Here is a 55,983-nt window from a genome sequence, read left to right on the forward strand (position 1 = left end):
TCCGTCCGTCGTGCCGGGCCTTTGTGCCAGGCCAAGTCGTGTGGGGCGGGTGGGGGGGGGGGGGGGGGGTGGGGGGGGGGGGGGGGGGGGTCGGGGGGGGGGGGGGGGGGGGGGGGGGGGGGGGGGGGGGGGGGGGGGGGGGGGCTTCCCCCCCCCCCCCCCGCTCCCGTTCTGCGCACATGCGCCCTCACTCGTCCGAGTGAGTTGGCGGTGCGCCAACTGCGCCGTTGCGGGATCATGCGTCCCCGCGCCCGGGCGGCGGCCTATTCTCCTGACGGACACTCACCGTCGGTCCGCCCGACGCGCTGAGGCAACACGGGGTCCGTACGGCGGGGAGGTCGAGATCGCTACCGACTGTGGAGGCTCGACCCTGCCGCGAGGGGCGACGCGCTACCTGGTCGCCGTCCCGGTCGCGGCGCTGTGCTGCCTGGTGCCGCTGCTGCCCGCCGCGGCCGTCCCCGGGGTGCCGCGCTGGCTCGGCGCGCCGGTGGACTGGCCGGAGGTCGGGCTGCTGGCCTTCCTGCACGGGTGCTGGGAGTCGCTGGCCCAGGGCCTGCCCACGCCGTGCCTGGTGCTGGTGCGCCGGCTGCTGCGCCGCCCGGCGCTGCCCGAGCGGCCACCCGCCCGGCCCGGGGTGAACGCCTTCTTCCCGGTGCTGTTCGCCGGGGTGCTGATGCTCCCGCCGGCCGCCGCCGCCCTGGTCGCCGCCCCGGCCGCGCTGCTCGGCGGGCCGAGCGGGCGCGGCTGCCGCCCGCGGCAGCTGTTCAACGGCTCCCAGCTCGCGCTGTGCGCCTTCGCCTCCTCGGCCGCCTTCCACCTGCTGCGCGGCCCGCAGCTGCTGCTGGGCTCCCGCTTCCCGGCGGCGCTGCTGCCCGGGTTCGCCGCCGTCGCGGTGTTCTGCCTGGTCAACGGGGCGGTGGTGGGCGTCATGCTGATGCTCAGCGAGGACCGCCGGGCGGTGGTGCTGCTGCGCGGGGCGCGCTCGGTGTGCGGGTTGCCGGTGCTGGTGCACGCGGCCGGCGGGCTGATGGTCGCGGTGCTCTGGCAGGGCCCGTACGGCGCGTTCGCGGCGCTGCTGGCGCTGCTGCCGCTGTCCATCTCCGCCTGGGTGTTCGCCCAGGGCCAGCGCGAGCGGGACGCCCACCAGGCCACCGTGCAGTCGCTGGTGCAGGCCGTGGAGATCAAGGACTCCTACACACGGGGCCACAGCGAACGGGTCGGCCGGGCCTCGGTGCTGATCGCCACTCAGCTCGGGATGGAGGCGGAGCGGCTGCGCACCCTGCGCTTCGCCGGGATCCTGCACGACGTCGGCAAGCTGGGGGTGGCCACCGAGCTGCTGCGCAGAAACGGTCCCCTGACCGAGGCGGAGCGCCGGGCGGTGGAGATCCACCCGGTGTACGGGTACGAGCTGGTCCGCGGGATCGACTTCCTGCGCGAGGCGCACGCCGGGATCCTGCACCACCACGAGCGGATGGACGGCCGGGGCTACCCGAGCGGGCTGACCGGCGAGCGGATCCCCGAGTTCGCCCGGATCATCTCGGTCGCCGACGCCTTCGACTCGATGACCTCCACCCGCTCCTACCGGCGCGGGCGCCCGGTCGGCGAGGCGGTCGCCGAACTGGAGCGCTGCTCGGGCAGCCAGTTCGACCCGGTGATGGTGCGGGCGCTGATCGAGGCGCTGGCCGAGCACGACTGGCAGCCGGTGGTGCACCCCGAGGACTCCATCGAGGCGGTGCCGGACATCCCGCTCGGGGTGCCCGAACCCGTCCGGGCGGCGCCGGGCCGGGTGCCGCCCCAGAGCGGGAGCGTCCCCGCGGCCGGGCAGCCGTGAGGGCCCCCGGGCACGCGGGCTCCGGCCGGACGGCGTCGGGGGACGCGGCGCCCGGCGGTGCGGTCCCGGGTGGTGCGCTCCCGGGCGGTGCGGTCCCGGGTGGGGAGGTGCTGGGGCGCGTGCTCTTCGGCCGCACGCCCGGCGGGCGCACCGCGCGCGCGGTGCACGCGGCAGCCGCCGCGCTGCTGGCGCTCGCGCTGGGCGCGGTCGCGGTGCGCGGGCTCCCGGAGCCCCGGGTCGCACTGGCGTTCACCGCGCTGATCGCGGTCGGCGAATGCGTCCGGATCACCCTTCCGGGCGATCGGGAACAGGCGCCCATCGGCGCGGCCGGCGCGCTGGCGTACGCCCTGCTCGGCCCGCTGCGCGGGGTGCCGACCGCGCACGGCACGCTCCAGGTGGTCGCCGTGACCGGCGCAGGCCTGCTGCTGGGCCGGCTGGCCTGCCTCGTCCTGCCGTGCCGCGTCCTGCCGGGCGCCCCGGACGAGCGCCCGCACCGCCGTCCGCCCTGGGCCGACCCGGCCCGCCGCGACGGCGCCGCCCGCCGACTGCTCGCCGTCGGCTTCGCGGCCGCCGTCTTCCAGCCGCTCTACAACGGCGGCGCCGTCGACCGCTTCTCGCCCCAGGGCCCGGGCTACGGGGCGTTCCTGACCGCCGTCGCCGCGCTGGCCGCGCTCTGCGACGCGACCCTCGCGGCGCTGCTGCGCCGCTCCGGCGGCGGGCCGCGGTTCCCGGCGGCGCTGGAGGACGAGCTGCGCTCGCTGTTCGGCATCGGCTCGGCGATCGTCGCCACCGGGATGCTGGTCAGCCTCGCGGCCGGCGAGGTCGGCCTGTGGGCGCTGCCGCTGTTCTGCGCCCCGTTGCTGCTCGCCCAGGTGTCCTTCCGGCGGGCGGCCGCGGTCCGGGCCACCACCGGACAGACCATCGCCAGCCTCGCCCGGGCCACCGAGGTGGCCGGTTACACCCCGCACGGCCACGCGCGCCGGGTCGCGGACACGGCGTGCGCGCTGGGGCGCGAGCTGGGGCTGGGCACCCGCGAGCTCGCCCTGTTGGAGTACGCCGCGCTGATGCACGACGTCGGCCAGCTCTCCCTGGTCGAGCCGGTGCCGGACGGCGCCACCGCGCTGCTGCCCTGCGCGGAGCAACAGCGGATCGCCCGGCTGGGCAGCGAGGTGATCAGCCGCACCGGGGTGCCCCGGCAGGTCGCCGAGCAGGTCGCCCGACTGGCCGATCCCTGCACCGCTCCCGCGCCCGGCGAGGGTCCGGTGCCGCTGGCGTCCCGGATCATCCGGGTCGCCAACGCCCACGACGACCTGCTCACGGCGGCCCGCCGCCGGGGGCTCGGCGAGGCGGTCGGGCGGCTGGAGGCGCTGGAGGTGCTGCGGCTGGGCCGCGGCCGGGTCTACGACGCCCGCGTGGTGGACGCCCTGGCCCGGGTCGGCGGGCCGGGCCGGGGCTGACCGGCCGGTGTCCGGCCGGGCGGGGTCCGGCCGGGCGGCACGGGGAGCGGGGCCGAGGGCCCCTGGGAGGCCGGGCCGCGGCCGTCAGGGGTTGAGAGGGCACGATCGGGCGGGCAGGCTGGGGAGGGGCGGGCCCCAACCTCGGCGGTGGGGAGCGCGGGCGGGGGCGGGCGTGGTTGGATGCGGTCGTAGCGTGGAACACCGACCCGGGGCCCCGGGTCCGTACCTCACCGAGGCGGTACGGGCACGGTGGCACGGGACTTGAGCGGACGACGACGGCAGGGACGAACGTGAGGATCTTCCACCGGGCACGGCACCGGCCGTCCGCCACCTGGCGGCAGACGACCGACCGGGCCTTCACGCTGATCGGCGACGGCCGCTACGAGGACGCCGGCGCGCTGCTGGTGATGGCCGCCGACCTGGAGCCGTGGCTCTCCGACTCCTGGTTCAACCTCGCCCTGCTGCACAAGTTCCGCCGGGACTGGGAGCAGGCCCGCTCGGCCGGTCTGCGCGCCGTCGCCCTGCTGGAGCGCGAGCACGGCGCCCCGGACTGGTGGAACCTCGGCATCACCGCCACCGCCCTCCAGGACTGGCCGCTGGCGCGCCGCGCCTGGCAGGCCTACGGACTCAAGCTGCCCGGCGGCCCCGGCGCGCAGCAGGAGGGCCCGGTCAGCCTGGACCTCGGCACCACCCCGGTGCGGCTCTCCCCGGACGGCGAGTCCGAGGTGGTCTGGGGGCGGCGGCTGGACCCGGCCCGGATCGAGGTGCTGTCCATCCCGCTGCCCTCCTCCGGCCGGCGCTGGGGCGAGGTGGTGCTGCACGACGGCGCCCCGCACGGCGAGCGGGTCACCGACGGAGTCGCCTACCCGGTGTTCGACGAGATCGAGCTGTGGGCGCCCTCCCCGGTGCCGACCTACGTGGTGCTGCTCCAGGCCGCCACCGCCGGGGACCGGGACGCGCTGGAGCGGCTGGTCGCCGACGCCGGCTACGCCGCCGAGGACTGGACCTCCTCGGTGCGGCTGCTGTGCCGCGCCTGCTCGGAGAGCCGGATGGCCTCCGACGACGGCGTCGCCGCCCACCACGACCCGCACGACGACGGGGACGCCGCCCACCCCGGCCACCTCAGCCACCTCAGCCAGGGCGGCGCGGCCGGGATGTCCTGGCTGGTCGAACGCGAGTGCGGGATCGCCGCCCCGGCCCACCTGGTGCGCACCCTGCTGGACCGCTGGGTCGTGGCGGCTCCGGGAACCCGGGCTTACCGGGATCTCGAAGAAGTGTGCTGAGTACCCTGGTGAGGTAACGCGTAGACCTCAGGAGAGCGGAAGACATGGCGGAGCAGGCCGAGCAGCACGAGCACGATCACGAGCACGAGGTGGAGGGGGCGGCGCCCGAGACGCCCGTGAAGGTGATCGGTGAGGAGCCCGACCTCAGCAAGGGCACCGCGCGCCCGATCACCGTCGTCGGCAACCCGGTGCTGCACCGCGAGGTCAAGGACGTCACCGCCTTCGACGGCGAGCTGTCCGCGCTGATCGACGACATGTTCCAGTCCATGTACGCCGCCGAGGGCGTCGGCCTCGCCGCCAACCAGATCGGCGTCGACCTCAAGGTCTTCGTCTACGACTGCCCGGACGACGACGGCGTGCGCCACATCGGCCACGTGATCAACCCGAAGCTGGAGGAGTACCCGGCCGACCGCCGCCGGGTGCTCGACGACGGCAACGAGGGCTGCCTCTCCGTCCCCACCGCCTACGCCGAGCTGGCCCGCCCGGACTACGCCTCGGTCACCGGTGTCGACAAGGACGGCAAGCCGATCCGGGTCGAGGGCACCGGCTTCTTCGCCCGCTGCCTGCAGCACGAGACCGACCACCTCTACGGCACCCTCTACATCGACAAGCTGTCGAAGCGGGACCGCAAGGATGCCCTGCGGCAGATGGCCGAGGGCACCCCGAAGTACGCGACGGTGCCGAACGTGTAAGGCGCGCGGCCGGCGGACGGCGAGGGCCGGTGCGGACCACCCGCACCGGCCCTCGCCGCGTCAGGATTCGCGGTGGCCGGGATTCGCCGCGTCAGGATTCGCCGTGCTGGCCGACGGAGAAGATGGTCGGGCTGCCGGGGAGTTCGGGGTTCGGGCCGAGGCGTTCGGCCAGGTCGCGCACGCCCTCGGCCAGGGTGATCGCCGGCTGGTACCCCAGGCCCTGGAGCTTGGAGATGTCGCCGACCAGCCGGTAGGTGTCGTCCTCGATCTCCGGGATCACGCTGACCTCGGGGGTGACGCCGGTGACCCGCCCGATCTCCTCGACGAGGCCGCGCATCGAGACCTCCGTGCCGGAGCCGATGTTGAACACCTCGCCGGGTTCGGCGCGGTCGGCGATCGTCAGCAACCCCTGGACCAGGTCGGTGACGTGGACGAAGTCGCGGGTCTTGCGGTCGATGTCGCCCACGATCTGGATGGGCCGGTGGTTGAGGTGCCAGCGCAGGAAGCGGCCGACCTCGACCATCGCCTCGTGCGGGTTCTCCCCGGGCCCGTAGACGCAGAAGGGGCGGCCGACCACCACCGGCAGGCCGCAGGCGCGGTGGAGGGCGAGACAGGTGATCTCGCCGCTGAGCTTGGACGCGCCGTAGGGCACGAAGGGGCGGGTCGGGTGGTCCTCGTCCATGGGGAATTTCCGGGGCGTTCCGTACACGGAGGCGGACGAGACGTAGACCATCCGGCTGACGGAGGCCTTGAGGAGGGCCTCGGCGAAGATCAGTGTGCCGAGCGCGTTGATTTCGAAGTCGAGGCGCGGTTGCGTCACCGACAGGGTGCCGTTCGCGTTCGCGGCGACGTGGAAGACCAGGTCCGCGTCGTCCACGGCATCGGCGATGGCGTCGACCTCGCGGATGTCCAGCAGGTGCAGGGTGGCCCCGGGCGGGGTGGCGATGCTCGTCGCCGTCCGGGCGTTGTCGATGATGGCCACCTCTTTGCCCAGAATGAGAAGGGCGTTGGTCAGGTGTCTTCCGACGAATCCCAATCCGCCCGACACCAATACTTTCTTGTATGATTCGAGCATATTATTGATATATCATTCCTCGAATGCATTCGCGATCCGGGAATTCTTTATCGCGTCCGTCCGGGTGAATACTGGCGAAGCAGGTTTGTTCAGGTCTCAGGGTCTCAGGGCCTCAGGGCCGCGGGTCGAAGGCGCGGAAGAGCGAGAGATCCGGGGTGCGGCCGCGGATCTCGGCCCAGGCCTCGCCGAAGTCGCGCCGGATCCGGGACGGGGGCCAGGGGGTGGGCCGCAGCTCCGGGGGGAGGAGGGGGTCGCGCTCCAGGGCGTGGGTGAAGGCCTCGGCCAGGCGCAGCCCGGTGGCGACGAGCTCGACGGAACCGCGCTCGGGGCCCAGGGGCTCCTCGGCGAGCGCGTCGGCGAGGGGCCGGTAGGCCTCGACCGTCTCGGCCGGGGGCCAGAGGAGCGCCGCGGTGGAAGCGGGATCGGTGAAGCCGGGGCCGGTCAGGCGGGTGGCCTCGGCGGTGATCAGGTAGGTGCCGACGGTCTCTTCCGAGACCTCCTCGGCGAGTTCGTCGAGGAGGTCGTGCGGGCTCACGTAGGCGCCGGGGGCGAGCGGGACGGCGCCGAGCCTGGTCAGCGCGGTGCGGAGGGCGTCGCGTTCCGACCGGCGGCGCTCGGGCACAGAGAAGGTGGAGAGGCGCCAGAGTCCGTCCCAGGGGGCGAGGCCGGCGTCCTGGGCGTAGGCGAGCGCGATGAACCGGGCGTCCGCGTCCGAGCGGAGCCGCCCGGCGTCGGTCAGCACCAGGCGGCCCTTGCGGCCCCGTCCCTCCTGCCGCAGGACGCCCGCGGCCTCCAGTCGGCGGACGGCGAGCCGCACCGGCTGGTCCGACAATCCGACCGCAGCGGCGACGTCGTAGACGTAGTCGAGCGCGGCCGTGCCCTGCGGATCGAAGCAGGCCTCGACGACCGTTCGCGGCGCGGCTTGGAATTCGGACACGGGAGACCTCGGTTCTCGATCACGCGGCCCCGGGGCTCCGGGGCGTCCGGCCAATGTGCCACACGGGGCGCACGGGGAGGTCAGGCGCCTTCCCAGGGATAGCCGTGGCGGCGGAAGGCCAAGGCGATGACCGACTTCTTGCCTTCGACGTCGTCGTCGAACAGGACGCGTCCGAGCGGCGACTCGATCCGGACCTTGCCGCCGTGCTTGAAGACGCCGCCGACCTGGTCGCGGGTGATCAGGCGGCTGTCGTCGCCTTCGATGATCGTGATGCTCTCGTCCGAGATGCGCAGGGTGGCGGCGTGGTAGGTGAGGAAGAGCCCGAACAGGAGGCCGGCGGCGGCGAGCACCAGCGGGCGGCCGATCACCATGGCCGGGGAGGTGAACGAGCCGAGGAACTTCACGGTGTCCGCGTAGGGGATCGGGTGCCTGGCGGCGAACTGGAGGAGCCACGGGACGGCGAAGCCGAGGCCGGCGCCGACCGTGCCGCAGAAGATCCAGACGACCGCTTTGGTGCCGAGGGGCATCCGGATCTCGGTCACGGTGGGGTGGACGCCAGTTTCTTTCGTCATGAATACGACCGTAGCATTCATGATAGTTTCCGGCGACTCGGCGCGCACCGACGGTCAGGGCCGTTCAGTCGCGGGCGGCCGGGCAAGGGAGGTCCGGCCAGGCCCTGTTGGGGCAGACGATCGCGTAGTGGCCGGACCAGCGGCTGTCGGAGACCCAGCGGGACCACACCGCGTCGAGGCCCTGGTTCAGTTGGGCGGTCGTGTGCCGCCGGCGGGTGGGGAGCGGTAGCCAGGTGTCGCCGTCGGGGGTGTGCCGGGTGTAGCGGCTCGCCAACCACTCGGTCGCTTCGGCGGCGGTCTCCCAGGTGCCCCGGATCTGGGCGGCGGGCCGGAGCAGCCACCAGCCGGTCATGAGGGGCGGGAGGTCCGAGAGCCTGAAGCCGCCGCCCTCGACCGGGCGGCGCTCCGATTCCTTCGCCAACAGCCGGCCGTCACCGGCCCATTCGTAGCCGTGGAAGTGCAACGGTGGTGCTCCTCGGGCGCGTTGGTGCCCCCGGCCGCCCGCAGCGGAGGGCGGGCGGCCGGGGTGGTGCGGGGGGTGTCAGACGGACAGGCCGAACCGCGCCGGGTCGATCCCGGCGCGGGTCAGCTCCTCGGTGGTGAACAGCAGGGGCCCGCGGTCGGGACGCTTGCTGTCACCGAGGGCGAACACGCCGGGCGCCTGCGGCACGGCGCCGAGGGTCACGCACGACTCGCCGTCGTCGCCCCCGCCCTGGTTGCCGCCGCACGCGCGGGTGAGCTCGACCTGGGAGAGGTCGAGTTCGTACAGGTTGTGATCGGTCATCGCCTGCACCTTTCGGTGTCGCTTCGGGGCGGCGAGGAGCGGCCCCGCCCCGCCCAGGACTTGGGCGGAAGAAGAAGGGGTGAAGGTCAACGCCACAGATCGATACGGGTGGTGAGCTGGTCGGCCGGCACCTGCCGAGGGGGAGCGTCCGGCTCGAACAGGGGCCGGACCAGCGCTCGGCCGTTCTGAGCGCCGACGATTTCGACCAGGCGCCCGGTCGTCAGGTCCTTGCGGATCGGATTGTTGTCCACCAGCTCCATGAGTTCCGCGTGGGTGCGGCGGCGCGGGGTGCTGGTCGGCTCTGCGCATTTCGCGGTGGGCATGGAGGGCTCCCGTGCTCTGGGCTTCTCAGTCGAATCACCAGGCTAGGCGCGACCGTCGATTACTTCCATGCCCATGCGCGTAGATGCATAAATTACCGGGACGGGCTGCGGAATTCATCGGACCATCGTTCGAGAAGGTTTCTCATCTCCGCGCCAAAGACGGCGTATCCCTCCATGGCTGAGTAGGCGTTCAGATGTATTTCCACGTCTTTCGGGTCCCGGAGTGCCAAAATTCCACTGGTTGTTTCGATGGTGACGAGGGAGGTGTCATAGACGGTGAAGGTGTCCATCGGCGCTACAGGCATGAGGCCCCTCAAGGGGATCACGCCGATTCGCACATTCGGAAGTCTCGAAACAGAGGAGAGGTGATCGATCTGAACCGCCATGGCCGGCGCAGGGATCAACGGCCACCTGACCGCCATCTCTGACAGTAGGAATGTGAATTTCTTGCCGGTGTCGTAGAGAACTTCCTGGCGGCTCAGTTTCCGTGTGATGAGCCGGCTCTGGTCACCTTGGAGATGGGCAAGGCTGGCCTTGATGTACTCGGGTGTCGAGAGAAGCCCGGTGAGCATCGACAGCAGGAAGAACCTGAACTCGGTAGACGATGATTCCAAGCTGGCAAGTTCTTGCTGCTTATGGTGGAGCCCCTTCCGTCGAAGCCTGCGGAGACCTTGCCAGTCCGTGCTGGCCAGACGGGCAAGTTCGGTGACTGATGCCAGTATCTCCGGAGGGGCCTTCAAGGCTCGTAGGATCTGTTCGACGTCAACCAGGGTGGCCGGGCTTTTTCCGTTCTCAATCCTGGAAATTTTGGACTGAGACATGTTGCAGCGCGCAGCGAGCCGGGCTCCAGAGAGCCCGGCTCGCTGCCGCAATTCTTTCAGTGTCGCAGCCAGTTCCTGTTTGGAGTGGCCCAGCTGCTCGGGATGGAGCGTCACGAGCTGACATACTCCAGGAACGGAACCGATTCCGAAACGGCGATCCGCTGATACTCGATGTATGGTGCAGGGTCGCCGTCGGCAAGTTGGCGGCTAATCTGAGTTCCATCCGCCCGGTAGTTCATAAGGACAACCTTGGATTTGTCGAACATCCAAAAATCCTGAACAGCCTGGAGCGGGTTTTCCCGGCCTGTGACGTCAAGGATGCGGATTTCTTCGCCAGCCCTCACGTGGTGCCGGTAGTAGTACTCGAACTCGAACCGGAGGTAGTCAGAGAGCGGGCGGGTAACGATATGAACGCGGCCGATAATCTTCCCTTCGGCCGTCCACTGCGCCACCTCGTCCATCCACCCCGATGTGTAGTCATCGGGTGAGCTTTCGCCGGCCAGGAACCGCGAGAGTTTCTCCGCTTCCTGTGGCATGGCGTAGGCGGGGAGTGTTTCGAGGCGCCACGCCTCCGATTGCACGGAATCGAAGCACTGATTCCAGGCGTCACCAGCCAAGAGCACGGACGGCCTCCTTCAGGACACTCTCGGGGATCTCGACCAGGCCCTCTCCGGCAGGAGGGGTGAAGACGTTCGACAGGTCGCCCTGAACCACGAACGATCCCCTCTCCGTGCGGTAGATGTTGGGGCAGTCTTTCTCCCCGCACTCGCCGCTTCCGTTGCCCGTGAGACGAGTGAGTGCTTCGCGTCCAGTCATGTGAAGTCTCCTTGTTTCGGGCCACTTTGACTAACCTGTGACCAAGTTAGGGGCGTGGGCAGCGCGCCGTCCATGCACGGACGCGACTATGCGCGTCATTGACTAAGGATCTCGAGGTGCAGCGTCAAGGGCGGGCGGTCTTGACTGCCTCCGCCCGGCGTGAACGCCGGGCGGAGGCAGGGGAGTTCAGGGCTGCCGGGTGGTGATGGTGATCGGGTGGGCGGTCCAGTCGGTCATCGCGCCGACGTAGAGGGTGGTGCTCCAGGTGCCGCAGCGGGTGAGGTGGTTGGCGATGCTCCCGCCGCTGCCGGGGCCGATGAGGAGCCGGATGAAGTCGCGGTGGGCCTCGCGGACGGGGAGGTCGCGCACCCGCTGCCAGAGGACGGGGAGGGCGTGGTCGACGCTCGGGAAGTCGGTGGGGGGCATGATGCCGGCGATCTTGGCGCGGACGGTGCTCACGCGGCGGCCGCCTCGGGGGAGATGTGGCACCAGACGAACTTCCCGACGCCGCCCTCGCGCGGGCACCAGCCCCAGCTCTCGGCCAACTCCTGGACGAGGAGCAAGCCTCGGCCGGTCTCGGAGGTGGGGGAGGGGGTGTCGGGCGTGGGCTTCTCGCTGTCGGTGTCGTGCACCTCGATGCGGAGGGTGTCGTCCGGGGAGAGGGTGAAGCGGACGAGGATCAGGTGGTTGAGCGGGGCGTGGCAGTGCTGGACGGCGTTGGTGACGAGCTCGCTGACCAGCAACTCGCCGGTGAAGACGAGGAGTTCGCCGGACGGGTGGGGGAGGAGGAAGTCGTGGAGCGCCCAACGGGCGGCGCGGGGCGAGTCGCGACGCCGGGGCAGCCAGCAGCTCCGCTCGGTGGGGATGGGGGAGATGTCTTCAGGCATGGCAGGGCCACCTCTGGAGTGTGCAGGTGAGAGTGACTGAAGAAGGCATGGGGATGCCCGGTGATGAGCCCGCCTCGATCACATTGCGTGGCGACGCTCGCACTCCAGGTAGCATGCACCTGTGTCACTGCAACCTGCAAGTGAATCAACTGCAACGATGCAGAACCGGTGGCGCTAGATTGACGGATCGTCACAAGGCACACTTAACTCGTCTGGTGAAGGGAATCGCGCATGCCTGATGAACCGAAGCCGACTGTCCGCGCCCGTCGGCTTGGCGCGGAGCTTCGCCGGCTTCGCGAAGCTGCGGGCAAGGGAACGGACGATGCGGCGCAGGCACTTGCATGCTCCCGCGCAAAGATCAGCCGCATAGAGACCGGGGCGTCGGGCGTCCGTCGGCTGGACCTGAGGATCCTGCTGGATCTGTACGGGTCGACAGGCAAGGAGCGTGATGCTCTTGAGGTGCTGGCCCGGGACAGCAAGAAGCGCGGTTGGTGGCACGACTACGGTGACACCATTCCGCCGGCATACGCCGACTTCCTCGGGCTTGAAGGGGACGCCCGGTACATCAGTACCTGGCAATCCATGGTTGTGCCCGGCTTGTTGCAGACTGAGCACTACGCACGCGCAGTGTTGGAGGCCAATCCGGCTGCCGTTCGCCCGGAGCGCATCGACCAGCTGGTCGAGATCCGGATGGAACGAAAGGAAGTCCTCTCCAGGGCCGACCCGGCCAGATTCTGGGCGATCATCTGGGAGCCGGCGCTCAGGTGTCCGGTCGGAGGCAGGAAAGCCCAACGGGCACAGCTGGAGCACCTGGCCACAGCCGCTCAAATGCCCAATGTGACCTTGCAGGTGGTGCCGCTGGAGGTTGGTGCGACGGCTGGTGCCTGTGGAGCCTTCGTGATGTTCGGATTCACGGACTCTCCGAACCCAGGAGCGGTCTTCTTGGAGACGCTGACGAGCAGCCATTACATGGAGAACCAGGCAGAGCTGGACGGCTACGGGCTCGTCTTCGAGTACCTTCGGTCGTCGGCCCTGAACCCGGCGAAATCGCTGGATATGATCTCGGCAATTGCAGCTGAGACGTGAATACAAGACCAGACAGGGGTGTGAGCGCGATGGCCGTACCGCAGGTCGCTGCTCGGGACTGGTTCAAGAGCAGCCACAGCGCGCAGGCGAACGACTGCGTGGAGACCAGTCGGCTGGTCCTCGGCGGAATGGCCGTCCGGGACTCAAAGGACCGGCGCGGGCCGGCATTGCTCTTCGCGGCTGATGCCTGGGTCTCGTTCCTCGCCGGGGTCAAGTCCGGGGAGTTTCCGACCGACTGAACCGACAGGGGTGCCCCGCACGGGCTGTGGCCGTGCGGGGCACCCCTGTCGTATCCATCGACCTAGAAGTCGTCGTCGAAGGACACCGATCCCTCGACAGCAACCTGGTACGCCGACACCCGGCGCTCGAAGAAGTTGGTCAGCTCCTGGACGTTCTGGAGCTCCATGAAGCCGAACGGGTTCGTCGACCCGTAGCGGATCGGCAGGCCAAGGCGCGCGAGGCGCTGGTCGGCCACGGCCTCCAGGTACTGCCGCATCGACTCGGTGTTCATGCCGGCCAGACCGTCACCGCACAGGTCCTGGGCGAACTGGAGCTCGGCCTCGACGGCCTCCTCCAGCATCTCCGTGACCTGCTTGGCCATCTCGTCGTCGAAGAGGTCGGGTTCCTCCTCGCGCACGGTGTCCACCACGGACATCGCGAAGTCCATGTGCATGGACTCGTCGCGGAACACCCAGTTCGTCCCGGTCGCCAGACCGTGCAGCAGACCGCGGCTCCGGAACCAGTACACGTAGGCGAACGCGCCGTAGAAGAACAGCCCCTCGACGCACGCCGCGAAGCAGATCAGGTTGAGCAGGAACGCCCGCCTGTCCTCCTTCGTCCGGAGCGAGTCGATGTGGTCGACCGCGTTCATGTACTTGAAGCAGAACTTGGCCTTCTGCGCGATCGACGGGATGTTCTCCACCGCCGCGAACGCCGCCGCGCGGTCCTCCGGGTCGGGCAGGTAGGTGTCCAGCAGCGTCAGGTAGAACTGCACATGGACGGCCTCCTCGAACAGCTGACGCGACAGGTACAGCCGCGCCTCCGGGGAGTTGATGTGCTTGTAGAGGCTCAGCACCACGTTGTTGGAGACGATCGAGTCACCCGTCGCGAAGAACGCGACCAGTCGCCCGATGAGGTGCCGCTCGCCCTCGTTGAGCTTCGCCAGGTCGGCGACGTCCGAGTGCAGGTCCACCTCCTCCACCGTCCAGGTGTTCTTGATGGCGTCCCGGTAACGGTCGTAGAACGACGGGTAGCGCATCGGACGCAGGGTCAGCTCGAAGCCGGGGTCGAGCAGCATCTTGCGGTCTTCGGACTGGGACATCACTGGCAGGCCTCGCAGGACTCGGGGTTCTCCAGGGAGCAGGCGATGGCGGCCTCCTGCTCCGGGGTGAGGGAGGGGGTGTTCACGGGCACCGGCGCGGGCGCCGCCGCACGCGCGGTGCCGGACGCGGCCTGGGCGATGCGGGTGGCCGGGCGCGAACGCAGGTAGTAGGTGGTCTTGAGACCGACCTTCCACGCGTAGGCGTACATCGAGCTGAGCTTGCCGATGGTCGGCGCCGCCATGAACAGGTTCAGGGACTGGCTCTGGTCCAGGTACGGCATCCGGGCCGCGGCCAGGTCGATCAGCGCGCGCTGCGGCAGCTCCCAGGCCGTGCGGTACAGCGAACGCACCTCGGCCGGCAGCCAGTTCAGCTCCTGGACGGAGCCGTTGGCGTCGCGCAGCGCGTCGCGGGTCTGCTGGTCCCAGACGCCGAGCTCCTTGAGCTCGCGCACCAGGTACGGGTTGACCTGGAGGAACTCGCCGGACAGCGTCTCGCGCTTGAACAGGTTGGACACCTGCGGCTCGATGCACTCGTACACACCGGCGATGGACGCGATGGTCGCGGTCGGCGCGATGGCCAGCAGCAGCGAGTTGCGCAGACCGGTGACGGCGATGCGGGCGCGCAGCGCGTCCCACTTCTCGCCCCACTGCGGGGCGGCCGTCGGGAAGTGGTCGATGTGCAGCTCGCCGCGGGCGGCGCGGGTCTCGCCGTACGCCTCGTGGCGGCCGAGCTGCTCGGCCAGGTCGGCGGAGCGCTCGTACGCGGTGAGCATGATGCGCTCGGCGATGAGCGTCGACAGCCGCGCGGCCTCGGGGGAGTCGAAGTCGATCCGCAGCTTGAAGAAGACGTCCTGGAGGCCCATCACGCCGAGGCCGACCGGCCGCCAGCGGGAGTTGGAGGTGCCCGCCTCGGTGGTCGGGTAGAAGTTGATGTCCACCACGCGGTCGAGGAAGGTGACGGCGGTGCGCACGGTGGCGTCCAGCCGCTCCCAGTCCATGGCGTTGATCAGGTCGTCGGCCCGGGCGTCAGCGGCCACGTGGGCGCCGAGGTTGACGGAGCCCAGGTTGCAGACGGCGGTCTCGGAGTCGTCCGTGACCTCCAGGATCTCCGTGCACAGGTTGGAGGAGTGCACGGTGCGGCCCGGCAGCGCGGTCTGGTTGGCGGCGCGGTTGGAGGCGTCCTTGAAGGTCATCCAGCCGTTGCCGGTCTGCGCCAGGGTGCGCATCATGCGGGCGTACAGGGTCTGCGCCGGGATGGTGCGGACGGCCTTGCCGGCCTGCTCGGCCTTGCGGTAGGCCTCGTCGAACTCGGCGCCCCACAGGTCGACCAGCTCGGGCACGTCGGCCGGGGAGAACAGCGACCAGTCCTCGTTGGCGTTGACCCGGCGCATGAACTCGTCCGGGATCCAGTGCGCCAGGTTGAGGTTGTGGGTGCGGCGCGCCTCCTCGCCGGTGTTGTCGCGCAGCTCCAGGAACTCCTCGATGTCGGCGTGCCAGGTCTCCAGGTAGACGCAGGCCGCGCCCTTGCGCCGGCCGCCCTGGTTGACGGCGGCGACCGAGGAGTCGAGGGTGCGCAGGAACGGCACGATGCCGTTGGACTTGCCGTTGGTGCCGCGGATCAGGCTGCCGCGCGAGCGGATGCGCGAGTAGGACAGGCCGATGCCGCCGGCGTGCTTGGAGAGGCGGGCGATCTGCGCGTAGCGGTTGTAGATCGAGTCCAGGTTGTCCAGCGGCGAGTCGAGCAGGTAGCAGCTGGACATCTGGGGGTGCCGGGTGCCGGAGTTGAAGAGCGTCGGCGAGGAGGTCAGGTACTCCAGGCGGCTCATCAGGCCGTACAGCTCGGCGACCTCGCGCACGGACTGCTCGGTGTCGCCGACCGCCAGGCCACAGGCGACGCGGAGCAGGAAGTGCTGCGGGGTCTCGATCACCTTGCGGGTGATCGGGTGGCGCAGCAGGTAGCGGGACTGCACGGTGCGCAGGCCGAAGTACTCGAAGCGGTCGTCGCCCGCGGTGTCGATCAGCGCGTCCAGGGCGGCGGCGTGCTTGGCGACGAAGGCCGCGGTGGTGTCGCCGATCAGGCCCTCGGCGTGGCCGACGGCGATCGAGGCGGAGAAGGAGACCGAGCCCTGGCTGTTCGCCTCGTCGACGATCTCCAGCGCGAGCAGGCGGGCGGCCAGCTTCGAGTACTGCGGGTCCTCGGCGATCATCGACGCGGCGGCGTCCACGGCCAGCCCGCGCAGCTCGGCGAAGTCCGAGCCGGCGTGGCGCCCGCGCAGCGCGGCGGCGGCGACATGGCCGGGGTCGACCTCGGTGAGGTCGGTGCTGCGGTCGGTGAGCAGCCGCAGCAGGGCGCCGCCGGGGTCGGAGACCGTCGGGTCGGTGAAGGCGGTACCGGTGCCCTGGGCGGGCAGGGTGGCTGAGGCGGCGGTGGTCAAGGCGCTCTCTCCTGGCGGCGATCGGCGGCGGTGATCGGGGGGCCGCCGGGCCGATCGGGGCAGGGGAGCACGGCACGAACGCAGGCGGCGTCGCGCGACGGTGACTCCCCGGCCCGCCCGCGAGGCCCGGAGGGGTACTGCTCGTGCTGGCGCGGCCTCTGCGGGAGGGCCGTGGCGCACGCCGTCGGCAGGTACTCGGACTCGCGGTCACGGCTGCTGGAGCCGCCCGCACACCGCTGCGGGGCAGTCCCGGATTCGCACCGGGTTCCCCTGCATCGACAGCAGAAGCGAGCATACATGTAGTGGTGTCTCCCTGAAGCGACCCCAGATGTAGTACGGAGTTGCGTGTCGGGGTGATGACCAGCGGTACCGGAGAGGCGGCTGGGGAAGGCCCCGGGACACCTGGGCGGGCCTCGGAAGCGGGGTGTGGGCGTCCTGGTTTCGATACGGAATGGTCACCGGGACGCTCGGCGGTCAGGAGGATGCCCTACGATCTGGGCGCATGAGCGACGGAACCGGCGCACCCGGGCAAGGGCCGCAGGGAACGCCTCCCGCCGGGCCGGGGGGCGCACAGAGTCAGCAGCCGGTGGCGCCTGGTCCGGTGCCGCCGCCGAGCGGGGGTTTCGGGCCGCCGCCCGCCTCGTACGGACCGGTGATGCCTGCGGCGCAGCCGGTCGCGCAGCCCGTTCCCTCGATGCCGCAGCCGCCGCAGCCGCCGCAGTCGGCTCCGCCGGTCGGGCAGCCGCACCCGCACCCGCAGCCGCTCGGACAGCCCCAGCCGGTGGGACAGCCGCAGCCCCGGCCGCAGTGGCACCTCCAGCAGCCGGTCCCGCCGCAGCGGGTCGAGCCGGACTGGGACGCGCTCGCGGACCGCAACGAGGCCGAGGGCAAGCGCCGTCGGCGGATGAAGGTCATCGGCGTGGTGGCCGCGGTCGCCGTGGTGGGCGGCTTGGCCGCCGGTGGCGTGCTGCTGTTCCGGGGCAAGAAGGACAACGGCACGACGACGGTCTCGTCCACCCAGCCGACCGCACCCGTGAGCGTGTCCGGTTCGCAGGGCGGCCAGCCCGACGACCCGTCGAAGCCGATCTGGGAGGCCGCCAGCGACCCGGCGCCGCAGGACGCGGGCGCGCTGTTCTCCGCGCTCCAGGTGACCATCAACGGCGCCACCTGGAACCGGGTCGTGGTGGCGCTGGACTCGCCCTGCTGGGACGGCAACTCCACGACCGGCGGGCTGGGCAAGGTGCTCGGAGACCAGGGGTGCCAGCAGGTGCTCCGGGCGACGTACGTCTCCGGCGACAGCGCGGTCACCGTCGGCGTGGCGGTCTTCGACCACAAGATCCAGGCCGAGACCGCGCTGAAGAACTTCACCGGCCAGCTCAAGGGCGCGCCCGCCCCCGGATCGCCGGCGTTCTGTGCCGGCGCCGGCTGCACCGGCACGCACAACAGCCTGGGCCGGTACGACTACTTCACGGTCGAGGGTTCGGCCAAGGGCGGCAACGGCCCCGACGCCACGGCGACCGCCGCCGCCGCCGGGTTCGCCGAGCACGTGAAGGGGCAACTGCTCAAGCGCGCCAAGGCGGCGTCCTCGGCCGCGCCCGGTGTCCAGGGCACCCCGCCGGCGGGCTGACCCGTCGTGACACCCCGGTCCCGGCGGGTCCTTCGCGGGGACCGGGGGAGTGTGGCAGGCTCTCGGACAGTCATTTCGCATGCGTGTTCCGGTTGCGTCCGTGGGGGGCGGCGCCGGCGAGCAACCGGAGGAGCGGTCCGTGGCCCTGCCCAGAGCCCTGCGCGGCAAGCCCGCCGTCCTGGCCTCGGCCGGGATCGTCGTCGCCGCGGCGGCGGTCGTCCTGCTGGACCACGACGGCAAGGCCGACGACGAACAGCCCCCGCGGGTCCCGGTGTCGGTCGGCCTGCCCGGGCGCACCCTGCCGCCGGAGGTCGGCCGGGACCTGCTGGCCAGGGATCCACAGGCCTCGCCGAACGCCCGCGCCGTCCAGCAGTTCCTCGCCGACCTGGAGGCCCAGGCCCGCACCGGGCAGAGTGGCGGCACGGTGATCGGCCAGCACGTCGAGGCGCACAACGAGCGGAACAACCCCGGGTACGGGGACTACCGGGGTACCAAACAGGTCGGCTACTACTACAAGAAGGCCGCCGACCTCACCGGCAAGCTGCCCGGCTTCGTGGAGACCGACCTCGGCCCGGGCTACGGCCAGAACGGCTGGGGCGTCGGCAACCCGCGCTCCTACTCGGCCGGCCGCTGGCCCACCTGCCGGGCCGGCTGGCAGTACACCGACGACGCCGTCGACCTGCTGACCGCCGTCTGGAGCGGCCACCCGCGCGCCGACGACGGCAGCTACGCGGCGTCCGGCGCGCAGCAGAACTGCGACGGCAGCAGCACCGAACTGCCCGACAACGGCGGTGCCCCGGCCGGGATCGTCGGGATGTCCTTCCATGAGCCCTACCCCGGATCCGACGTCAAGTCCTTCGACCGGGTCCTCTGTTCGAACTCGCCGACCGCCAAGGACCCCGACTGGTTCGGCCGGGTCGTGGACGCCGCGCACGACACCGCCGAGTACCGCGCGCTGATCACCGACCTGTCCTACCTGGCCGACCACCTGGAATACCTGGCCGCCCACGATGTGCCGGTGCTGCTGCGCCCGTACCACGAGATGAACGTGCTGGACTGCTCCCGGCGGTTCTGGTGGTCGGGACAGAAGCCGGCCGACTACCAGGCACTGTGGAAGATCACCTACAAGTACCTGGTGGAGACCCGGGGCCTGCACAACCTGCTGTTCGCCTGGACGCCGGTGTCGTGGGACGGTGCCCCGGGCGTGGATCCCTGGGACTACTACCCGGGCGGGCAGTTCGTCGACGTGGTCGGGGTGGACGACTACAGCGGCAGCCCGGCGCACCCGATCGGCACAGGTGAGGTGTGGACCAAGCGCTACTACGACGGCCTGTCCGCCTACGGCAAGCCGCGAATGCTGGCCGAGTCCTTCGCCGTCCCGGTCAACTCCCGCCAGCCGGAGACCTTGCGGCGCACGCCCTGGACGATCTGGACGGTCTGGGGGCAGTCGCTGACGGCGAACAACCTCACCGCGGACCAGCCGCGCAACCCGGCCGCGGACGTCGAAGCGACGTACCGCAGTCCACTGGCCCTCACCGGTGGCTCCGGCTCGTTCGGCGCGAACGTCGACTGGAGCGGGCTGCATGTGCGTTGAGTCCGCGGTGCACCCGGGGCGGGCGCCGCGAGGTGGGCCGCGGCGTCGGGGCCGCGCTACCGGCCGTACGCCGGGCCTGCGCCGAACGGGTGGAATTCCGGCTCCGTTGCGGCGTGTGGCATCCTGTGGCGGCGAAGCCGAGGGCGGGCGAACGGCCGGGACGGGCCCGGAGGGGGCGGGGGGTAAGGGATGACGCGGACGGGTCCGATGCGCGTGGCCGGTGGCGTGGCCGTCGGCTGGGGTGCGGTGCTGCTCGGCTGGGCCGGGTACAACTGCTTCGCCCAGGTCGGGGCCGCCACGTACCTCAAGGGCGTCTTCTACTACGGCGGCCCCTCGGTGGCCGCCGAGACCGGAAGCCTCAACTACGGCCTGCTGTATCTGGTTTCGGGCATCCTGCTGCTGCGTGGCCGGACGTGGGCGCTCGGCGTGGCGGCCGGCGTCGCGCTGGTCGAGGGGTACAACCGGGTGCGCAGCCTCACCGGCGCGCTGCTGGACGAGCCGCAGCGGAAGTGGTTCACCGGCACCACCGAGGGCTGGCTCAAGCTCACGACCTTCGGGCTCGGGGTGGTCGTCGCCACGGCGCTGATCCTGCTGCTGGCCCGGGCGGCCTGGCGGGAGGAGCGGCCGGAGGCGGTCACGCCCCCGGCCGCGTCCGGGCAGCCACAGCCGTTCCAGCCTCAGCCCGCCGCCTGGGGGCAGCCGCAGGTTCAGCCGTACCCGCAGCCCCAGCCGGCCTGGCCGCAGCCCCTTCCAGGGCAGCCGCAGCCCCAGCCCGGTTGGGGCGGACCCGTGCCGGCCGGGCAGCCGGCCCCGATGGCGTACCCATCGGCCGCGCACCCGCCGGCCGTGGCCCAGCCGTGGCCCGCTCCGCAGCCCGGCAGTCCGGCCGCGGGGCCTCCGGGCCCGATCGCGCCGCCCGCGGACCGTCCGCCGCAGGGCTGAGCCGCACCGGGCCGACCGCCCACGAACGACCCGTGCCCCGCGAGGGGCTGAGACGACACCAGACGAGGAACCGCTTTCGCCATGTCATCGACCACCTCCGAGCGGACGGTGCTGACCACGTCCCGTGAGGCGGCCCGGCTCGCCGAGCGGCAGATGTCGTGGAAGCCCCGGGTGACGCCGTTCTACCTCTCCTTCCTGATCATCTTCGGGTTCTCGGTGTGGGCGTACGTGCCCAACCCCACCCCGCTCGGCTGGGCGATCACCATCCTGTGGGGCATGCCGGTGTTCGGCGTGCTGATCGGCTTCCAGGGCGTGCTGATGGTCCGCCGCCGACTTCGCCAGGTCAGCCGGATGACCCCGGCCGCGCCCGTCGAGGACGACTTCCTGATCGTGCTGGTGCCGACCATCGGGCGGCACGACACCTACCCCGCACTGGAGCGCTCGGTGCTCTCGTACGTCGAGCACCTGCCGCCCTACTTCCCGTGGATGCGGGTGGACATCCTCACCGAGGAGGGCTGCGCCGCCGCAGAGCAGATCGACCAGCTCGCGGAGCGCCACCCGCTGATCCGCGTGGTGACCGTGCCGAAGGCGTACCAGACGCCCAACGGCACCAAGTTCAAGGCCCGCGCCAACCACTACTCGCACGAGCTGCGGATCGAGGAGGGCGAGGCCGAGGACGACGTCTGGGTGCTGCACATGGACGACGACACGGGTGTCGGCCCGGACACCGCCGCCGCCGTCGCCCAGTTCGTCAACCGGCAGCGCCGGGCCGGGGACGACGCCAAGCACATGGCGCAGGGGATCCTGACGTATCCGCGGGAGAACGCCGTCTCCACCTTCACCTGGCTGGCCGACGCGATCCGCCCCGCCGACGACATCGCCCGGTTCCGCGCGATGACCGGCACCGGCACCCCGATCGCCGGCGTGCACGGCGAGCTGCTGATCGTGCGCTCCTCGGTGGAGGCCACCATCGGTTGGGACTTCGGACCGAACACCATCGTCGAGGACGCCCAGATGGCGCTCAACTTCTGCCAGCGCTACCCCGGCCGCAGCGACTGGTTCAACGGCCGCTGTTACGGCGCCTCGCCGGCGGGCGTCAAGGACTTCCTCAAGCAGCGCGAGCGCTGGGCCTGGGGTCTGGTCGCGCTCTGCTTCAACAAGACGATCCCGCTGCGGTACCGGCTGTTCATCGGGATGGGCATGGTCAGCTGGGTGCTGGGCCCGCTCCAGCACGTCGGTCTGGTGCTGCTGGTGGCGTGGTTCACCGGCACCTGGAACACCTCGCCGGTCACCCAGTCCGTGGTGCTGATCTGGTCGATCAACTTCGCCTACGTCATCTGGACCTACTGGGAGGGGCTGCGGCTGAACGTGGTCGCCTCGGCCAACCACCGGCGCAAGTGGTGGGAGCCGATCGTCGTGGTGGCGGCCATCCCGCTGTTCTCCTTCCTGGAGGGCTGGGGCGGCCTGAGGGGACTGATCAAGTTCCTGAAGGGCGAGGAGAACAAGTTCGTCGTCATCGCCAAGCCGGCCTGATCGGAAGTCACGACCGTGAAGCGTCCCGTCATCTTCATCCTCCCGACCGTGGTGGTCGCCCTCACCGTCGGTATCCCGGTGGTCTTCGGGGACCACCCGATCAGGTTCGATCACCAGCGCCCCACCGCGGTGCACTGGGCCGGCGCGCCGACCGAGCAGGGTCGGGTCTGGGGCTTCGGCAAGGACGCGCCTCCGGTGGAGGACACCGGCCCCAAGGTGGCCCGCCCGTGGACCAAGGGCAGCCCGGAGTGGGGCGTGCAGGTGTACTGGCTGGACGACCCGGCAGACCCGGAGAACTTCGTCCAGGGCAAGGTCGACCGCATCGTCAAGTACGTGGTCGGGCTGAACGCCAACTCGCTGTCGGTGTCGTTCCCGTACTACACCACCGGCCCCAAGTCGAACGCCGTCGCCGCCCGGCCGACCACACCGTCCCCGGAGCGGCTGGCCCTGCTGCTGGACGCCGCCCACCGGGCCGGCCTGCGCACCACCGTGCGGCCGATCCTGGACGAGGAGGTGTTCAACTACGCCACCACCGGCGTGTGGCGCGGCAACATCGCGCCCACCGACAAGGACGCCTGGTTCGCCAGCTACTCCGCCTTCCTGGCGCCGTACCTGAAGACCGCGCAGGAGCACTCAGCGACCGAGTTCACCATCGGGACCGAGTTCAACTCGCTGGAGAACGACCCGCACTGGCCCGGCCTGATCGAGCAGGCCCGGAAGACCTTCCGGGGCCAGCTGGTGTACGACGCCAACTGGGACAACTGGTCCAAGGGCGTGCTCGCGCTGCCGACCGACGGAACCGGGGTGGACGCCTACTTCCCCGCCAAGTCGGCGGGCGACGACGCCCCGGTGGCCGACCTGGTGGCCAGCTGGCACAGCTGGCTGGACAAGCGGGGGGCCGGGCCGCAGCCGGCCACCAAGCTCACCGAGGTGGGCATCCCGGCGCAGAAGGGCGCCTTCAAGACGCCCGGCGACTTCTACACCAAGCGCGAGCTGAACGAGGCGGTCCAGGCTTCCTGGTTCACCGCGGTCTGCCAGGTGGCGCAGGAACGCAAACTGGGCGGGGTGTACTTCTGGTCGCTCTACTTCGGCATCGACCCGACCCTGCCGACCAACGAGGACACCCCGCGGATGGACTTCGCCGGGCGCCCCGCCTCGGAGCAGGCGATCCGCACCTGCTTCGCGCAGAGCTACGAACTGCCCTCCTCCTGACGGGTGCGGGCCCCGGGGCCGGAAGCCCCGGGGCCCGCCGTCGCGTGTCGTGCCGTCCTAGTGACCGTCGCCCTGCGGCGCGGTGGCCTTGGCGGACGGCGGCCGGGGGGTGGACTTCGCGGGGGCGTGGCTCGACGACTTGCCGGTGGGCGTCGGAGTCGGGGTCGCAGTGGGCGTCGGTGCCGGCGTCGTGGCCGTCGCGGTCGGCGTCGGAGTGACGGCCGCCGTCGGCGCCGCGGCGGGCTGGCCCGGCGCCGGGCCGGCCAGGGCCGCGGTGATCTCCTTCTCCAGCCAGGGGGTGACGAACCGCATGCCGGCCGGGGTGAGGTGCACCCCGTCGTTGGCCGGGCTGACCAGGTGGCCGTCCTTGTCCTTCCAGGCGCAGGTCTCGTACGGGCAGTAGAAGGTGTTGAGGTCGAGCAGCCGGACGGCGCCGCCGGAGGCCTTCACGAAGTCGGTGACCTGCTGGTTGTAGCAGGTGCCCCAGGTCTTGTTGATGGCGCCGTTCTCGACCCGCTCGTTCATCAGCAGCACCTTGGCGCCCGGTGCGCGCCGGCGGACCTGGTCCACGGCCTGGCCGAGCTGGGTGCCGTAGCGGGTCCGGTAGTCCTCGTCGCACGGGGTGAGCCAGGTGCCGTCGAGGTACTGCTCGGCGGCGTCCCAGCCGAGGTGGACCACGACGGCCTGCGGTCCGCTGCCGAGCTGCCGTTCCCAGGCGGCGGCCCGGTCACGGCACTCCTGGCTGGTCTCGAACTCCTCCCGGGAGGTGGTGCGGACCTTCTCCGGGCCGAACAGCCCGCAGCCGCTGATCCCGCCGTCGACGACGCGGTAGCGGTCGCCGTGCCGGTACAGGCCGGTCGAGAGGTCCTGGGAGAAGGAGTCGCCGAGGAGCAGGACCAGAGGCTTGCCGCTCGGCCCGGACTTCATGTCGTGGGTCACCCAGGCGGGCAGGTACCAGGCGCCGGCGGTTGCCACCGCGGCGGTGACGGCCACCAACGGGACGGCCGGGAAGAACCTCCAGCGCAGCACCCGCAGCTTCTCGGTGCCGAAGTGCAGCAGCCAGGCCAGGACCCAGGAGAGCGGTGCGCCGATGAGCAGCAGCCGCTTCGGCGAGATGTCGTCGACGTAGTTCTGGAGCAGCCAGTACACCGGCAGGTGCAGCAGGTAAAGGCTGTAGGAGATGGTGCCGGTGAGCCGCAGCGGGGGCAGCGACATCAGCCACACCAGCGGTCCCCGGTCCTGGCAGAGCGAGACGGTGAGGACGGCGGAGAGGGCCGCGACCACGGCCAGTCCGCCCTGGTAGAGCCACGGCTCGTGGTAGTTGTCGACGGAGAGGCTGGTCCAGACCAGGCCGCCGAGGGCCGCGGTGCCGACCAGGGTGGGCAGGACGGGGCCGCCCGGCACCCGGGAGCGCCACCCGCGGGCGCCGACGGAGGATCCGGCGCGGACCTTGTCGCGCTGCCAGAGGTAGACGCCGAAGGCGGCGGTGGCACCGGCCGCGAAGCCGACCGCCCGGGTCTCGGTGCCGAGGTAGAGGCGGTCGCTGTTGTCGCCGTCCCACATCAGCGGGGCGACCAGCGCGGCGACCACGAACAGCCCTGCGGTGGCGAAGCCGGCCGCGCGGATCGAGCGGCGGCAGATCCCGTAGACCATGAGCAGGAGCAGCGGCCAGAGCGCGTAGAACTGCTCGGTGATGCTGAGCGACCACATGGCCGCGAGCGGGTCGATCGAGGCGAAGTGCTGCCAGTAGGCGTCACCGCGCGACAACTGGGCCCAGTTGGCGATCTGGGCGAGCGCGGCCAGTGCCTGCGGGCGCAGGTCCCTGACGTCCCGTAGCGGACTGACCAGGGCGGACAGCCCGACCACCAGGATGATGGTGGCGAACAGGCCGGGCAGCAGCCGCTTGGCGCGGCGGCGGTAGAAGACCCCGAGGCGGATGCCGTCGGTGCGGTCCAGCTCGCGGACCAGCACCAGGGTGACCAGGAAGCCGGAGAGGACGAAGAAGACGTCCACCCCGAAGAGGCCGTTCTGGAACCAGTTGGTGTGGTACAGCAGCACGGACGCGATGGCCAGGCCGCGCAGCCCGTCGACCGCCTTGAACCGGACGGAGGGCGGCAGCGGGCCGCGCGGCTTCGGAAGCGGGGCGGGGATCGCGTAGCGGCTGGTGGCGGGGGCTTCGATGCCCCTGCTTCTGCGCATGTCCTGGAGCGTGGGTCCGCTCGCGGGCGCGCCGAGACCGGGCCCGTCGTCCATCTGGTCTGTTCCCCCGGGGTCGATCGACTGTCGCGACGCGCCTCTGGGGCACGTCTTGATCTGTGGTTTATATCAAAAGACGCTTGTTGATCGTCTGTCGGTCGTCGGCGGAGGAGACGGCGGGCACCGGCCGACGGGCGCTCAGAACGCCATGGTGTAGACCATCAGGCGCATCCCCGGCACCGGCTCCCAGTCGCGCTCGGGGGTGCGCCGGAAGCCCGTCCGCTCGTAGACGCGGTGGGCGGTGGTCATCGTCGGCTGGGTGGAGAACGCCATGCCGGCCAGGCCCAGTTCGCGGCTGCGGGCGACGGCGGCACGCACCAGTGCCTCGCCGACGCCGCGGCCGCGGGCGGTGGCGGCGGTGGCGAGCATCCGGATCTCGCCCTCCCGGGGGGTGGCGATGTCGGCCCACTCGGTGCCGCCGACCGCGAAGGTCACGCTGCCGAGGACCCCGGCTCCGGCCGCGTCGACGGCGACCAGCAGTTCGGCCTCCCGGGCCCGCCGTTCGGCGTCGGCCAGCAGCTCGACGTAGCTGCTGGCGGGGTCGGTGTAGCCGTCGCCGACGAAGGCGTCGACGGTGATCCGGCCGGCGTCGGTGAGGTCCTCCGGGAGGGCCTTGCGGATGAGGAAGTCCATCGGGCCAGTGTGCCGGACCGGCTGGTGGGGCGGTCCTGCGGGGTCGAACGGAGCGGTCGCGGACCGTCGAGCCGACCGTCGAGCGGACCGGCCGAGCGGACCGGCTGAGCGGACCGGCCGAGCGGACCGGCCGAGCGGACCGGTCGAGCCGACCGCCCGTCAGTCCGCCGGGTCCGTCAGGTGCCCGACGCCGTTCCAGCCGTCCGGCCGCAGCCGCCCGTCCTGGGCCCGCCAGACACTGGTGGAGCAGTTGTGCACCGGCCCGAGTGCCATGAGCTGCTCCTCGCCGAGCCGGTCCAGCGCGTAGCGGAGCATCAGCACCGTGCAGTCGTGGGCGACCAGCAGGACGGGCCGGCCGGACTCCTCCTCGCACAGGTCCCGCAGCAGGCTGCGCACCCGCAGCGCGACGTCGGCCCAGGACTCGCCGCCCGGCGGGCGGTAGTACAGCTCGCCCATCTTGCGCCGCCGGGCCGCCTCGCGCGGGTACTCGGCCTCGATCGCGGCCTTCGGCAGCATCTCCAGGACGCCGAGCTCCCGGTCGCGCAGCCGCTCGTCGTAGCGGACGGCCAGGGTGACCGGCACGGCGCCGAGCCCGGCGGCCTGGGCGAGCGCGATCCGGGCGGTCTCGACGGTGCGGACGTACGGCGAGCACCAGACGCTGCGCGGGCGGTCGGCGCTGGGCAGCCCGGCCCACCAGCGGCCGAGGGCCTGGGCCTGGCGCCGGCCCTGGAGGGACAGCGGGATGTCGGCGTCGCGGCAGTCGATCGGGACGCTCAGCGCACCGGCGGCCTCGGCGAGCTGGAACTCGACGTTGGCGGTGGACTCGCCGTGCCGGGTGGCGATCAGCACGGACGGCAGCCGGCCGGACCCCGCCGGGCGGTGGCCGCTGACGTGGTGCAGGTGCGGGTTCTGGGCGGTGACGTGCTGCTGGTGCGGGCCCTGGGCCGGCTGGTGCTGGCTCTGGGTGGACTGGTGCTGGCCGTTGAGGGTGGTGCCGATTTCTGCCATGGCCGCGAGCTCCCCGTGGTCGATCAGGTTCCGGCCGGATGCCGGTCCGGTCTGGTGGTGCCCGGCGTGCACGCCTGTTCATACATATGATCGCGCCGCCTCCTCCAGTGTTCACGGAGAAGGCGGCGCGATCACAGGGCGCGTACCGCGCGAATCAGTGCGCCGCTACGGGCTCCGGCGCGTTCTGCGGCTCCGCGCCACCGGCCTCGGCGCTGTAGTCGGACGGCCTGGTCTCGTCCGGGCCGTCCGGCGCCTTGACCGCCCGCAGCACCAGGGTGAGCACCACCGCGACGACCAGGTTGAGCGCGAAGGCGGTCAGGCCGATGTAGCCGATCTCGCCGATGCCGGGGATCTCGGCCGCGTTGCCGCCGAAGTGCTTGGTGGCGGGGCTGGCGATCCCGTACGCCTTCCAGGTGCCGTACGCCATGCCGGCCGCCCAGCCGGCGAACAGCGCCCAGTGGTGGAACCAGCGGGTGAACAGGCCGCCGACGATCGCCACGAAGGTCTGGAGGATCCACAGGCCGCCCAGCAGCTGGAGGTTGATCGCGGCCTGCTTGTCCATGCCGAGGACGAAGACCAGCGCGCCGACCTTCACCAGCAGCGAGACCAGCTTGGCGATCCGGGTCTCGTCGGCGGGGGTGGCGGCGGGCTTGAGCCACTCCTTGTAGACGTTGCGGGTGAACAGGTTGGCCGCCGCGATGGACATGATCGCGGCCGGCACCAGCGCGCCGATGCCGATCGCGGCGAAGGCCACGCCGGTGAACCAGTCCGGGAACATGTCCGCGAACAGCTGGGGCACCGACAGCTGGGCGTTGAAGCCCTTGACGCCCTTGCCGACGCCCGCCGCGATCGCCATGAAGCCGAGCAGGGCGAGCAGGCCCAGCATCAGCGAGTAGGCGGGCATGATCGCCATGTTGCGGCGCACGGTGTTGCGGGACTTGGAGGCCAGCACGCCGGTCACCGAGTGGGGGTACATGAACAGCGCCATCGCCGAGCCGAGGCCGAGCGTGGCGTACGTCCACTGCTTGTTCTCCGGGATGGTCAGCGAGCCGGCCTTGGTCTCCTTGAAGTGCTGCGCGGCGGAGTCGAAGACGTGCCCGTAGCCGCCGAGCCGGATCGGGATGTAGATCACCGCGACGATGATCACGATGTAGACCAGGGCGTCCTTGACGAAGGCGATCAGCGCCGGGGCGCGCAGGCCGGAGGAGTAGGTGTAGGCGGCCAGCACGCCGAAGGCGAGGAACAGCGGCAGGTCCTTGACGAACCAGTTGGCGTTCTCCCCGCCGCCGACGCCCAGCACGTCCAGCACCGCCTGGATGCCGACCAGCTGGAGGGCGATGTACGGCATGGTGGCCAGGATGCCGGTGAGCGCGACCACCAGCGACAGCGGCCGCGAGCCGTACCGGCCGCGCACGAAGTCGGCCGGGGTCACGTAGCCGTGCACCCGGGAGACCGACCAGAGCCGGGGCAGGAAGAGGAAGACCAGCGGGTAGGCGATGATCGTGTACGGCACCGCGAAGAAGCCCGCCGCGCCGGTCGCGTAGACGGCCGCCGGGACGGCGACGAAGGTGTACGCGGTGTAGAGGTCGCCGCCGAGCAGGAACCACGTCACCCAGGTCCCGAAGCTGCGGCCGCCCAGGCCCCACTCGTCCAGGTGCGCCGCGTCGCCCGCGCGGCGCCAGCGCGAGGCGAGGAAGCCCATCACGGTGACCAGGGCGAAGAACAGCACGAAGACCACGAGGGCCGGCACGTTGACGTCCTTCATCGCGCACCGCCCTCGCGGGCCGCCTTGCGGGCCTTCTCGTCCCGGTTGATCAGCAGGTAGGCGGCGACCGTGAAGACGGCCGACAGCGGCACCCAGAGCAGCTGGTACCAGTAGAAGAAGGGCGCCCCGGCCAGCTCGGGTTCGCTCTTGTCGTACGAGGACACCCAGAGCATCGCGACGATCGGCACGAGCAGGGCGAGGCCGGCCAGCACCCGCTCGGGGGTGACGGCCGGGACGGCCGGGACGGCCCCGCCGGCCGGCTCGGGCACGGCGGCGTCGACGGTGGGGGGATCAGAGGGCATCTTCGGCTCCGCTCCGGAGGGGTTCCCCGTCGGCGCCGCAGCCCGGTCGGCGCCGGGGCGCCTCGCGGACCCGCCGAGCAGCACCATCGGTGATCGGCAGTCAGGTCATTACGGCTGCGCAATCTAGGGCATGGGGTGATCCATGTCACCGGAATTGACGGAACTTCCCATCACTCGGACGCAACCGGCCGATGTCCGCCGCCGAGGGGCGGAAATGCGGTGCCGCGGTGGCCGGAACGGGCGTCGCCGTCGCAGGGGGTGAGAGCGGGGTCGCGGAATGCGGAAAGGCACCGGCGCGCGGGGTCGCGCGCCGGTGCCCGAAGTCCGGTGGGGGAGTGCGGCTACTCCGGACGCTTCAAGCGGGTGATGAACTTGTAGCGGTCGCCGCGGTAGATCGAGCGGACCCACTCGACCGGGTCGCCCTCGGCGTCGAAGGAGTGCCGGGAGAGCTGGAGCATCGGCAGACCGAGGTCGGAGCCGAGCAGCCCGGCCTCGCGCGGGTTGGCCAGGGTGGTCTCGATGGTCTCCTCGGCCTCGGCCACGGTGACCCCGTACACCTCGCGCAGCGCCGCGTACAGCGAGGTGTGCTTGGCCAGGTTGCGGCGCAGGGCCGGGAAGCGCTTGGCGGAGAGGTGGGCGACCTCGATGGCCATCGGGTCGCCGTTGGCCAGCCGCAGCCGCTCGATCCGCAGCACCCGGCCGCCGGGCTTGATGTCCAGCAGCGGGGCGAGCCGCTCGTCGGCGGTGATGTAGCCGATCTCCACGAGCCGGGAGGCGGGCTCCAGCCCCTGGGCCCGCATGTCCTCGGTGTAGGAGGTCAGCTGGAGGGCCTGGGCGACCTTGGGCTTGGCGACGAAGGTGCCCTTGCCCTGGATGCGCTCCAGCCGGCCCTCGACCACCAGCTCCTGGAGGGCCTGGCGCACGGTGGTGCGCGAGGTGTCGAACTGGGCGGCCAGCGCCCGCTCGGGCGGCACCGGGGTGCCGGCGGGCTGGGTCTCGGTGAGTTGCAGCAGGTGCCGCTTCAGGCCGTAGTACTTGGGGACGCGCGCGGTCGGGTCGGTGCCGGCCTGCGTCGGGAGGCTGTTCACCTCGGGGTCGTTGACCTGGGCGGTGGATCCCCCGTCGCTGCTCATCGGACCTGTTCTCCCGCTTCTCGCGGGGTCTTCACCGACCCCGCCACATCGTTAACGGCTCACATCGTTGCATGTATGGCTACGGAACGAATACCTCATCACGCGATGAACGATGTGCGGTGTCGTCTTGATAACGGGTGGTGGAGAAGGGCCTGACAGCCGTTGACAGGCCCATTGGTCTAGGCCAAGCTCCAGGCATCTGGTCTACACCACTAGACCGGTAACTATGAATCCCCCCACCCGTTCGATGGGGTCCGCGGCACCTTTCCCCCCGCTTTGTGTGGGTCTGCCGCTGCCGCCCGACGGGGGCAACCCAGGCATCCCTCAGGAGGATGGCGTGAAGCGTCAGCTCATCGCGGCGGTCGGCGTCGCAGCAATGGTCGTCGGTCTGGCGGCCTGCAGCTCGGACGGCAAGAAGAGCGAGGACAAGTCCGGCTCGACCTCCGCCTCGGCTGCCGACAAGTACAAGGGCAAGACGCTGAAGGTCTGGACCATGACCGGCTCGGCCCCGAAGGGCTGGACCGACGCGGTCAAGACCGAGTTCGAGACCACCTACCCGGGCTCGAAGGTCGAGTTCACCGCCCAGGAGTGGGGCGGCATCGGCGCCAAGGTCACCACCGCCCTGTCGGAGGGCTCGGTCGACGTCCTGGAGGTCGGCAACACCCAGACCGCCGGCTACGCCGCCTCGGGTGGTCTGCTGGACATCACCAAGGACAAGGCCGCCTTCGGTGGCGACGCCTGGCCGGCCAACCAGAACGAGTCCGCCGTTCTGGACGGCAAGCAGTACGCCGCCCCGTGGTACGTCACCAACCGCGTGGTCGCCTACAACAAGGACCTGTGGGCCAAGGCCGGCCTGACCGGCACGCCGAAGACCCTGGACGAGTTCTACGCCGACCTGGAGAAGCTGAAGACCACCGAGGGCGTCGCCGACCCGATCTACATGCCGGGTCAGGAGTGGTACGTCTACTTCGGTCTGCTCACCAGCGAGGGTGGCAAGATCGCCAAGAAGGACGGCGACAAGTGGGTCGGCGGCCTGGGTTCGCCGGAGAGCCAGAAGGCCTTCGAGACCTACAAGAAGCTCCAGAGCTACTCGACCACCGGCCCGAAGGACAAGGACGAGGCCACCCCGCAGCAGAAGGACGTCTTCGGCAAGGGCAACGTCGGCGCCATGATCGGCCTCGGCTGGGAGCTCCCGGACGAGAAGGCCCTGGCCAAGGACAAGATCGGCTTCTTCCCGCTCCCGGGCAAGACCGCCGACAAGCCCTCCGGCGTGTTCCTCGGTGGTTCCAACCTCGCGATCGCCTCGCAGAGCAAGAACACCGACATGGCCAAGGACTTCCTGAAGATCGCCCTCAACGACAAGAACGAGGGGATGTTCGCCGCCGCCGGCATCACCACCAACAAGCCGGCCCTGGACGCCGCGATCACCGGCGACTTCGCCACCGCCGCCAAGACCGCCGCGGCGGTCGGCGCGATCACCCCGAACACCCCGAACTGGGCCAGCGTCGAGGACAACCCGAACCCGGTCAAGGAGTTCCTGACCGCCGTCCTCCAGGGTGGCGACTTCGCCTCCACGGCCGCGAAGTACGACGACATCATCGCCAAGAAGCTCAACCAGAAGCAGTAACAGCACTGAGCGGCGTCGCTCACCGGCCCCCGGCGGGGGGCCGGTGGGCGGCGCCTGTCCGTCGTGGCCGGTTGTGAGGAAGTGAGAACGATGGCTGTGCATTCGCAGCGGGTGCAGACACAGTCCCCGGAGCCAGGGAAGGCTGCTGTGGCCGGTATTGAGAAGGGCGCCGCGGGCGGCGGCTCGAAGGGCACCGCGCCGAAGGGCTCCAGATCCGCGGGCGGTCCCGGCCTGGGCGCGCGCCTCGCACCGTACCTGCTGCTGCTGCCGGCCACCGTGGCGACCCTGGCCCTGCTCGGCTGGCCGCTGATCAAGACGGTCCTGCTGTCGTTCCAGAACCTCAACAGGCGCCAGCTCGTCATGCACATGACCGAGTGGAACGGCTTCGACAACTACAAGGAACAGCTGACCGACCCGGAGTTCTGGGCGGTCACCGGCCGCAGCGTCGTCTTCACCCTGGTCAACGTGGTGCTGATCATGGTCGGCGGCACCCTGGTCGGCCTGCTGCTGAACCAGCTCGGCAAGAAGATGCGGCTGGTGCTCCAGATCGCGCTGCTGCTGGCCTGGGCCATGCCGGTGGTCGCCGCGACCACCGTCTACACCTGGCTGTTCGACTCCCAGTGGGGCGTCGTCAACTGGATCCTGGACCAGCTGGGCTGGCACTCGATGCGCGACTACAACTGGCTCAGCGACCAGTACTCGACGTTCTTCATCATCGTCCTGCTGATCGTCTGGATGTCGATCCCGTTCGTGGCGTTCAACATGTACGCCGGTCTGACGACCATCCCCAAGGAGCTCTACGAGGCCGCCCGGATGGACGGCGCCGGCTCGGTCAAGATCTTCACCGCGGTGATCTTCCCCAACCTGAAGCCCTTCTTCCTGGCCACGACCTTCCTCGAAGTCATCTGGGTGTTCAAGTCCTTCACCCAGGTCTACGCCATCAACGCCGGTGGCCCCGAGAGCCTGACCAGGACCCTGCCGGTGCACGCCTTCCTGGAGGGCTCCTCCGGCCAGCACTACGGCATCGGCGCCGCGATCGCCGTGCTCACCATCCTGATGCTGGGCGTGCTGATGGCGTACTACTTCCGCATCATGATCAAGCAGGAGGACGAGCTGTGAGGCGCTCTCTCTTCGGACGTACCTGGCTGAACGTGACCGCGGCCGTCCTCGCCGTCTTCTTCGTCTTCCCCGTCTACTGGATGATCGCGACGTCGTTCAAGCAGAACAGCGACATCATCAGTCCGACGCCGGTCTTCATCCCCTTCGACGCGACCTTCGAGCACTTCAGCACCGCGGTCGACGCGCCCAACTTCTGGACGTACGTCGTCAACAGCGTCACCGTCACGGTCGGCGCGGTGCTGATCTCGCTGCTGATCGCGACCCTGGCGGCCTTCGCCATCGCCCGGATGAAGTTCCGCGGCCGCAAGGCCTTCGTGCTGGTCGTGATGATGTCGCAGATGGCGCCGTGGGAGGTCATGACCATCGCGGTCTACATCATCTCCCGCGACAACGACATGCTGAACAGCCTGGTCCCGCTGACCTTCTTCTACATGATGATGGTCCTGCCCTTCACCATCTGGACGCTGCGCAGCTTCATCGCCGCGGTGCCCAAGGAACTGGAGGAGTCGGCCATGGTGGACGGCTGCACCCGCACCCAGGCCTTCGTGAAGGTGATCTTCCCGCTGCTGGCCCCGGGCCTGATGTCGACCTCGCTGTTCGGCTTCATCACCGCGTGGAACGAGTTCCCGCTCGTCCTGATCCTCAACAAGGAGGAGGGCAAGACCCTCCCGGTGTGGCTGTCGTCCTTCCGGACCGCCTTCGGCGACGACTGGGGCGCCACCATGGCAGCGTCCACGCTGTTCGCCATCCCCGTGCTGATCCTTTTCGTCTTCCTCCAGCGCAAGGCGGTCGGCGGTCTGACCGACGGCGCCGTGAAGGGCTGAGCCACCGTGAGCATTCTCGTTCCCACCGTCGCGGACAGCGACCAGCTGCACCGTGACGCACTGACCGTCCTCCAGCCCGGCTTCGTCGGCACCGAGCCGCCGGAGTGGCTGCGCCGCCACCTCGCCGCGGGCCTCGGCTCGGTCGCGCTGTTCGACCGCAACGTGGTCGACCTCGACCAGCTCTCGGCGCTCACCGGGGCGCTGCGGGCGGAGAACCCCGACCTGCTGATCGCCATCGACGAGGAGAGCGGCGACGTCACCCGGCTGGAGGCGGGCTCCGGCTCGTCCTGGCCGGGCAACCTCGCGCTCGGCGCGATCGACGACCCGGCGCTGACCCGGGACGTCGCCCGCGAGCTGGGCCGGGCGCTGGCCGCGGCCGGCGTCAACTACAACTGGGCGCCCACCGCGGACGTCAACTCCAACCCGCGCAACCCGGTCATCGGGGTCCGCTCCTTCGGCGCCGACCCCGAGCTGTGCGCCCGGCACACCGCGGCCTGGGTCGAGGGCCTCCAGTCGGCCGGCGTGGCCGCCTGCTCCAAGCACTTCCCGGGCCACGGCGACACCGCGGTGGACTCCCACCACGGCCTGCCGGTCATCGACGTCGACCTGGACGTGCTGCGGGCCCGCGACCTGATCCCGTTCCAGGCCGCGATCGCGGCCGGCACCAAGGCCGTGATGACCGCCCACATCATGGTCCCGGCGCTGGACCCGAAGCTGCCGGCCACCCTGAGCCCGGCGGTGCTGCGCGACCTGCTGCGCGCCGCCCCGGCCGACGGCGGCCTCGGCTACCAGGGCCTGATCGTCAGCGACGCGATCGAGATGGGCGCCATCGCCGACACCTTCGGGATGGGCGAGGGCACCGTGCTGGCCCTGGCGGCCGGCGCGGACGCGATCTGCGTCGGCGGCGGGCTGGCCGACGAGGAGACCGTGCTGATGCTGCGCGACGCCATCGTGGCGGGCGTGCGCTCCGGCCGGCTCGCCGAGGAGCGGCTGGCGGACGCCGCCGACCGGGTCCGGGCGCTGGGCAGCTGGGGCCGGATCGCGGCCCAGGGCGAGCGGGTCGAGCCGGACCTGGCGGTCGGCCTGCGGGCCGCGCGCCGGGCGCTCAAGGTGGTCCGGGCGCCGGGCCTGGCGCTGCCGCCGGTGAGCGAGCGTCCGTTCGTGGCCTCGTTCTCGGACGAGCCGAACATCGCCGTCGGCGACGTCACCCCGTGGGGCGTGGCCGGCATGCTGGCCGACCGCTTCCCCGGCACCCGCACCCGCGAGGTGTCGGCGGCCGAGGCCGCGCCGGAGCTGCTGGACGCCCTGGTCGACGAGCTGCTGGCCGGCGCCGAGGGCCGCCGCCTGGTCCTGGTGGTCCGGGACGCGCACCGGCACTCGTGGATGTCCGCCGCGCTGGGCCGCCTGGTCGCGGCACGGCCGGACGCCGCCGTGGTGGAGATGGGCCTGCCCCAGTCCGAGCCAGCCGGCGCGCTGTACATCGCCACCCACGGCGCCGCCCGGGTCTGCGGGCTGGCGGCCGTGGAGGTCCTCACCGGGCAGCCGGGAGCGGTCGCCTGAACCGAAGAACGAGACGTCGCCGGCCCGGTCCGGCGGACGTCGGCCCACGGGCCCGTCATGCGCATGTCGCATGGCGGGCCCGTTCCGTTTTCCCCGTGTTCGATCCGTGGACCCGCCGGGTGACCGTGTTCCCTCAAGCAGGCCTTAAATCCACCTTAAGACTCACTTGCGGTGACGGTACGGCGACTGGCGGCCACGCGGTACAACAGCTCTGCAACGGCGCCGGTAACTAAGGCTTTTGGCCGTTGACACCACCTATGGTCTAGGCCAGAGTCCAGTCATCCGGTTCGAGATCAACCCGCCCCGGATGTGGTATCGGCCCTTCCCAAGCTCTTCGCCGCCCTCGTACCGGACTCTCCCTCCGCGGGCGCCAATCACGCTGCCGGCGGGCAACACGGCTCTACACCCTCGGAGGATGGCGTGAAGAAGCGTCAGCTCATCCCGACGCTCGGGACCATCACACTGGCGGTCGCCCTGACGGCCTGTTCCTCGTCCGCGAAGCCCGCGGCCGACGGCGCGGCCGGTGGCGCCGACGCGAAGGCCGCGGGCGGCACCGTCACCGTCTGGCTGATGGACGACGCCCAGAAGAACTGGCCCGACCTGGTCCAGCGGGTCAACGACGAGTTCGCGGCGAAGTACCCGAACGTCACCCTCAAGCTGGCCTACCAGGGTTGGGCCGACAAGGTGGGCAAGCTCGACCAGGCCATCGCCGACGGCAGCGCCCCCGACGTGGTCGAACTGGGCAACACCGAGACCATGAAGTACGTGCTCTCCGGCGCGCTGGCCCCGGTGGACCGCACCACCTTCGACAACTCCGACAGCTGGATCAAGGCGCTCGCCAACACCTGCACGTACCAGGACAAGCTGTGGTGCGTGCCCTACTACGCCGGCGCCCGGGTCGCCATCTACAACTCGGCGGCCTTCCAGCAGGCCACCGGCAGCGCCGAGTTCCCGAAGACCGAGGCGGACCTCCAGACCGCGCTGGACAAGATCGCGGAGCGGAACAAGGCCGACCGGACCTACTCCCCGCTCTACCTGCCCGGTCCGTACTGGTACGCCGCGATGAGCTACGTGGCCGCGTACGGCGGCAGCATCGCCAAGTTCGACAGCGCCGGCAACTGGCACGGCACCCTGCACGACGCCAAGTCGCAGCAGGGCATCAGCCACTTCGTCGACCTCGTGCGCAAGTACAACAAGGGCGATCTGACGGTCAACGAGCAGAACCAGTTCGAGTCGATGGCCCGCGGGCACGCCGCGTCCTTCTACGGCAACGGCTACGAGGCGGCCAGCGTCACCGCGCCGGTCACCGGCGACCCGAGCATCAAGGACGCCGTCAAGGTGGCCACCATGCCCGGCCCGGACGGCAAGCCGCTGCCGACCTTCATCGGCGGCTCCGACCTCGCCGTCACCGCCAAGTCCCAGCAGGTGCAGCTGGCCACCGAGTGGATCCGGATGTTCACCAGCACCAAGTCCCAGCAGGCGCTGGCCGACAAGGACATCCTGCCGAACAACCTCACCCAGCTGAACCCGCTGAAGAACAAGCCGACCACGGCCGCCGCGGCCAACGCCGTCCCGGACGCCTGGTTCACCCCGCTGGCTCCCGGCTGGGGCGCGATCGAGAAGCAGAAGATCCTCCCGGACATGCTGACCTCGATCCTCAAGGGCAAGTCGGTGGACCAGGCCACCAAGGAGGCCGACGCCGCGATCGACCAGCTGATCAACAAGCCGGCCTGACCGTCCGTCGCGGCTCGCCCCCTCCCGCGCCGGCGAGGGGGCGAGCCGCAGGGCGTGCGCGGGTTCGGACAGGCGTGCGGACGAAAGGTGCCCGGCGGCGGGCGCGCCCGTAGGATTGCGGGACGAAGGACCGCAGCGAGTGTGCGGACTCGCCGCCGTGGAGGTCCCCGCCGGGCAGCCGCCCGCGCGGGGTCGAATCCGTCTCATCGGAGGCAGACCCTGATGTCCGACCCGCAGACCGTTCCCGGCCGGATCATGGCGGCGGAGATGGCCGAGCAGCCGGCCGTCCTCCAGCGCATCCTCGACGAGGGTGCCCCGAAGATCCGCGAGGTCGCCGCGCGGATCGCCGCCCGGCGCCCGCGCTTCGTCCTGCTCACCGCGCGCGGCACGTCCGACAACGCCGCGCTGTACGCCAAGTACCTGATCGAGATCCTGCTCGGCAAGCCGGCCGGGCTGACGTCGATGTCCACCACCACCGCGTACGGTGCCAAGCCGGACCTCACGGACGTCCTGGTGATCACCGTCAGCCAGTCCGGCGGCTCGCCCGACCTGGTGGCCTCCACCAAGGCCGCCCGCGAGGCCGGCGCCATCACCCTCGCGGTGACCAACAACGCCGCCTCGCCGCTGGCCGAGGTGTCCGAGTTCCACATCGACGTGCTGGCCGGCCCGGAGAAGGCGCTGCCGGCCACCAAGACCTACACCGCCGAGCTGCTGGCGCTCTACCTGCTGGTCGAGGGCCTGCGCGGGGGCGACGGCGGGGCCGCCAAGGAGCTGCCCGGCCTGGCCGCCGGGATCCTGGCCCGCAAGGCCGAGGTGAAGGCGCTGGCCGAGCGCTACCGCTTCGCCCAGCGCCTGGTGATCACCTCGCGCGGCTACGGCTACCCGACCGCCCGCGAGGCGGCGCTCAAGCTGATGGAGACCACGTACATCCCGGCCACCCCGTTCTCCGGCGCCGACCTGCTGCACGGCCCGCTGGCGATGGTGGACAACGTCTCGCCGGTCATCGCGATCGTCCCCGACGGCAAGGGCGGGGAGGCCCTCCAGCCGGTGCTGGACCGGCTGCGCGGACGCGGCGCGGACCTGGTGGTGGTCGGGCAGCAGGCGCAGGTGGACGCCGCCTCGGCCGGCTTCGCGCTGCCCGCCGGAGTGCCCGAGGAGGTGCAGCCGATCCTGGAGATCCTGCCGCTGCAACTGCTGGCCCACGAGGTGACCATCGCCCGCGGCCAGGACCCGGACGCCCCGCGCGCCCTGGCCAAGGTCACCGAGACCCGTTAGGCCCCCGCCCGACCTGCGAACGAGCCGGCCCCCGGTCCACAGCTGGTGGACCGGGGGCCGTTCGCTGAGCGGCCGGCCGTGGTTCCGGGCCGAAAACACTACGGGCCACGGCGCCGACACGGGACCCTCAACCCATGCGGCACCGTAGCCCGGAGCTGTCGTCGGGCGCCGGGTTCGACCGAGGACTGTGCGGGGTCCTCGCTCGGCGGCGTCCGACCGAGGAGCGGCCGCGCGCGGTCAGGGCAGTTGCGCGGGGGGCCTCTCCTTGGTGCCCTTTCATTGTGGACTAGACCAATCTCGGTTGTCCAGGCCTCTCCGAAAATTGGTCTAAACAACTCGGACGGGAGCCGAGGGGCCCGCCAGGCCCTCCCACCAGGCACCGCGCGGTCCGCCCGCCGGTCCGCCGCGCCCCGCCCGGACCGGCGGCGCTACCCTCGCCATGTGCCCTCGCTGAACGAACTCGTCCGCCGCCACACCACCCTGACCGGGGCCGACGTGGAATGGCTCCACATGCTGGTCTCGGAGTGGCAGCTGCTCTCCGACCTCTCCTTCGCCGACCTGGTGCTGTGGATCCCCACCTGGGACGGCATCCGCTACGTCTCGGTGGCGCAGATGCGGCCCAACACCGGGCCCACCTCCTACCAGGACGACATGGTCGGCCACCTCGTCCCGCGCGGACGCCGTCCGCTGCTGGACGCCGCCTTCGACGAGGGCCGGATCGTGCGCGAGGGCGATCCGGAGTGGCGCGAGGAGGTCCCGGTCCGGGTCGAGTCGATCCCGGTCCGGCGCGAGGGCAAGGTGCTCGGGGTGATCGCCCGCAACACCAACCTGCTGACCGTGCGCACCCCCAGCCGGCTGGAGCTCACCTACCTCCAGAGCGCCTCGGACCTGGCCCAGATGATCGCGGCCGGCTCCTTCCCCTTCCCCGGCGCCGAGCAGGCCGACATGGACGCCGCGCCCCGGGTCGGCGACGGGCTGATCCGGCTGGACGCGGACGGCATCGTCACCTACGCCAGCCCCAACGCCCTGTCCGCCTACCACCGCCTCGGCCTCACCACCGATCTCGTCGGCAGCCACCTCGGCCGCGCCACCGCCGACCTCGCCCCGCCGTCCCGCTCGGCCGTCCACGAGGCCCTGGTGAAGGTGGCGAGCGGCTGGGCGCCCCGGCAGACCGAGGTGGAGGCCCAGGGGGGAGTGGTCACCCTGCGGGCGATCCCGCTCAAGCCCAAGGGCACCCTGACCGGTTCGCTGGTGCTCTGCCGGGACGTCACCGAGCTGCGCCGCCGCGACCGCGAGCTGATGACCAAGGACGCCACCATCCGGGAGATCCACCACCGGGTGAAGAACAACCTCCAGACCGTCGCGGCGCTGCTGCGGCTCCAGTCCCGCCGGATGGACTCGGAGTCCGGCCGGGCCGCGCTGGACGAGGCGGTGCGCCGGGTCGGCTCGATCGCGATCGTGCACGAGACGCTCTCCCAGGCCCTGGACGAGCAGGTGGCCTTCGACGAGATCGCCGACCGGGTGCTGGCGATGGTGATGGAGCTGTCCCAGGACGGCCGGGTGGCCACCCGCCGCACCGGCAGCTTCGGCATCCTCTCCGCCGAGGTGGCGACCCCGCTGTCGATGGTGCTGACCGAACTGCTCCAGAACGCCCTGGAACACGCGTTCGGCCCGACGGCCTCCGGGAACCTGGAGGTGAGCGCGCTGCGCGGACGGGCCCCGGCGACCGGCAAGGGCTGGTCGGACACCTGGAACGGCGGCGCCCGGCCGGAGGAGTACCTGCTGATCACGGTGCAGGACGACGGCCGCGGCGTGCCGGAGGGGTTCGACCCCCAGACGGCGGGCAACCTCGGGCTCCAGATCGTCCGGACGCTGGCCACCGGTGAGCTGGGCGGCACCTTCGACATGGTGGCGGGCCCGAACGGCGGGACCAAGGTGATCCTGGAGATCCCGGTCCGCTGAGGCACCCCGCCGGGGCGGCGGCACCCGGAGTGCCGGCGCTCGGAGGCGCGGGTTGCTCGAAGGTGCGCGACGGGGGCGTGAGCTTGGCGAGAGCGCCGGGTGCACGCACCGCGCGCCGGAGCGCGGAAACAGAAACGAGGCCCTGTCGACCGGGGGGGGTGGGTCGACAGGGCCTCTCAACCCGTTCCGGCCGTCGGGGGGAGTCGGCCGGAACGGGGGCTCTGGGTGGTGCGACACCTCGCCGGTGCGTTGCACACGGTGAGCGCCACAGCTCCACAATATTGCTCTAAGTGAACAGTATCAAGTGGCTGGGCCGTCCGGTGTCGCGGGACCCGGCAGGGCCGAGGTCCTTGGTGCGGAAGGCTTCACCAGGAGGTGCAGGGAAGCCTTTGATCATGTGTCGATCGGTACGGCGGTTACTGCTGGTGCTACGGCGTGTGATCGCTGCGCGATCAGGCGGTGCGGGCGCGGTTGCGGGCGGCGCGGCGCTTCATGGCGCGACGCTCGTCCTCGCTCATGCCGCCCCAGACGCCGGCGTCCTGGCCGGTCTCCAGAGCCCACTGGAGGCACTGCTCCATCACCGGACAGCGGCGGCACACGGCCTTGGCTTCCTCGATCTGCAGCAGAGCAGGACCGGTGTTCCCGATCGGGAAGAACAGCTCCGGGTCCTCTTCGCGGCAGACAGCGCGGTGGCGCCAGTCCATGGTCGTCCAACTCCTCCTGCCGCGGGGGGTGGCCCGATCGGCATAATCGAATGGCTTGTGAATGTGAACGCTTTCACGAATCCCGCAACAGCAAAAGAGACCAAAGGCCCACCGGGCCCGGGTGGTCTGTGCTGGGGGGATTCGGCGATTCGAGGGACGCTCCGCGGTCGGCGCTCCTGTGGTTCCGGAGTTGCCGTCGCTGCGATGTGTCCCGATCGCCATGTAGAGGTTCGCAAACCTCGGGCTCGGATACAACCCCCTTCGAGGAGGAATTTTGGATTCTTCGGTGTCGCCTAGCTCACAGCCGGTACTTCTATGGAGTGAAGGGGGCTTGTGCGTTCGAGAAGAAGGGGGAACCCCCGTTCCAGTCACACAATCACACGCAGTGCCCGCCGAACGCCTGTGAAACTGACGCGACTCCTGTCTCCAAGATGGTCGCCGTCGACCTGGAACGGGCTCGGTTCCTCTGAAACCAAGGTGAAGTGCCTGACGTCGTGATAGGAGACGACGTGCTTCCCGCCCGGGCCGGCCGGAGGGGCGCCGTCGCTCGAAGACGCGTACGACCGCAGGATCTGACGGACCGTTCGAGCCGTGCCGAACGCCGTCATCCGGGTGATGCCGAAGACGTCCAGATCAGTGTCGAAGGAGGCGAGCGGTGAGGGGTAGACCGGGCGGTTGCCGAGGAAGGTCCAGGGCGAGGTGTTGCTGACTATCGACAGGACCAGGCCCGGAACCGGCGCCCGGCCCGGCAGCACCAGGGAGACCGGGCCGGAGCGGCGCTGCTCACGCTGGGTGAAGTAGTGCCGGAGGGCCTGGCCGACGTACAGGGCGTGGGTGGACTTGCGCCCGGCCCGGCGCTGCTCCTCGACCCGGCCCACCACCCCGGCGTCGAAGCCGAGGCCGGCGGTGAAGGTGAACCAGCGGTCCGGCAGGCCGTCGGTCATCGCCTTGCCCAGCCCGATCGGCCGCTCGCGGCCGTGCTCCAGCGCGTCCAGCAGCGCGCCGGTGGCCTCCACCGGATCGTTGGGCAGGCCCAGGGCGCGGGCGAACACGTTGGTCGAACCGCCCGGCACCACGGCCAGTCGCGGGACCTTCTCGCCCGGGCCGTGCGCGAGCAGCCCGTTCACCACCTCGTTGACGGTGCCGTCGCCGCCCAGCGCCACCACCAGGTCGACCGTGCCGTCCTCCGCCGCCTCGCGGGCCAGGTCGCGCGCGTGGCCCCGGTAGTGGGTCTCGGCGACCTCCAGCTTCAGATCGCTGCGCAGCGCGTGGATCAGGACGTCCCTGGTGCGGCCACTGGTGGTGGTGGCCTTGTGGTTCACGACCAGGAGAGCGCGCATGGGGAAAGCCTACGGGTCGGTACGGGCCAACCGGCGGCTACCCTGCTGGAGTGACCGCAGAAACCTCCGCCCCCGCCCCCTCGGCAGGCTCCGGCCGTCCGGCCTCCCTGACCCTGGGCGCCGCCCTCACCGCGCTGGAGGGCACCGCGCTGGCCGTCGTCGGCATCATGGACATGGTGTCCGCGCTCTCCGGTGATGCCAAGCATCTGGCCCTGAACGAGTTCGGCGGCGCGGTCATCGTGCTGCTCGGCGTGCTGCCGGTGCTGGCCGCCCGCGCGCTGCTCAAGGAGCGCCGCTGGGGCCGCAGTCCGGCGGTGCTGACCAACTCGATCTGCCTGCCGGTGGCCTACTACATGTGCCAGATCGGCGGCGGGATGGTCGCGGTCGGCGTGCTGGTCGGCCTGCTCGGCCTGGTGGGCATCGGCTGCCTGCTGAACCCGAAGTCGACGGCGGCCCTGTACGCCCAGCCGGAGGGCTGAGCGCACGGGGCCGCCGGAGCTGACCATCCGTCAGTCCTACTCCTCCACCAGGAGCTTCTCCCGCAGCTGCGCCAGCGTCCGGGCGAGCAGCCGGGACACGTGCATCTGGGAGATCCCCACCTCGGCGGCGATCTGCGACTGGGTCATGTTCCGGAAGAACCGCAGCACCAGGATCTTCTGCTCCCGGGGCGGCAGTTGGGCCAGCAGCGGCTTGAGCGACTCGCGGTACTCGACGCCCTCCAGCGCCTCGTCGGTCGCGCCCAGGGTGTCCGCGACGGCCGGCGACTCGTCGTCGCTGTCCGGCACGTCCAGGGACAGCGTGGAGTACGCGTTGGCGGACTCCAGGCCCTCCAGGACGTCCTCCTCGGAGATGCCGAGGTGCTCGGCCAGCTCGTGCACCGTGGGGGAGCGGCCGTGCCGCTGGGAGAGCTCGCTGGTCGCCGTGGTGAGCGACAGCCGCAGCTCCTGGAGGCGGCGCGGGACGCGCACCGCCCAGCCCTTGTCCCGGAAGTGCCGCTTGATCTCCCCGACGATGGTCGGCGTCGCGTAGGTGGAGAACTCGACCCCGCGCTCGTGGTCGAAGCGGTCCACCGACTTGATCAGCCCGATGGTGGCGACCTGGGTCAGGTCGTCCAGCGGCTCGCCGCGGTTGCGGAAGCGCCGGGCCAGGTGCTCGACCAGGGGGATGTGCATCCGCACCAGCTGGTTGCGCAGCTCGACCCGCTCGGGGGAGCCCTCGGGCAGCGCGGACAGCCGGACGAACAGCGCGCGGGCGGCCTCCCGGTCCGGAGCGCCGGTGCGGTGCGAGCCCTGGGCGGGCACCGCGCCGTGCGGTTCGGCCTCGGCGGCCTGGTCCGTCTCGGCGGCCGGGTACGCCGCCTCCGTCCCGTCCACCGGGTCCGGCGGGGACGCGGAGGCGGGTGTCGGATCGGACGTCGGCTCGGTGGGGTGGCTCATCCGGTGGGCGTCCTTCGGGTGCGCTTCGTCGTTGGCGGCGAGGCCGGGAACGCTCGCCTGGGTCGGTACGGCAGGTCCCGCCGTCGCGAGGCCGGTACGGTCCAGATCACTCACGGCCATTCCCCCGTTCCGTTCCGGGAGCACCGGGGCCGGCGGCCCCGGAATCGTCTCGTTGGTCGTACCGCCCCGGGGGCGGTACCGGGAGCCGTCCGCCGGGGCCCCGGAGCGGGGTTCGGCGGACGGCCCTTGCGCGGGTGGTGCTGGGTGCTGCTCGCTGCCGGCCGGCCCGACTAGTGGGCCGGGGTCCCGCCGCGCTTCTTGTGCAGGCTGATGGACACGGTGTTGTCCTCGGCGACCGAGGAGTCGACCTCGCCGGCCAGCGCGGAGAGCACCGTCCAGGCGAAGGTGTCCCGTTCGGGCGCCTTGCCGTCGGTGGTCGGGGCGGCGACGGTCACCTTCAGCGAGTCGCCGACCAGCCGGAACTCGCACGACAGCACGGAGCCGGGCACCGCCTGCTGGAGCAGGATGGCGCAGGCCTCGTCGACCGCGATCCGCAGGTCCTCGATCTCGTCGAGGGTGAAGTCCAGCCGGGCCGCCAACCCGGCCGTCGCTGTTCGCAGCACGGAGAGGTAGGCGCCCGCTGCGGGCAGCCGGACCTCCACGAAGTCCTGAACACCGAGATCGCCGTCGATCTGGGACACCCTTGCCTCCTGGGTGGCGCGCTGTGCTTGCTTGGTACCCCGCTTGTTACCGCTTGCTGCCCCCGGAGGGGGCCCGGCGCCGCGGATCCGCCATCGCTCTGCCTTCCGCACCCCGGTTCGGGAGTTACTCATGGTAAGGCATTGCGACGCAGGGTGGCAGACCCTTTCCCCGGCCCGTCCGGGGCCGTTCAGCGCCGGCCGGCGGCGGCCAGCGCCTCGTCGGTGAGGCGGTAGACCGTCCACTCGTCCATCGGCACGGCGCCGATCGACTTGTAGAAGTCGATCGAGGGCTGGTTCCAGTCCAGGACCGACCACTCGACCCGGGAGTAGCCGCGCTCGACGGCGATCCGGGCGAGCTCCGTCAGCAGCGCCTTGCCGTGACCGCCGCCGCGCGCCTGGGGGCGGACGTACAGGTCCTCCAGGTAGATCCCGTGGGTGCCGCGCCAGGTCGAGAAGTTGCGGAACCAGAGCGCGAAGCCGACCGGCTCGCCGGTGGCCTCGTCCTCGGCGATCAGGCCGAACAGCGCCGGGTTCTCGGCGAACAGGGCGTCGTGCAGCTGCGCTTCGGTGGCCTTCGCCTCGTGCAGGGCCTTCTCGTAGTCCGCGAGCTCGCGGATCATGGCGTGGATGACGGGGACGTCGCTGGCGACGGCGGTGCGGATCATGTCGGTGAGCCTACTGCTCGGGACCGGTCTCGTCCCAGGCCTGGACGGAGGTCTGGTCGACGATCCGGCCGTCCCGCAGGTCGGCCATCGAGGACATCAGCACCCGGACGCCGTCCGGGTAGCGGCAGGATTCCAGGAAGGCGACGTGGTCGCCCTGGACCACCACCTGTTCGAGCCTGTGGGTCATCTCGCGGCCGTAGACGTCGTCCAGCATGGCGCCGATCTCCTCCCGCCCGTGCATCACCAGGGGGTGGCTGGGCTGGGTCTTGCGATCGACCATGCGCAGTTCGGCGTCTTCGGCGTAGAGCGCCAGGAGGGTTTCGGCGTCGCCGCGTTCGATGCCCTCGCGCAGTGCGCGGGTGTCGAAGGCGGCGGGGCCGGCCACGGTGGCCATGAGTTCGCTCCTCCGGTCGGGTTCCGTCGGTTCGTACCTTGAGCGTACGCCCGGCCGCCCCGGCCGGAGGAGCGCGATCGGGGGCCGGTCAGCGGGCCGGCACGGTGCGCAGGTACTCGGCCAGCGAGCCGATCGCGGCCGGGTTGCGCGGGCTCTCCACCAGGTCGACGTAGTCCATGACGAAGATCCGGTCGTTCTTGACCGCGGCGACGTCGGCCAGCGGCGGGAAGGACTTGAGGAACCTCCGCTTCTCCTCGATGCCGGTGCTGCCGTAGTCGGTGACCACGATCACCTCGGGGTCCTGCCGCACCACGCTCTCCCAGCCGGCCGAGAACCAGGTGTCGTCCTGGCCGCCCATGATGTTGGTGCCGCCGGCCTTGGCGATGATCTGGTTCGCGGCGGCGAACTTCCCGGCGGTGTACGGCTTGTCCTGCCCGCTGTCGTACAGGAAGACGGACGGGCGGTGCCCGGGCTGCGGGACGGCGGCGATCCGCGCCCTGAAGTCGGCGATCAGCTTGTCGGAGCGGTCCTTGACGTCGAAGATCTCGCCGAGGTTGGCCAGGTCGGTGTAGAGCGCCTCCAGCGGGTCCATCACCCCGCGCTGGGTGCCCTTGCCGCTGCGGCAGGACTCGCTGAGCACGTACGAGTCGACGCCGAGCGCCTTGAAGGCCTGCGGGGTGACACCGGCGCCCTCGTCGAAGCCGTAGTGCCAGCCGGCGAGGACCAGGTCGGCCTTGGCGTCCAGCGCGATCTCCTTGGTGAGCACCTTCTTGGAGAGCCAGGTGGTCTGCTCGTAGCCGTCCTTCCAGGCGACCTGGTCGATCCGGCCCTTGTCGTCGGGCATCACGTAGCCGGCCATCCGGTCGGTGAGGCCGAGCGAGAGCATCAGCTCGGTGATGTTGACGTCGTTGGTGACCGCCCGGGCGGGCTTGCGGTCGAAGGTGAGCTTCTCGCCGCAGTTCTCCACCGTCACCGGGTAGTGGGCGGAGGCGGTGGCGGCCTCCCCGGGGGCGATCTCGGCGCCGCAGGCGGTGAGTCCGAGGGTGAGCAGGGCGGTGGCGGCAACGGCCTTGGTGCGCAAGGTGGTTCCTTCGGAGGGTCGATCAGGCGGAGGGGGCGAGGCGGTCGAACAGCAGTTGGAGGGCGCCGGTCTCCGGGTGCCGCACCGGGGTGGCGCGGACGCCGAACACCTCGGCGAGCAGGGCGGGTCGGAGCACCTCGTGGGGCGGGCCGGAGGCGACGATCCGGCCGGCCCGCAGCACGTAGAGCAGGTCGCAGTGGCTCGCCGCCAGGTTGAGGTCGTGCAGCGCGGTGACGACCGTCGGCCCGGCCTCGCGGGCGAGGGCCAGCACCTCCAACTGGTGCGCGACGTCGAGGTGGTTGGTGGGTTCGTCCAGCACCAGCAGCCGCGGCTCCTGGACCAGCGCCCGGGCGAACAGCACCCGCTGCTTCTCGCCGCCGGACAGGCTCAGGAAGCCCCGTTCGGCGAGGTGCCCGGCCCGGACCTTGCGCAGCGCCTCGGCGCAGCGCTCCTCGTCCCCGTCGGCCGGGGCGCCGAAGCCGCGGCGGTGCGGCAGCCGGCCCATGGCGACCACCTCGGCGACCGTGAAGTCGAACTCGGCGGAGTGCTCCTGGGTGAGCGCGGCCACCCGCCGGGCCGTCTCGCGGGCGGTGAGCGCGTGCAGGTCGTCACCGGCCAGCCGGACCACGCCGCCGGCCGGCCTGAGCACCCGGTAGACGCAGCGCAGCAGGGTCGACTTGCCGCTGCCGTTCGGCCCGACCAGTCCGACCACCTGTCCGGCGGAGGCGGCCAGGCTCACCTCGTGGACCAGCCGGGTGCCGGCCAGTTCCACCGAGACGGCGTCGACGGTGAGGTCCTGGGCCCCGGTGATGGCGTTCGTCCCGGTCATCGGGCGGCTCCGAAGGCCTGGCCGCGGCGGCGCATCATCAGCAGGAAGGCGGGCACGCCGAGCACCGCGGTGAACACCCCGACGGGCAGTTCGGCGGGCGCCAGCAGGGTGCGCGAGGCGATGTCCACCCAGACCAGCAGCAGGGCCCCGGCGAGCGGCGCGACCACCAGCACCCGGCGGTGCCCGGCGCCGACCAGCATCCGCGCCAGGTGCGGCATCAGCAGCCCGACGAAGCCGATCGCCCCGCTGACCGCGACCACGGTGCCGGTGACGGCGGCGGTCACCACGAACAGTTCGCGGCGCAGCCGGTCCGGGTCCACGCCGAGCGAGGCGGAGGTCTCGTCGCCCATGGCGAGCGCGTCCAGCCGGCCGGCGGCGCAGCCCAGGTGGGTGAGGCCGGCCAGCACGGTGGCGGCGGCGATCGGCACCGAGCCCCAGGTGGCGCCGCCGAGGCTGCCGAGCAGCCACATCATGGCGTCCCGGGCGGCCTCGCCGCGGTCGGCGGCGAAGACCATCAGCGTGGTGGTGGCGGAGAAGCCGTAGGACAGGGCGGTGCCGGTGAGCACCAGGCGCAGCGGGGTGAGCCCGTACGCGGTGCGGGCGGCGAGGTAGACCAGGGTCATGGCGGCGAACGCGGAGCCGAAGGCGGAGGCGGAGATCGCCCAGACGCCGAGCGAGGCGAAGGCGCCGAACAGCAGGACGGCGTTGGCGCCGACGGCAGCGCCGGAGGAGATGCCGAGCACGAAGGGGTCGGCCAGGGAGTTGCGCACCAGGGCCTGGACGGCCGTCCCGCAGGCGGCCAGCCCGGCACCGACCACGGCGGCCAGGACGGTGCGCGGCAGCCGGATCTCCCAGACGATCGCGTAGGCGGCGGCCTCGTCCGCGTCCAGCCGGCCGCCGGTCAGCCCGGCGCCGAGCAGCCGCAGGACGCGGGCCGGGCCGATCCCGGAGGAGCCGAGGGCGACCCCGCAGACCAGCGAGAGCAGCAGCGCCGCGGCGAGGGCGGCGGCGAGCGGGGCGACGGGTATTCGGCGAGCGGGCGGGCCGGCTGCACGGTCGGCGGGTGCGCGGTTCACGGGTGGCGCCTTGCCTCGGGCCGTGGGTGCGCCGGGGCGGGCGCGGGCCGCGCGGGTGCCGGTGCGCCGTTCCCCTCGCAGTCCGCGGCGAGTTGTCGGGAGGTCGAGCGACCGGGGGCGATCGGGCTGGCGCGGCCGTCCGGGCTGGTACGGGCCAGGCTCACCGTTGCGGGTCAGCGCCGGATTCGCACCGGACTTCCCCCTCGGACGCCCTGGCAGCATAACAGCCGCTCGGGGTCAGGGACCCTTACCGGGGCCGGGTCGGACGTGAACGCACGACCGCCCCCGTCCGACGGTGCGGACGGGGGCGGCCGGGTGGCGACGCGTCAGGCTCAGGCCTGCTTGGTCTCCCAGAAGATCTTGTCGACCTCGGCGATCAGGTCCAGCAGGGCCTGGCCGGTGGCCGGGTCGGTGGACGCCTTGGCGGCCGAGGCGGCCTTCAGGGTGTCGTTGATCAGCTGGTGCAGCTGCGGGTACTTCTCGAAGTGCGGGGCCTTGAAGTAGTCGCTCCACAGCACCGAGATGTGGTGCTTGACGGCCTCGGCGCGCTGCTCCTTGATGATGATGGCGCGGGCGCGGAAGTGCGGGTCCTCGTTGGCCTGGTACTTCTCCTGGGTGGCCTTGACCGACTCGGCCTCCAGCTTGGCCTGGGCCGGGTCGTAGACGCCGCAGGGCAGGTCGCAGTGGGCGTGGGCGGTGGCGCGCGGTGCAAACAGACGAGAGAACATGGGAGTCCTTCCTTGGATCGTCTTCCCGCGCCCGAGATTACCCTTCCGCCTTCCCGGTTTCGCGGCCGGGCGGTGGGCCTAGGGCGAAAGACGGACCCCCAACCGTGCGAATTCGGACATCGAACGGATGACGGTCCGTACGGCAGACTGGGTGCGGGCCGATCGGGAGGAGCAGTCGTGGCGCGGAGCACGCGACCGGAGGACGGCGCGCCGGGCGGCGTGCTGCCGTTCGGGCTGGTCGACGTGGCGGGGCCGTCGATGGTGCCGACCCTGCGCGAGGGCGACCAGCTGCTGGTCCGCTACGGCGCGCCGATCCGGCCGGGCGCGGTGGTGGTCTTCCGGCACCCCTTCCAGCAGGACCTGCTGGTGGTGAAGCGGGCCGCGGAGCGCCGGGCCAAGGGCTGGTGGCTGCTGTCCGACAACCGCCCGGTGGACAGCGACAGCCGCAGCTACGGTGCCGTCCCGGACGAGCTGGTGCTCGGCCGGGTGCTGCTGCGGCTGCGTCCGAGCCCGGCGTGGCTGGCGCCGGGCCGCCGGCTGGAGCGGCTGCTGCTCACCCCGTGGCTGGCCCGGGTGCCGGGCCTGGCCCGCCGGCTCGGGGCCTGGGTCGACGGGGCCGACGGGCGACCCTAGGCGCCGGCCGCGGCCTGGGCCTCCTGGCGCTTGCGGGCCCGGTAGGCGGCGACGTTGGCGCGGGTCGCGCAGCGGTCCGAGCAGTAGCGCCGGGAGCGGTTGGTCGAGGTGTCCAGGTAGGCGTTGCGGCAGGGCGCGGCCTGGCAGATGCCGAGCCGGTCGGCGCCGAGTTCGGTCAGGTGGACGGCCAGCCCCATGCAGGCGACCGCGCTGAAGTGCGCGGTGGCGGTGGCGGAGTTGTCGGCCAGGTGCAGGTGCCAGCGGGGCCGCCCGGCGTCGTCCAGGTAGTCGTGCCCGGAGATCAGCGGGCTGACCGGGTACTCCATCAGCAGGCTGTTCAGCAGGTCGACGCCGCGGATCTCGTCCCCCTCGGCGGCGGCCTCGAAGACCCCGCGCAGCCTGGTGCGCACCGCCCGCAGCCGGGGCAGGTCGGACTCGTCGGCCAGCGCGGCGGCGCGCGCGGAGTCGGAGAACAGTCCGCGCACCGCCTCCACGGAGGTCAGCGAGTCGGTGCCGCGCTCGGGCTCCTCGGTGTTCACCAGCCGAACGGCGAGATCGGCGTACGCGGCGAGCTCCACAGGGGTCCTTCCAGGTTCGGTAACGGGCTGGCAGCCTCCAGCCTATTACCCGGGCGGAGAAAACGTCGGGCCCGGCAGGTCCGGCCTGCCGGGCGCCGACGGTGGGTTCTCAGAGCACCTTGGACAGGAAGGCCCTGGTGCGCTCGTGCTGGGGGTTGGTGAGCACCTCGCGGGGGGTGCCGGACTCGACCACCACGCCGCCGTCCATGAACACCAGGGCGTCGCCGACCTCGCGGGCGAAGCCCATCTCGTGGGTGACGACCACCATGGTCATGCCCTCCTCGGCGAGGCCGCGCATGACGTCGAGGACGTCGCCGACCAGCTCCGGGTCCAGCGCGGAGGTGGGCTCGTCGAAGAGCATCAGCTTGGGCTTCATGGCCAGCGCGCGGGCGATCGCCACGCGCTGCTGCTGGCCGCCGGAGAGCTGCGAGGGGTAGTTCCCCGCCTTGTCGGCAAGGCCCACCCGCCGGAGCAGCGCCATGCCGTGCTCGCGGGCCTCGGCCTTGCTCTCGCCCTTGACCTGGACCGGCGCCTCCATCACGTTCTCGATGGCGGTCATGTGCGGGAACAGGTTGAAGCGCTGGAAGACCATGCCGATGTCGCGCCGCTTGACGGCGACCTCGCGGTCCTTGAGCTCGTACAGCCGGTCGCCCCGCTGCTGGTAGCCGACCAGCTCGCCGTCCACCCAGAGGCGGCCGGCGTTGATCTTCTCCAGGTGGTTGATGCACCGCAGGAAGGTCGACTTGCCGGAGCCGGACGGGCCGATCAGGCAGAACACCTCGCGCTGCCTGACCTCCAGGTCGATGCCCTTGAGCACCTCGGTCAGCCCGTAGGACTTGTGCACGTTCTCGGCACGGACCATGGGCTCGCCGGACGCGGCGCCGGCGGGGGACTTGGTCAGGTCGGTCATGCGGGACCACCTCCGTCGAGCCCGGGGACGACGTCGGGGGTCGTCCTGGGGGCGGGCTTCCCGGCGAACAGGCCCCGGAGCCGCTGCAACGGGGTGGGCGGGAGGGTGCGGTTGGAACCCCGGGCGTAGTAGCGCTCCAGGTAGTACTGACCGATGGTCAGCACGGAGGTGAAGAAGAGGTACCAGAGGCTGACCACGATCAGCAGCGGGATGTTCTGGTAGTTGCGGGAGTAGATCACCTGGCCGGCCCGGAAGATCTCCTCCAGGGAGATCACCGAGACCAGCGAGGTGGTCTTGAGCATCGAGATGGTCTCGTTGCCGGTCGGCGGGATGATCACCCGCATGGCCTGCGGCAGGACGATCCGGCGCATGGCCTGGAACCGGCTCATGCCGAGCGCGTGGGCGGCCTCGGCCTGGCCCTCGTCCACCGACTGGATGCCGCCGCGGACGATCTCCGCCATGTAGGCGGCCTCGTTGAGGCCGAGGCCCAGCAGCGCGGCGACGAAGGTCGGGATCAGGACGTTGGTCTGCTCGGACCAGAACTCCGGCCCCCACGGGACGCCGATCGACAGCTTGGCCCAGATCAGGCCGAGGAAGTTCCAGAACACCAGCTGCACCAGCACCGGGGTGCCGCGGAAGACCCAGATGTAGACCCAGGCGACGCCGGCCAGCAGCGGGTTGGGGGACAGGCGCATCACCGCGAGGACGATGCCGCCGACCACGCCCATGAGCATGGCGAGCGCGGTCAGCTCCAGCGTCACCAGCAGGCCGTGCATGATGCTGGCGTGGAACAGGTACTGACCGACGATGTCCCACTTGAAAGCGGGGTTGGTGAAGAGGGCGCTCAGCAGCATCGCCGCGAGCAGGGCGATGACGACGGCGCCCGCCCAGCGTCCGGGGTGGCGGACGGGGACGGCCTTGATGGTGTCAGGCCGTCCCCTCTCCGCCGTCCCCTTGTCCAAAGAGTTCACGGTGTGGCCTCGGGGGAGAAGGTGGAGCGTACGAGGGTCAGTGGCCGGCGGAGACGCTGTTGACCACCGACTTGTCGATGGCGCCGGCCTCGACGCCCCACTTGGTGAGGATCTGCTTGTAGGTGCCGTCGTCGATCAGCGACTGGACGGCGCCCTGGATGGCGGGGGTGAGCTTGGAGCCCTTGGCCAGGGCGACGCCGTAGGGGGCCACGCCGTAGGTCTCGCCGATCTTCTCCAGCTGGCCGCCGGACTGCTTGACGGCGTAGTCGACGACCTGGGAGTCGGCCATCATCGCCTGGTCGCGGCCGGAGACCACCGCGTTGGTGACGTCCGTCTGGAGGTCGAACTTGTCGCCCCCGTTCTGGATGCCCGGCTTGCCGGCCTTGACGCAGTCCGGGTCCCGGGTGTCGTTGATCTCGTCGGCCTGGGTGGTGCCGGTCTGGACGGCGACCTTCTTGCCGCAGAGGTCCTTCGGGTCGATCTTCTCCGGGTTGCCCTTCTTCACCGCGACGGCGCTGCCGGAGTTGAAGTAGGTGACCATGTCGACGACTTCCTCGCGCTCCTTCTTGTCCGTGAAGGAGGACATGCCGAGCTGGAACTTGTTCGACTGGATGCCGGGGAGGATCGCGGTGAAGCCGGAGTCCTGGACCTCGGCCTTGAGGCCGAGCTTGGCGGCGATGGCGTTGGCCAGGTCGACGTCCATGCCGATGACCTTGCCGCTGTCGTCCTTGAACTCGTCCGGCGCGTACGAGGCGTCCGCGCCGACCAGGAGCTTGCCGGCCGCCTTGATGTCGTCCGGGACGAGCGAGGCGAGCTTGGGATCGGCCTTGACCTCGTTGACGGTCGCGGAGGCGTTGGGGGCGCCGCCGCCGTCGCTCTTGCCGCTGCTGCCGCAGCCGGTCAGCACGAGGGAGACCAAGGCGGCGACCAGGCCGGCCGCGAGGAGTCGGTTGCGCTGGGTACGGGCGCTCATGAGGGGGATCTCCATCCTGGGGGAGAGGTCGGGCGGAGCGCGCCGCGGGAGCGGCGCACCGGAAACGGCGAACCGGACGGTTCGGTACGTGCGTGTCGCCGTACGTCGTCGTACGTGCAGGCCGGGTCGTGCGGTTGCCCGGGCGCGTGGGAGGCCGTCCGGGGTTTTACCAGGTACTGCTTCCGCCACCCTCCGCCGAGGTGGACGTCGACCGAACCGTCTGACCATGGGCCGACTCGATCGGAGATGGGGGGAATCCTGCCATCTGATGACACCCAGGTGGCCCTCATCCAGATCAAAATCGGATAACGAGGGGTTGTGCTGTCCGCTATTCGGACTCATACCGTGGCCCTGTCACGGCACGCATAGGTATGCGGACCGGGCCGTTCCGTCCCGCCCTCCCGGGCCCGGCCGCCGGTGTGTCAGAATCGTCACCGGGTGACCCCCGAACGCTCGAACCAGACCGACGAGCCCCGACAGGCTCGGGGTGCTCAGGAACGGAAGTCTCACGTGGCTCCGTATCCGCGGGCGCCCGACTCCCCTTCGGATCTGTGTTCACTCCCGCGGGTGCGCGTGCGCTCATGCCGTCGCCGCCGCCGGAGCCCGGTGCTTCCGACACCGGGCCCCTGTGACGCGACAGCGCGGCGATGAACCGTACGTGACGAGGACGAAAAGGCATAGGTGCGATGCCGTCGTCCGGCCTACGCTCGGGCGGGAAGCACAACACGGACAACACCAGACCCCATAACACCCTCATTCGAGGGCGCCGCCCGACGGCTGCGCCCCGACCCTCGTCCCGGGTCCGCTTCGGCGTACCCGGTTTCCGGTTTCCGGACGGGGTCGCCCGTCCGTCGGTCGCGTGCCCTCGCCAGAACACTGACGAAGAGGTCATCGTGGCAGCGGAGATCATCAGCAGCACCCAGGACACCGACGATCCGGTCGACGCGGTTTTCGCGCTCCACCGCGGCGGCAAGATGGAGATCCGGGCGACCGTCCCGGTGCGCGACGCGGACGACCTGTCCCTCGCCTACACCCCCGGTGTCGCCAGGGTCTGCACCGCCATCGCCGAGCGGCCGGAGCTGGTCGACGACTACACCTGGAAGTCCAACACCGTCGCGGTGGTCACCGACGGCACCGCGGTGCTGGGCCTCGGCGACATCGGCCCGCAGGCCTCGCTGCCCGTCATGGAGGGCAAGGCCATCCTGTTCAAGCAGTTCGGCGGCGTGGACGCGGTGCCGATCGCGCTCGCCTGCACCGGGGTCGACGAGATCGTCGAGACCGTGGTCCGGCTGGCCCCCTCCTTCGGCGGCGTCAACCTGGAGGACATCTCCGCCCCCCGGTGCTTCGAGATCGAGCGCCGGCTCCAGGAGGCCCTGGACATCCCGGTGTTCCACGACGACCAGCACGGCACCGCGATCGTCTCCACCGCCGCCCTGTGGAACGCGGCCAAGGTGACGGGCCGTGAGATCGGCTCGCTGCGGGCCGTCATCTCCGGCGCCGGCGCGGCCGGCATCGCGATCGCCAAGATGCTGGTCGCGGCCGGCATCGGCGACGTGGCCGTCTGCGACCGCAAGGGCGTGGTGCACGAGGGCCGAGGCGACCTGACCGACGTCAAGGCCGAGATCGCCGCGCTGACCAACCGCTCGGGCCTCAGGGGCACGCTGGCCGACGCGCTGGCCGGCGCCGACGTGTTCATCGGCGTCTCCGGCGGCACCGTGCCGGAGGAGGCCGTGGCGACCATGGCCGAGGGCGCGTTCATCTTCGCGATGGCCAACCCCACCCCGGAGATCCACCCCGAGGTCGCGCACAGGTACGCCGCGGTGGTCGCCACCGGCCGCAGCGACTTCCCGAACCAGATCAACAACGTGCTGGCCTTCCCGGGCATCTTCGCGGGCGCCCTCCAGGTCCGCGCCTCCCGGATCACCGAGGGCATGAAGCTGGCCGCCGCCAAGGCGCTGGCCGGCGTGGTGGCCGACGAGCTGACGCCGCAGAAGGTCATCCCCTCGCCGTTCGACGAGCGGGTCGCGCCGGCGGTCACCAAGGCCGTCGCCGAGGCCGCCCGCGCGGAGGGCGTGGCGCGGATCTGACGATCCGACCGCACCGTCGTCAAACGGCCCGGGGCCGGGACACGCGTCACACCTCCGCGTGGTTCCCGGCCCCGGCCGTCGCGGCTATCGTCCGGTGGCATGTTCGCTGCCTACGCCGCACGTATCGACGCCGACGACCCGCTGAGCGGGCTGGAACTGGGTGACCTCCCCGAGCCCCAGGCCCGTCCCGGCTGGAGCGTGGTCACCGTCCGGGCCGCCAGCCTCAACCACCACGACCTGTGGTCGCTGCGCGGGGTCGGCCTGCCCGCCGGGAAGCTGCCGATGATCCTCGGGTGCGACGCCGCCGGCGTCGACGAGCACGGCAACGAGGTGGTCCTCCACTCGGTGATCGGCCAGAGCGGCCACGGCGTCGGCCCGGACGAGCCGCGCTCCATCCTGACCGAGCGCTACCAGGGCACCTTCGCCCAGCGGGTCGCGGTGCCCACCTGGA

General features: G+C 71.2%; 55 protein-coding genes and 2 riboswitches (1 of these 57 only partly in view). Of the genes, 22 read left to right on the plus strand and 33 right to left on the minus strand.

The annotated features are described in order from the left end of the window. The first annotated feature begins 430 nt into the window (after nt 1–430). The 4 genes from ACZ55U_RS30445 (at nt 431) to def (ending at nt 5,263) form a co-directional block, all read left to right on the plus strand. Nucleotides 431–1,831 (plus strand): HD-GYP domain-containing protein, encoded by a 1,401-nt coding sequence (locus ACZ55U_RS30445; RefSeq protein ID WP_465531179.1) that lies wholly within the window; start codon nt 431–433, stop codon nt 1,829–1,831. Nucleotides 1,832–1,950: 119 nt separating this feature from the next. Then, the gene (locus ACZ55U_RS30450) at nt 1,951–3,288 is read left to right on the plus strand and encodes an HD-GYP domain-containing protein (RefSeq protein ID WP_465531181.1); all 1,338 of its coding nucleotides are present in this window, start codon (nt 1,951–1,953) and stop codon (nt 3,286–3,288) included. A 290-nt stretch (nt 3,289–3,578) separates the two neighbouring features. Beyond that, a complete protein-coding gene (locus ACZ55U_RS30455) occupies nt 3,579–4,571 on the plus strand; it encodes a tetratricopeptide repeat protein (protein ID WP_465531183.1) in 993 nt (330 codons plus the stop codon). A gap of 44 nt (nt 4,572–4,615) precedes the next feature. Continuing rightward, nucleotides 4,616–5,263, plus strand: coding sequence for a peptide deformylase (gene def / locus ACZ55U_RS30460; protein WP_465531185.1), 648 nt, complete (start codon nt 4,616–4,618; stop codon nt 5,261–5,263). 91 nt (nt 5,264–5,354) lie between these two features. Here def and ACZ55U_RS30465 read toward each other — a convergent pair whose 3' ends face one another. The 11 genes from ACZ55U_RS30465 to ACZ55U_RS30515 form a co-directional block, all read right to left on the minus strand. Continuing rightward, nucleotides 5,355–6,338 (minus strand): NAD-dependent epimerase/dehydratase family protein, encoded by a 984-nt coding sequence (locus ACZ55U_RS30465; protein WP_465531188.1) that lies wholly within the window; start codon nt 6,336–6,338, stop codon nt 5,355–5,357. A 112-nt stretch (nt 6,339–6,450) separates the two neighbouring features. Further along, the gene (locus tag ACZ55U_RS30470) at nt 6,451–7,275 is read right to left on the minus strand and encodes a PaaX family transcriptional regulator C-terminal domain-containing protein (protein ID WP_465531190.1); all 825 of its coding nucleotides are present in this window, start codon (nt 7,273–7,275) and stop codon (nt 6,451–6,453) included. An 80-nt stretch (nt 7,276–7,355) separates the two neighbouring features. After that, nucleotides 7,356–7,847 (minus strand): YqeB family protein, encoded by a 492-nt coding sequence (locus tag ACZ55U_RS30475; protein WP_465531192.1) that lies wholly within the window; start codon nt 7,845–7,847, stop codon nt 7,356–7,358. Between the two features lie 64 nt (nt 7,848–7,911). Continuing rightward, nucleotides 7,912–8,310: a hypothetical protein gene (locus tag ACZ55U_RS30480; RefSeq protein ID WP_465531194.1), complete on the minus strand. Its 399-nt coding sequence runs from the start codon at nt 8,308–8,310 to the stop codon at nt 7,912–7,914. A 78-nt stretch (nt 8,311–8,388) separates the two neighbouring features. Beyond that, the gene (locus ACZ55U_RS30485; protein WP_465531196.1) at nt 8,389–8,631 is read right to left on the minus strand and encodes a DUF397 domain-containing protein; all 243 of its coding nucleotides are present in this window, start codon (nt 8,629–8,631) and stop codon (nt 8,389–8,391) included. 86 nt (nt 8,632–8,717) lie between these two features. Next, a complete protein-coding gene (locus ACZ55U_RS30490; RefSeq protein WP_465531198.1) occupies nt 8,718–8,954 on the minus strand; it encodes a hypothetical protein in 237 nt (78 codons plus the stop codon). 92 nt (nt 8,955–9,046) lie between these two features. Next, on the minus strand, nt 9,047–9,889 hold the full coding sequence (locus ACZ55U_RS30495) for a helix-turn-helix domain-containing protein (RefSeq protein WP_465531200.1): 843 nt from the start codon (nt 9,887–9,889) through the stop codon (nt 9,047–9,049). Continuing rightward, the gene (locus ACZ55U_RS30500) at nt 9,886–10,398 is read right to left on the minus strand and encodes a DUF6879 family protein (RefSeq protein ID WP_465531202.1); all 513 of its coding nucleotides are present in this window, start codon (nt 10,396–10,398) and stop codon (nt 9,886–9,888) included. Before ACZ55U_RS30500 ends, ACZ55U_RS30495 begins: the two co-directional genes overlap by 4 nt. Then, nucleotides 10,382–10,591 (minus strand): hypothetical protein, encoded by a 210-nt coding sequence (locus tag ACZ55U_RS30505; RefSeq protein WP_380728965.1) that lies wholly within the window; start codon nt 10,589–10,591, stop codon nt 10,382–10,384. Before ACZ55U_RS30505 ends, ACZ55U_RS30500 begins: the two co-directional genes overlap by 17 nt. Before the next feature lie 186 nt (nt 10,592–10,777). Continuing rightward, entirely contained in the window at nt 10,778–11,050 is a 273-nt protein-coding gene (locus ACZ55U_RS30510) for a hypothetical protein (protein WP_465531204.1), read from the minus strand. Further along, nucleotides 11,047–11,478, minus strand: coding sequence for an ATP-binding protein (locus tag ACZ55U_RS30515; RefSeq protein ID WP_465531206.1), 432 nt, complete (start codon nt 11,476–11,478; stop codon nt 11,047–11,049). Before ACZ55U_RS30515 ends, ACZ55U_RS30510 begins: the two co-directional genes overlap by 4 nt. 231 nt (nt 11,479–11,709) lie before the next feature. On the opposite strand from ACZ55U_RS30515, the gene ACZ55U_RS30520 reads away from it, so the two are divergent. Further along, nucleotides 11,710–12,564, plus strand: a complete 855-nt coding sequence (locus ACZ55U_RS30520; protein WP_465531208.1) for a helix-turn-helix domain-containing protein — start codon at nt 11,710–11,712, stop codon at nt 12,562–12,564. A gap of 29 nt (nt 12,565–12,593) precedes the next feature. Next, nucleotides 12,594–12,803 (plus strand): DUF397 domain-containing protein, encoded by a 210-nt coding sequence (locus tag ACZ55U_RS30525; RefSeq protein WP_465531210.1) that lies wholly within the window; start codon nt 12,594–12,596, stop codon nt 12,801–12,803. Nucleotides 12,804–12,865: 62 nt separating this feature from the next. Here ACZ55U_RS30525 and ACZ55U_RS30530 read toward each other — a convergent pair whose 3' ends face one another. Both ACZ55U_RS30530 and ACZ55U_RS30535 read right to left on the minus strand, forming a co-directional pair. Then, nucleotides 12,866–13,885: a ribonucleotide-diphosphate reductase subunit beta gene (locus tag ACZ55U_RS30530; protein WP_396303887.1), complete on the minus strand. Its 1,020-nt coding sequence runs from the start codon at nt 13,883–13,885 to the stop codon at nt 12,866–12,868. Further along, on the minus strand, nt 13,885–16,296 hold the full coding sequence (locus tag ACZ55U_RS30535; protein WP_465531278.1) for a ribonucleoside-diphosphate reductase subunit alpha: 2,412 nt from the start codon (nt 16,294–16,296) through the stop codon (nt 13,885–13,887). The genes ACZ55U_RS30530 and ACZ55U_RS30535 overlap by 1 nt, the downstream gene beginning before the upstream one ends. A 193-nt stretch (nt 16,297–16,489) precedes the next feature. Continuing rightward, nucleotides 16,490–16,615: riboswitch (cobalamin riboswitch) on the minus strand. A 360-nt stretch (nt 16,616–16,975) separates the two neighbouring features. Here ACZ55U_RS30535 and ACZ55U_RS30540 point away from each other — a divergent pair. From ACZ55U_RS30540 to ACZ55U_RS30560, 5 genes are all read left to right on the plus strand, one after another. Then, complete coding sequence (locus ACZ55U_RS30540) at nt 16,976–17,947, plus strand: hypothetical protein (RefSeq protein ID WP_465531212.1); 972 nt, start codon at nt 16,976–16,978, stop codon at nt 17,945–17,947. A gap of 139 nt (nt 17,948–18,086) precedes the next feature. After that, nucleotides 18,087–19,541, plus strand: coding sequence for a glycoside hydrolase family 26 protein (locus ACZ55U_RS30545; RefSeq protein ID WP_465531214.1), 1,455 nt, complete (start codon nt 18,087–18,089; stop codon nt 19,539–19,541). 207 nt (nt 19,542–19,748) lie between these two features. After that, entirely contained in the window at nt 19,749–20,483 is a 735-nt protein-coding gene (locus ACZ55U_RS30550; RefSeq protein WP_465531216.1) for a hypothetical protein, read from the plus strand. Between the two features lie 81 nt (nt 20,484–20,564). Beyond that, nucleotides 20,565–22,016, plus strand: coding sequence for a glycosyltransferase family 2 protein (locus ACZ55U_RS30555; RefSeq protein ID WP_465531218.1), 1,452 nt, complete (start codon nt 20,565–20,567; stop codon nt 22,014–22,016). 15 nt (nt 22,017–22,031) lie between these two features. After that, nucleotides 22,032–23,228 (plus strand): glycoside hydrolase family 113, encoded by a 1,197-nt coding sequence (locus tag ACZ55U_RS30560; protein WP_465531220.1) that lies wholly within the window; start codon nt 22,032–22,034, stop codon nt 23,226–23,228. Between the two features lie 57 nt (nt 23,229–23,285). On the opposite strand, the gene ACZ55U_RS30565 is transcribed toward ACZ55U_RS30560, so the two are convergent. The 6 genes from ACZ55U_RS30565 to ACZ55U_RS30590 all read right to left on the minus strand — a co-directional run bounded on the left by ACZ55U_RS30565 (nt 23,286) and on the right by ACZ55U_RS30590 (nt 30,325). Continuing rightward, a complete protein-coding gene (locus ACZ55U_RS30565; protein ID WP_465531222.1) occupies nt 23,286–25,427 on the minus strand; it encodes an acyltransferase family protein in 2,142 nt (713 codons plus the stop codon). 195 nt (nt 25,428–25,622) lie between these two features. Next, entirely contained in the window at nt 25,623–26,117 is a 495-nt protein-coding gene (locus ACZ55U_RS30570; protein ID WP_465531224.1) for a GNAT family N-acetyltransferase, read from the minus strand. 159 nt (nt 26,118–26,276) lie between these two features. Then, nucleotides 26,277–27,125: a histidine phosphatase family protein gene (locus ACZ55U_RS30575; RefSeq protein ID WP_465531226.1), complete on the minus strand. Its 849-nt coding sequence runs from the start codon at nt 27,123–27,125 to the stop codon at nt 26,277–26,279. Between the two features lie 154 nt (nt 27,126–27,279). Next, entirely contained in the window at nt 27,280–28,890 is a 1,611-nt protein-coding gene (mctP, locus tag ACZ55U_RS30580; protein WP_465531228.1) for a monocarboxylate uptake permease MctP, read from the minus strand. Further along, nucleotides 28,887–29,192 (minus strand): DUF3311 domain-containing protein, encoded by a 306-nt coding sequence (locus ACZ55U_RS30585; protein ID WP_465531230.1) that lies wholly within the window; start codon nt 29,190–29,192, stop codon nt 28,887–28,889. The genes mctP and ACZ55U_RS30585 overlap by 4 nt, the downstream gene beginning before the upstream one ends. Nucleotides 29,193–29,533: 341 nt before the next feature. Beyond that, nucleotides 29,534–30,325 (minus strand): GntR family transcriptional regulator, encoded by a 792-nt coding sequence (locus ACZ55U_RS30590; RefSeq protein ID WP_465531232.1) that lies wholly within the window; start codon nt 30,323–30,325, stop codon nt 29,534–29,536. A gap of 337 nt (nt 30,326–30,662) precedes the next feature. Between ACZ55U_RS30590 and ACZ55U_RS30595 the strand changes: the two genes are divergently transcribed. The 7 genes from ACZ55U_RS30595 to ACZ55U_RS30625 all read left to right on the plus strand — a co-directional run bounded on the left by ACZ55U_RS30595 (nt 30,663) and on the right by ACZ55U_RS30625 (nt 40,426). Next, nucleotides 30,663–31,952 carry an extracellular solute-binding protein gene (locus ACZ55U_RS30595; RefSeq protein ID WP_465531234.1) on the plus strand — a complete coding sequence of 430 codons (1,290 nt, stop codon included), beginning with the start codon at nt 30,663–30,665 and terminating at the stop codon, nt 31,950–31,952. Between the two features lie 90 nt (nt 31,953–32,042). After that, a complete protein-coding gene (locus tag ACZ55U_RS30600; RefSeq protein ID WP_465531236.1) occupies nt 32,043–33,071 on the plus strand; it encodes a carbohydrate ABC transporter permease in 1,029 nt (342 codons plus the stop codon). After that, a complete protein-coding gene (locus ACZ55U_RS30605) occupies nt 33,068–33,895 on the plus strand; it encodes a carbohydrate ABC transporter permease (protein ID WP_465531238.1) in 828 nt (275 codons plus the stop codon). The genes ACZ55U_RS30600 and ACZ55U_RS30605 overlap by 4 nt, the downstream gene beginning before the upstream one ends. A gap of 6 nt (nt 33,896–33,901) precedes the next feature. Next, nucleotides 33,902–35,455: a glycoside hydrolase family 3 protein gene (locus ACZ55U_RS30610; protein ID WP_465531240.1), complete on the plus strand. Its 1,554-nt coding sequence runs from the start codon at nt 33,902–33,904 to the stop codon at nt 35,453–35,455. A 420-nt stretch (nt 35,456–35,875) separates the two neighbouring features. Next, a complete protein-coding gene (locus tag ACZ55U_RS30615) occupies nt 35,876–37,189 on the plus strand; it encodes an extracellular solute-binding protein (protein ID WP_465531242.1) in 1,314 nt (437 codons plus the stop codon). 222 nt (nt 37,190–37,411) lie between these two features. Beyond that, nucleotides 37,412–38,464 (plus strand): SIS domain-containing protein, encoded by a 1,053-nt coding sequence (locus ACZ55U_RS30620; protein WP_465531244.1) that lies wholly within the window; start codon nt 37,412–37,414, stop codon nt 38,462–38,464. Nucleotides 38,465–38,905: 441 nt separating this feature from the next. Beyond that, nucleotides 38,906–40,426, plus strand: coding sequence for a sensor histidine kinase (locus ACZ55U_RS30625; protein ID WP_465531246.1), 1,521 nt, complete (start codon nt 38,906–38,908; stop codon nt 40,424–40,426). 452 nt (nt 40,427–40,878) lie between these two features. Here the strand turns inward: ACZ55U_RS30625 and ACZ55U_RS30630 are convergent, their stop codons facing one another. Together ACZ55U_RS30630 and ACZ55U_RS30635 are read right to left on the minus strand one after the other, a co-directional pair. Next, entirely contained in the window at nt 40,879–41,130 is a 252-nt protein-coding gene (locus ACZ55U_RS30630) for a WhiB family transcriptional regulator (RefSeq protein ID WP_014138019.1), read from the minus strand. Between the two features lie 368 nt (nt 41,131–41,498). After that, the gene (locus tag ACZ55U_RS30635) at nt 41,499–42,470 is read right to left on the minus strand and encodes a diacylglycerol/lipid kinase family protein (RefSeq protein WP_465531248.1); all 972 of its coding nucleotides are present in this window, start codon (nt 42,468–42,470) and stop codon (nt 41,499–41,501) included. Nucleotides 42,471–42,520: 50 nt separating this feature from the next. Here ACZ55U_RS30635 and ACZ55U_RS30640 point away from each other — a divergent pair, with 50 nt between their 5' ends. Continuing rightward, a complete protein-coding gene (locus ACZ55U_RS30640; protein ID WP_465531250.1) occupies nt 42,521–42,949 on the plus strand; it encodes a hypothetical protein in 429 nt (142 codons plus the stop codon). A 36-nt stretch (nt 42,950–42,985) separates the two neighbouring features. Here the strand turns inward: ACZ55U_RS30640 and ACZ55U_RS30645 are convergent, their stop codons facing one another. From ACZ55U_RS30645 to sodN, 8 genes are all read right to left on the minus strand, one after another. After that, entirely contained in the window at nt 42,986–44,026 is a 1,041-nt protein-coding gene (locus tag ACZ55U_RS30645; protein WP_465531252.1) for an RNA polymerase sigma factor SigF, read from the minus strand. Nucleotides 44,027–44,196: 170 nt separating this feature from the next. Next, nucleotides 44,197–44,607 carry an ATP-binding protein gene (locus ACZ55U_RS30650; RefSeq protein WP_316526340.1) on the minus strand — a complete coding sequence of 137 codons (411 nt, stop codon included), beginning with the start codon at nt 44,605–44,607 and terminating at the stop codon, nt 44,197–44,199. 188 nt (nt 44,608–44,795) lie between these two features. After that, a complete protein-coding gene (locus ACZ55U_RS30655; protein ID WP_465531254.1) occupies nt 44,796–45,272 on the minus strand; it encodes a GNAT family N-acetyltransferase in 477 nt (158 codons plus the stop codon). A 10-nt stretch (nt 45,273–45,282) separates the two neighbouring features. Beyond that, entirely contained in the window at nt 45,283–45,666 is a 384-nt protein-coding gene (locus ACZ55U_RS30660; protein ID WP_465531256.1) for a nuclear transport factor 2 family protein, read from the minus strand. An 88-nt stretch (nt 45,667–45,754) separates the two neighbouring features. Next, the gene (locus ACZ55U_RS30665) at nt 45,755–46,747 is read right to left on the minus strand and encodes an ABC transporter substrate-binding protein (RefSeq protein ID WP_465531258.1); all 993 of its coding nucleotides are present in this window, start codon (nt 46,745–46,747) and stop codon (nt 45,755–45,757) included. A 22-nt stretch (nt 46,748–46,769) separates the two neighbouring features. Next, nucleotides 46,770–47,576, minus strand: a complete 807-nt coding sequence (locus tag ACZ55U_RS30670) for an ABC transporter ATP-binding protein (RefSeq protein ID WP_465531260.1) — start codon at nt 47,574–47,576, stop codon at nt 46,770–46,772. Beyond that, a complete protein-coding gene (locus tag ACZ55U_RS30675) occupies nt 47,573–48,652 on the minus strand; it encodes a FecCD family ABC transporter permease (protein WP_465531262.1) in 1,080 nt (359 codons plus the stop codon). The genes ACZ55U_RS30670 and ACZ55U_RS30675 overlap by 4 nt, the downstream gene beginning before the upstream one ends. A gap of 131 nt (nt 48,653–48,783) precedes the next feature. After that, nucleotides 48,784–48,896: riboswitch (cobalamin riboswitch) on the minus strand. An 88-nt stretch (nt 48,897–48,984) separates the two neighbouring features. After that, complete coding sequence (sodN, locus tag ACZ55U_RS30680) at nt 48,985–49,380, minus strand: superoxide dismutase, Ni (protein ID WP_045699892.1); 396 nt, start codon at nt 49,378–49,380, stop codon at nt 48,985–48,987. Between the two features lie 177 nt (nt 49,381–49,557). On the opposite strand from sodN, the gene sodX reads away from it, so the two are divergent. Further along, nucleotides 49,558–50,013 (plus strand): nickel-type superoxide dismutase maturation protease, encoded by a 456-nt coding sequence (gene sodX, locus ACZ55U_RS30685; RefSeq protein WP_465531264.1) that lies wholly within the window; start codon nt 49,558–49,560, stop codon nt 50,011–50,013. Here the strand turns inward: sodX and ACZ55U_RS30690 are convergent. The 4 genes from ACZ55U_RS30690 to ACZ55U_RS30705 all read right to left on the minus strand — a co-directional run bounded on the left by ACZ55U_RS30690 (nt 50,010) and on the right by ACZ55U_RS30705 (nt 53,445). Continuing rightward, entirely contained in the window at nt 50,010–50,591 is a 582-nt protein-coding gene (locus ACZ55U_RS30690; protein ID WP_465531266.1) for a CGNR zinc finger domain-containing protein, read from the minus strand. The genes sodX and ACZ55U_RS30690 overlap by 4 nt on opposite strands. A 109-nt stretch (nt 50,592–50,700) precedes the next feature. Next, a complete protein-coding gene (locus ACZ55U_RS30695; RefSeq protein ID WP_465531268.1) occupies nt 50,701–51,501 on the minus strand; it encodes an amino acid ABC transporter ATP-binding protein in 801 nt (266 codons plus the stop codon). Next, nucleotides 51,498–52,472 carry an amino acid ABC transporter permease gene (locus tag ACZ55U_RS30700; protein ID WP_465531270.1) on the minus strand — a complete coding sequence of 325 codons (975 nt, stop codon included), beginning with the start codon at nt 52,470–52,472 and terminating at the stop codon, nt 51,498–51,500. Before ACZ55U_RS30700 ends, ACZ55U_RS30695 begins: the two co-directional genes overlap by 4 nt. A gap of 37 nt (nt 52,473–52,509) precedes the next feature. Beyond that, nucleotides 52,510–53,445, minus strand: a complete 936-nt coding sequence (locus ACZ55U_RS30705) for an ABC transporter substrate-binding protein (RefSeq protein ID WP_465531272.1) — start codon at nt 53,443–53,445, stop codon at nt 52,510–52,512. Between the two features lie 893 nt (nt 53,446–54,338). On the opposite strand from ACZ55U_RS30705, the gene ACZ55U_RS30710 reads away from it, so the two are divergent. Both ACZ55U_RS30710 and ACZ55U_RS30715 read left to right on the plus strand, forming a co-directional pair. Further along, nucleotides 54,339–55,532, plus strand: a complete 1,194-nt coding sequence (locus tag ACZ55U_RS30710) for an NAD(P)-dependent malic enzyme (RefSeq protein WP_465531274.1) — start codon at nt 54,339–54,341, stop codon at nt 55,530–55,532. Nucleotides 55,533–55,631: 99 nt separating this feature from the next. After that, a protein-coding gene (locus tag ACZ55U_RS30715; protein ID WP_465531276.1) for a zinc-binding dehydrogenase crosses the window boundary here: on the plus strand, nt 55,632–55,983 show its 5' portion. The gene runs 611 nt beyond the window's last position; only the first 352 of its 963 coding nucleotides appear in the window; it begins with the start codon at nt 55,632–55,634; the stop codon falls past the right edge of the window.

This window comes from Kitasatospora sp. NPDC034533 (genome assembly GCF_055575155.1).

Bases quoted from the DNA above. Each gene is read 5' to 3' on its own strand.
- def (WP_465531185.1), top strand. From the start codon at position 4,616: ATGGCGGAGCAGGCCGAGCAGCACGAGCACGATCACGAGCACGAGGTG.
- ACZ55U_RS30505 (WP_380728965.1), bottom strand. From the start codon at position 10,591: ATGACTGGACGCGAAGCACTCACTCGTCTCACGGGCAACGGAAGCGGC.
- ACZ55U_RS30530 (WP_396303887.1), bottom strand. From the start codon at position 13,885: ATGTCCCAGTCCGAAGACCGCAAGATGCTGCTCGACCCCGGCTTCGAG.
- mctP (WP_465531228.1), bottom strand. From the start codon at position 28,890: ATGAAGGACGTCAACGTGCCGGCCCTCGTGGTCTTCGTGCTGTTCTTC.
- ACZ55U_RS30585 (WP_465531230.1), bottom strand. From the start codon at position 29,192: ATGCCCTCTGATCCCCCCACCGTCGACGCCGCCGTGCCCGAGCCGGCC.
- ACZ55U_RS30695 (WP_465531268.1), bottom strand. From the start codon at position 51,501: ATGACCGACCTGACCAAGTCCCCCGCCGGCGCCGCGTCCGGCGAGCCC.
- ACZ55U_RS30515 (WP_465531206.1), bottom strand. From the start codon at position 11,478: ATGCCTGAAGACATCTCCCCCATCCCCACCGAGCGGAGCTGCTGGCTG.
- ACZ55U_RS30590 (WP_465531232.1), bottom strand. From the start codon at position 30,325: ATGAGCAGCGACGGGGGATCCACCGCCCAGGTCAACGACCCCGAGGTG.
- sodN (WP_045699892.1), bottom strand. From the start codon at position 49,380: ATGTTCTCTCGTCTGTTTGCACCGCGCGCCACCGCCCACGCCCACTGC.
- ACZ55U_RS30635 (WP_465531248.1), bottom strand. From the start codon at position 42,470: ATGCGCGCTCTCCTGGTCGTGAACCACAAGGCCACCACCACCAGTGGC.
- ACZ55U_RS30575 (WP_465531226.1), bottom strand. From the start codon at position 27,125: ATGGCAGAAATCGGCACCACCCTCAACGGCCAGCACCAGTCCACCCAG.
- ACZ55U_RS30525 (WP_465531210.1), top strand. From the start codon at position 12,594: ATGGCCGTACCGCAGGTCGCTGCTCGGGACTGGTTCAAGAGCAGCCAC.
- ACZ55U_RS30540 (WP_465531212.1), top strand. From the start codon at position 16,976: ATGCCTGCGGCGCAGCCGGTCGCGCAGCCCGTTCCCTCGATGCCGCAG.
- ACZ55U_RS30570 (WP_465531224.1), bottom strand. From the start codon at position 26,117: ATGGACTTCCTCATCCGCAAGGCCCTCCCGGAGGACCTCACCGACGCC.
- ACZ55U_RS30475 (WP_465531192.1), bottom strand. From the start codon at position 7,847: ATGACGAAAGAAACTGGCGTCCACCCCACCGTGACCGAGATCCGGATG.
- ACZ55U_RS30565 (WP_465531222.1), bottom strand. From the start codon at position 25,427: ATGCGCAGAAGCAGGGGCATCGAAGCCCCCGCCACCAGCCGCTACGCG.
- ACZ55U_RS30645 (WP_465531252.1), bottom strand. From the start codon at position 44,026: ATGGCCGTGAGTGATCTGGACCGTACCGGCCTCGCGACGGCGGGACCT.
- ACZ55U_RS30465 (WP_465531188.1), bottom strand. From the start codon at position 6,338: ATGCTCGAATCATACAAGAAAGTATTGGTGTCGGGCGGATTGGGATTC.
- ACZ55U_RS30520 (WP_465531208.1), top strand. From the start codon at position 11,710: ATGCCTGATGAACCGAAGCCGACTGTCCGCGCCCGTCGGCTTGGCGCG.
- ACZ55U_RS30550 (WP_465531216.1), top strand. From the start codon at position 19,749: ATGCGCGTGGCCGGTGGCGTGGCCGTCGGCTGGGGTGCGGTGCTGCTC.
- ACZ55U_RS30660 (WP_465531256.1), bottom strand. From the start codon at position 45,666: ATGGCCACCGTGGCCGGCCCCGCCGCCTTCGACACCCGCGCACTGCGC.
- ACZ55U_RS30620 (WP_465531244.1), top strand. From the start codon at position 37,412: ATGTCCGACCCGCAGACCGTTCCCGGCCGGATCATGGCGGCGGAGATG.
- ACZ55U_RS30655 (WP_465531254.1), bottom strand. From the start codon at position 45,272: ATGATCCGCACCGCCGTCGCCAGCGACGTCCCCGTCATCCACGCCATG.
- ACZ55U_RS30630 (WP_014138019.1), bottom strand. From the start codon at position 41,130: ATGGACTGGCGCCACCGCGCTGTCTGCCGCGAAGAGGACCCGGAGCTG.
- ACZ55U_RS30670 (WP_465531260.1), bottom strand. From the start codon at position 47,576: ATGACCGGGACGAACGCCATCACCGGGGCCCAGGACCTCACCGTCGAC.
- ACZ55U_RS30555 (WP_465531218.1), top strand. From the start codon at position 20,565: ATGTCATCGACCACCTCCGAGCGGACGGTGCTGACCACGTCCCGTGAG.
- ACZ55U_RS30490 (WP_465531198.1), bottom strand. From the start codon at position 8,954: ATGCCCACCGCGAAATGCGCAGAGCCGACCAGCACCCCGCGCCGCCGC.
- ACZ55U_RS30600 (WP_465531236.1), top strand. From the start codon at position 32,043: ATGGCTGTGCATTCGCAGCGGGTGCAGACACAGTCCCCGGAGCCAGGG.
- ACZ55U_RS30485 (WP_465531196.1), bottom strand. From the start codon at position 8,631: ATGACCGATCACAACCTGTACGAACTCGACCTCTCCCAGGTCGAGCTC.
- ACZ55U_RS30705 (WP_465531272.1), bottom strand. From the start codon at position 53,445: ATGAGCGCCCGTACCCAGCGCAACCGACTCCTCGCGGCCGGCCTGGTC.